The organism is Paenibacillus vortex V453, from assembly GCF_000193415.1.
GTDB lineage: Bacteria > Bacillota > Bacilli > Paenibacillales > Paenibacillaceae > Paenibacillus_AQ > Paenibacillus_AQ glucanolyticus.
Genome location: NZ_ADHJ01000039.1, coordinates 1 through 57,671, shown reverse-complemented (window position 1 = coordinate 57,671; position 57,671 = coordinate 1). Strand labels below are relative to the sequence as shown.

The window sequence follows — 57,671 nt, the reverse complement described above, 5'->3', positions numbered from 1 at the left end:
AAATTAATCGAGAATTAAAAGAGACAAGGAACGAGTTACTTGGCATCCTCAAGGGCTTGGATGGAGATCAACTAAACAGACGGCACGACTCCAACAGCTGGAGCATCAGTCAGATATGTCAACACTTATGTAAAACAGAAGAATTATATGTTGCAGCAATAAAAAGAGGACTAAAGAGCACGGATGATTCAATCTTAGAGAATAAACCTTTGGAATTTCTGCTGGACAGAAGTAAAAAGCTAGTGGCTCCCGACATTGCCAGACCAACGGATGAGATTATGGAGCATAAGGAAATGGTGGAGAAGCTCCATCAGTCAAGAGCAAAGTTAACGGAACTTCTAAATTTATTAGAAGATCCGTCCATCCTAAGCAGAAGACATTTTGTCCATCCCGTCTTTAAAGAGATGTTATTGATTGAATGGGTTAGGTCGCTGTACCTGCATGAACAAAGGCATCTTCAACAAATAAATGAAATTATCGAAGGATTTAAGTGATGCTTTGAAAATTCCCACAAGGGTTGGAACATCTATTGAATTCATACATGACAGCCCTTGTTCAAGTTTGGTTTTTTTATTTAATTGATCCTGCTAATTCTATGATTTCTTGTTCGCTCATAACATCATCTTCTGTATAATCAGTCACCGTGACTACTATTTTCCAATCTCCTTTTTCAAAATAAAGGTGTGGAACATGGATGAACTCTGGACTAGTAATCAATGTAGCCGTGACGTCTTGAATTGAAATTTCCTTCACTAGCGCTGTACCAGTAGTTTGTGCGTAAAACTCAGGCTGTCTATTGTTTTTATAATTAGCTATGACTTCATAGTAGCGGTCATTCGTACGTATGGTATAGTCATACCCAAGAGGTGAATCATCCTCTTTTCTAGTTCTAATTTCTCTTTGCCCAGACATCCCATCTAATGGATCAGGCCATGGAATAGAGATTCCAAGCGACTTCTCTGCCTCCTCCTTGTTTAAAACTAGAGATCGGGCATCACCTGCAGTATTCGCCCATGAATAACCGATTTCAGCATTTTTCACGTTTTTAATCCATTTAACCTCTATAAACTGCTCAATGAACGCCCGAACTGGGGATTGAGATAGGGTAAGAAAGCATAGTGAGCCAAGAATAGATAAAACAATGATTCGTTTTCGATAAATACGACGATTTGGATGACCGCCTGATTTTCTGTTTGAATATTTTTCCCATATATTCTCGAATACAACAGATGCGTGTTTAGAGTCAATATGGGTATGTAATGCATCCTTAATATCCGACCGGTTAATTTGTTTCATGGTAAGCTCTCCTTTTGCGAAATTCAAAAGCTTCATTTTCCAGCATCTGTTTACGAAGCGTAGTTAAAGCTGCATTGAGTCTTGATTTGCAAGTACCTAATGGTATACCTAAGGCTTCAGAAACTTCACTCAGCTTCAACTCAGCATAATAATGAAGTACGATGATTTCTTTGCTTTTCAATGATAGCTGGTTAATTTCTTTCCAAAGTTGCAGAGATTCTTCATTTTGTATGATCTTGTTTTCAATTAAATCCTCATCAGCCGTTTCTGGTGTGAACCCGATGAATTTCAACCATTTTTGCTTGCGAAGCATGTTACGCATCGTATTTATCGTTATTTTATAAATCCAAGGCTGTATCGACTTAGTGGAATCGTATGTATTAAATTTTCTGAACACTCGGATAAAAGTCTCTTGCGTAATGTCATCAGCAAGTGCCTCCGATCTTGTTATCAGCAATGCGGTTTGATAAACATACATAGAATATTCGGTAAATAACTGTTTGGCTTCATCCTGTGTTATTTCAGGTAACATCAAATCACCCCCTTTTTGTTTGTTTTTCACCTTATATACACACTCAGACAAGATTTGGTTCGGTAGATTTTGATTTTTATTGAATCCTATCAACATGTACTCTTGAGTTTATAGGGATCGGTCGCATATTTCGATGGTCAATTTCGTTAACGTTGAGGAGATGTATCAACCATTGTTCATCAAAAAAAGGCTAACCGCACGCGGTTAAGCCTTTTTGGTTTGCATACAGCTCGATTCCCGGCTATGTGCCATGAAACCTTGAATACGAAGTAGTTGTTAAATCGCAGCTCTTACTCCTTCACAGAGCCAATCAGCAGGCCTTTAATAAAATACCGCTGCAGGAACGGATAGAACAGCACCACCGGGCCAATCGTCAGAATGGCGGTGGCCATCTTCACCGATTCCTGAGGGAGCGTCTGGCTGCCGAGGATGGCTCCGCTGCTCTGCATCTGCTGGATCATGCTGATCTCGGAGTTCAGCTTAAACAGCAGGTATTGCAGGGGATACAGCTTCTCGTTGTCCACGAGCATGATGGCGTTAAACCAGTTGTTCCAGTAGGCGATGCCGTAGAACAGCGTGATGGTGGCAAGGACGGGCATGCACAGCGGGAAGAAGATCCGAAACGCGATATAGAAATCGCTGGCTCCATCGATTTTGGCTGCCTCCGTGAGGGACGGCGGAATCTGGGACATGTAGTTGCGCACGAGGAACAGATTGAACGGGTTGAATACCAAGGACGGAATGATCAGGGCCCAGATCGTGTTGTTCATACCGAGATTGAGGTTGATCAGATACCAGGGCACCAAACCCGTATTAAACACCATTGTAATGAAAAAGAACAGTCCAAGTCCGTTGCGGTAACGGATATGCTTGGCGGCCAGCGTATATCCGGCCATGGACGTAATCGTGACGGCAAGGATTGTGCCAATCACCGTCACGAAGATCGAGATCATGTAACTCTGGTACAGCGGCGTGCTGCCGAACAGGAGCAGCTTGTACGCATCCAGTGACAGCTCACTCGGAAACAGCTGGTACCCGAATTGTTTAATGCTGGCTTCATCCGTGAAGGAGACCATAAGCACGAGCAGCATGGGCAGGATGCAGAGGATGGAGATGATACCGATCAGGGCGGCGTTTACGGCGTCGAAAAATTTAGGTCTGGACGTCATCTAAGTTTCGCTCCTTTCCGAATGGTTCCGGCACATCTAGAACAAAGCATGATCCGGATTTACCTTCTTCACGATTTTGTTGCTGCCCCATACGAGAATAAAGCCGACCACGGATTGATACAGTCCGACGGCCATCGCTTGAGCCGGATTTCCGATGGTGCGGAGAGAACGGAACACATACGTGTCGATGACGTCGACGGTGGGATACAGCAGCCCGTTGTCCTTCACGATGGCATAGATCATGTCGAAGCTGCCGTACATGATTTTGCCCAAGGCCAGCAGGGTCAGGATGGTTATGGTCGGCAGCATGAGCGGTATGGTGATATGACGGATAAGCTGCCAGCGGCTCGCCCCGTCGATCCGGCCAGCCTCGTAATAACTGTCGTCAATTCCCGTAATGGCTGCCAGATAGATGACGAGGTTCATTCCGATGTCCTTCCACACCGCCGCGGTCGTAAGAATCCACGTCCAGTATTGCGGAGAGGCGTACCAGTTGACGGGATCGACATGGAAGAACGCCAAGATGCGGTTCAGGATGCCGTAGTCGGTAGACAGCAAGCTGTAGACAATGTAGCTGACGATGACCCAGGACAAAAAATGCGGAAACAATATCGTGGATTGGGTCACCCTTGAGAACCAGCGGCTGCGGAGCTCATTGAACAGAATGGCCAGTGCCATGGCTGCGAGCGTGCCAACCATGATGAATAAAAAATTGAGCTTCAGGGTGTTGAACGTAACCTCAAGCGCCCTGGGAGACGAGAAGAAAAACTTGAAATTGTCAAAGCCGACCCAGGCGGAATTAAAGAGACCTGTCTTGAAGTTGAATTTTTGGAACGCAATGAGCATGTACGGAAGCGTGAAATAACCGAAGACCAGTGTATAGATGGCAGCCGGTACGACGAGCAGGTAGGCGGATCCATTCGAGCGGATTTCGCGCAGGAAGCCGGAGCGGTTTTTTTTCACAGGTAGCACGTCCTTTCGTTTGTGATGGGGGCTGCAAGCTTCAGCGGTTCTGATTCGAGTGTAAAGAGAGTTGCCGTGTGCAGTAAACTATGAAAATGGAGTTTGGGCGGATTGAAGGGAGATAAGGCTGCTTTAAAAAACGGCAAAAACTTCAAATTTGAGTGTTCAGCACAGCGTTGTCCGGATTGAATAATCCCGAAAACCCCTTATACTGTAAGGGTTCTGGCTAATGATGCTCCTAAAGAATAGCCTGGGGATCAAAATAAAGAATGCGTTTTCATATTGATGAATGTCCTAAGCATATGTAAGATGAGAGTAAACCAATAATCCGGTCCAAGTATTCGAATTGCTAGAAAACATGATTAAATTAACATATAGACTACATATAATGTTAGTAATGTTCATAGAAGATGGGAAATTTTGTAACTCCGAGAATTTCATTTTAACTTATAACAACCAGATGGCAAGGAGGGAGAAAATGATCCGGCAGCGATTATTCCGCTATGCGGTCTACCGAAATATGTTTCTCAGCTTTATTTTGCTTACGGCAGCCATGATTGCCCTCGTAACCGTTGTCCTGTTCATGATGTTCTCCTGGAGCACCGCGAAGGAGGTAGGAAAAATATCCGAGTCGATGCTGAAGCAGAACAGCGCCGTATCGAGCGTAATCCGTGATCAGGTTTATAACGTAGGCAATCTTCTGCTCAGCGACAAGGAGATCGTGGGCGTCCTGTTGGACAAAGAGGCCGATCCGGTGAAGCAGTACGGGGTGTTTGGCACCCTTAACCGAATTCAGTCCACGTATCCGTTCATCCATTCAATCGGAATTTATAATGGCTCGAATAACACATATCTGAATACAAAAGGGATTACCAAGGATCAGGAGAAGGCATTGCTGGAGGAGATCAACCGCAAGAACACATCCTATTTCCACCTGTTCCCGCGCAGGATCTCTTCCGCTACTTCGGCGAACCGGAGCGAAGATGTCCTTACCTTCGTCCTCCTGCCGAGCTATTATTCGCCGCTAAGCTCCAAAGGCGCAATCGTGATCAACATGAGTACCGACACCATTCAGGATCTTATCGGGGGTTATCGCAACGAAGCGGTGGATTCACTGCACGTCATCGATGACAAGGGGACCATCATTACCCATTCGGATCGATCCCGGTTCATGGAGGATATTTCGCAGGAATCCTACGTCCAGTCGATTCTGGCTTACGGACAAGGAGAGCGGTTATTTCACCCGCTCCATTGACGGACGCAAGAGTCTCGTCACCTACGTCAAGTCCAAGGATATGAACTGGACGTTTATCAGCGTAAGCCAGTATCAAAATCTGCTGTTCAACATGCAGGCCCTGCGAACGTCAGCGCTGGTTCTTGCTCTGGCATGCTTCGCCGTCAGCATGTTCCTCTCGATTTGGCTTACGCATCATGCTTACAACCCGATCCGCCACCTGCTGGAGAAGATGAGCGCCATTCCGAAAGTGAAGGATCGGCGGCAGATCAACGAATTCGCCATATTAGACATGACTTACGCCGAGATGACCGAGAAAATGCGATCGATGGAGTCCGAGGCTTCGGTCGCGCGTCAGGCCCATGTGCTGCAGCTGCTCAAGGGCGGCGACGAGACGGCATTCCACCGTCTGGCCGGGGAAGGCAAGGGGCCTTACTTTCTGGCAGTAGCTCTTCTACTCGATAGCGAGGACGGATCGCCCGGCGGTGAGGACGAGGAGCTGCAATCGTATGCATGCGCAGCTGTAGCCCGGGCAGCCCAGCACATGCTGGAGCCGGAGGGAGCCAGCGTGGCGGCCGTGGGCGATGGGACGGTAGCGATCCTTCTCCCTATGAAGCAGAGCCGTCCCCCGCTTCATGTATTAGGCATGTTGGAGGAGCTCCAGGGTGAGATTCTCCGCACGCTCCGCGTGTCCGTTACCGTCGGTATCGGAACCGCTGCGCAGACGTACGAGGAGCTGCGTGAATCGTTCGATTGTGCGCAGTCCTGCTTCCGGCAGCGCTTCTTCGAAGGCAAGGGCAGGCTGTTCCAGGCCGATCCGGTCATTATCGCCGTGACCGAGCCTTCCGAAGCGCAGTATCCGGACAAGCGTGAGAAGCGTATCATCGATGCCATCAAACTGCAGCAGAGCGATAAACTGGAGAAGGAAATCGATCAGTGGATCAAGGAGATTCGCGATTACAACTACCATGAAGTTATGTTTTTCATCAATCAATTCATTGGGGGCCTGTACAAGCAGCTCAATGTACACACGGTGAAAAATAGGGAAAGCGCAGACCTCTTCCTCGGTTTCACGCGTCGGATTACGCGCTTCCAGACGCTTCAGGAAACCGCGGATGCCTTGAAGGAACTCGCTCTGCAGCTCTGCAGCCTCTCCGAGGAATCGGGTGCGGTTCGGCATGCGGAGGTGGTGGATTTTATCCAGATGTACGTACGCAAGCATTACGCGAGGCCGGATATGTCGCTCGAGCAGGTTGCGGGCGAGGTGAAGCTGTCCCGGAGCTATGTCGGCAAGCTGTTTAAGGCGCATTGCGAGCTGTCGTTTAACGATTACCTGAATGCCGTCCGACTGGAGAAGGCGAGGGAACTGCTCGCCAGCACCGAGGATTCGGTTCAATCGATCAGCGAACAGGTAGGCATTCTGAATACAACCTATTTCTATACGCTGTTTAAGAAGCACTATCAGATCTCGCCGGCACAGTTCCGAAGCCAGCATGCAATCGAGACGAAAAAGGCGCAGTGAGGGGCAGCTAAGATGCGGGTTCAACAATTCGGATTTTGTTCGACGCCGAGATTACTTCCTGATCTGATTCGTGATCAAAGAAGGCTTCCTGACAGCCGTTTAAAGCGTTTTAAAATGGCGAAAACCATGATTTTGAAGTATACGCCATCCCTGATGTCTCCTTAAGATAGGAATCGTACAGCATGATAGGAATTACAGCATGACAAAACCAAATGAAGTCAGGGGGAGACACGCATAGAAAAAAAGGAAAAGCGCTAGCACTATGGTTGGCCGCAATATTTATGGTTTCTGTGATCGCGGGCTGTTCCGGTGGAGGCGATTCCGGCGGCGAGAGCGGATCGGCGAGCGGAGAGAACGGCGGCGGGGATAAGCTCCCGGTCCGGTATTTGCTTCCGGGCTCCGCGCCGCAGGGCTTGGAAGCAGCGGTCCAAGCGATTAACGAGAAGCTTGAGGCCGATGGTCTGAACCTCACGTATGAACCGACATACATCGCGTGGGACGTATGGGATCAGAAGACCAATCTTATGATGTCGACGGGCGAGGAATTTGAGCTGATCGCGATCATGCATGATACAAAAGGACCGACGGTTCTTGCCGGCAGCGGCGGGATCATTCCGATCGACGATCTGCTGGATCAATACGGCAGCGAGCTGAAAGCTTCCATGCCGGACTGGATCTGGGAATCGTCCAAAATAAACGGCAAGATTACTTACGTGCCGAACTTCTGGGCGGATACCGCTTATAATGACGGCATGTTCACGATTCGGACCGATCTGCTCGAAGCGAATGGTTTGCAGGCTCCAACATCCCCGGAGGAGCTGCTGGATGCGGCGGAGACGCTGCAGAAGAACTGGCCGCAGGACAACAAGAACGTGTATATCAAAATGCTGGAGGAGCCTGCCTACTTCCTGCATACAACGTACGACACGTATCCTTTTACGGTGGCGGACAACATGATCTACATCGATCAGCAGGGGAATGTGAAGTCCTGGTTTGAGACCGAGGAATTCAAAAAAGACGTGCAGTTCATGAATGAGGCGTACCAGCGTGGACTGATCATGAGCGATCTGCTCACGACACCATCGGAGGTTATTAACCAGGAGGAGCTGGTCGGACGTTATCTGTATCGTCCGGGAGACGTTGGCGTGAGCGACACGATCCGTCAGTCGTTTCCGGAAGCCAAGCTGGATATTTATTATTTGGCTGAACAGCCGAAATTCAGATCCTACGCGATCCGCAATTCCAACGGAATCTCGGCTACGTCTCCGCACCCGGAGGCCGGTGTTCAATTCTTGAATTGGGTGTACAGCAGCCAGGAGAACATGGACCTTGTCCAAAGCGGTGTGAAGGATGTGCATTGGAAGGATACCGGAAAGAATACGAAGGATTATCTTGCGAAGAACGAGAACGGTTCCCCAGCTTATGAGCTTCCGTACTGGCTGCTCGGTCATGTGGAGATGAATCGTTATCCAACAAATACGGATCCTGCACGACTGGAGCGGCGGACGTCGATTTCCGACGATGCTGTAAATAGCATCACGATCGGTTTCACCTTCGACCCGACAAACGTCGCTTCCCAGTACGCGAATTGTATTGCCGAGTTGAAGACCAGCGTCTATCCTGTGATGCACGGGGTCGTGAAATACGAGGATGCCTACGATAAAATGCTGGCTGCGATGAAGTCTGCCGGTCTCAATGAGGTCGTGGCGGAATATAAACGGCAATTCGATGAGTGGAGAGCCGGTCAATCGTAAATACAGTCGCAATAGGCGCAGTGCAACATCATATAACCGGGCAATCCCTGCCCCGGCCTTAGTGCCGGAGAGGGATTGCTTTTTTTGTGCATAAACCAATCATAAAGCAGGCTGCGAGGGGAGGCTTGGCGGAAGCAGGTGTTCAGACGTTACCCGCAGCCCCGCCCCATAGCTTCAATTTCCCGATATTGGCCAATTTCAAAGTTTTCTCTCAAAAGTAAAGTGTTCAAGACAGGAATTCCCGAGCTAGAGTAAAGGTCAGACGAAGCCTGGAGGCTTCTCGCAGGACAAATAGACGACAATTACGATCGGGGCTGTCCGCATAACAAGAGCTGGGGCAGCATAAGGAGGACGTTGTTCATGACCAAGCAAGCACAAGCCATCCGGAAGGGCTGGCAATGGTTTACGGAAAGCCGGTACGGCATGTTTATTCATTTCGGACCTTATGCCCAGTATGGGCGAGGCGAGCAGGTTCTGTTCCGGGAGCATTTGGACCAGGCGGAATACGTAAGGAAAGCCTGCGAGTGGAATCCGGAATTTTTTGACGCCGAGCTGTGGGCGTACACGGCACGCAAGGCGGGTATGAAATATGCCTGCTTGACGACTCGTCACCATGACGGATACTGCTTGTGGGACACGGAGACGACGGATTATTCGAGCGCGAAGCAGGCGCCGGGCAGGGATCTGGTCCGCGAATTCACCGATGCATTCCGTGCCCAGGGACTTCGGGTCGGCTTGTATTATTCCTGGATCGATTGGCGCATCCCGGCTTACTTCGACGGACCGGAGAAGGATCCGGAGGGCTGGGAAACGATGAAGCGGTATTTGCATGCCCAGGTAGAGGAGCTGGTCACGAAATACGGGCGCATCGATCATTTCTTTTTTGACGGGGTCTGGCCGCGAACGGCGGAGGACCTTGAGAGCATCAAGCTGGTCGAGCGGATGAAGTCGATTCAGCCGGATATTCTGGTCAACAACCGCCTCGGTCTGTCCGAGGAGGAGAAGCTGCATGCGGACGGTGGCGGCGGATCGGGTGATTCGGAGGTGCTGGGCGACTTCGGCTCCCCGGAGCATGTCATCGTCCCGGATCAGAAGCGTCTGTGGGAATCCAACCAGGTGACAACGTGGCGGCTGTGGGGTTACACGAACGGCGAACGATGGCGTCCTGCCGATGTCCTGCTCGACATGCTGTGCGAATGCGCGGAGAAAGGCGGAGCTGCTGGAGGGAATTTGCTGCTTAATGTTGGGCCGCAGCCTGACGGGCAGCTTCCTCCGGCATTCGTGGAGCGGGCGCTGAAGATCGGCGAATGGCTGGATGTTCACGGGGAGGCCATCTACGGCTCCGACGGCGGGAACCTTACAGAGTTCATTTCCTACGGGCGGCAGACGCTGAAAGGCAACCAGCTGTTTCTCATTATTCGTTTCTGGGACGGCCGTCCGATGCTGAGGCTGGCGGATTTGGTGACACCGGTATCCCGGGTTACGCTGCTGACGACGGGACAGGAGTTGTCGTTCCGGCAGGAGGACGATGTGCTGTATATCGAGGGGCTGCCGCGGGAACGTCCGACCGAGTTGTTCCCGGTTATCCGTATCGAATGCGAGAGCCGGCCGCAGACCAATCAATGGGGCTTGGAGCGCCTCTGGACCGGCGATCATTCCCGAATCGCCGACTGGGCCAGGACGCGAGGGACATCCGTTTATGTCGATGGTCAGCCTAGAGCGAGAAAGGAGTAGTCCATGAGAACGCTGGTATTTTACGATGAACATTTTCCTTATGAAGGCGAGCGCCCGTCCGAGAAGGCGCTGGAACAATTGCGAGGATGGGGGGAGGTTGCTGATGCTGCGGCTGTAGGAGAGCGGCTGGCGGAAGGCGGCTGGGACGTGCTCCTGCATCTGCATGGACCGTACTTTCCGAAAGCGGTATGGACGACCATCGAGGCATATCTGAAGACCGGTGGAGGTTTAGTGCATGCGGGTGGTGTGCCTTTCCGCAGACCTGTTCGAGAGCTGGACGGAGCCTGGCATATCGAACGCGAACAGTTGGCTTATCATCAGCGAATGGATATCCACGATGTGCTGAAGGTCGATGTGTCGCGCGTCCAGGGGCTGAAGACCTCCGCCGAGTATCCAATCCTGCAGGGGCGCGGGGATCTGTTCGGCATCGAGCCGACCTGGGGCTTGACGCTGCATCCGACCAAAGCAAGTGATATTCCGTCCGAGATGGGGGCAGGCGGTCCGATGGACGCCGTTATCTCACCGCTGCTGACAGGTGTGGATCGAGATCAGCGCGAGCGGTCTGCTCCGATTGTCATGTTAGAGCAGCATAAAGGTGATTTCGCAGGCGGGCGCTGGATTCTGATCAACCAGCAGCTGCGGGCTTCGTTCTGGGAGACGGAAGGGCTTGACGTTCTGAAAGATTTGGCCGAATACGCTGGAATGGGCGTTACGGAGCTGTGGCTGAAGCCGAATTATGCTTCCTACGAGCCGGGCGAGGAGATGCGATTGACGGTTCAGCTTCAGGCTCTGTCCAGAACGTCCGTCCCGGCATCACGCTGGCATTTTGCGGTTTGCGTCATGAAGAAAGACAACGGAGAGATTGTCTGGACCGGGCACGCGAGGTCGGAAGCCGGTATGGAGCAGCGGGATCTGCAGCAGCTTCACTTGTCTGTGCCGGTAAGGCTGGAAGCGGGCCTGTACCGGATCGTGTGCGAAGCCGAGTCCGAGTCCGGGGAGCGTCGCTGCCTGACCCAAGCGGTCTGGGGTGTTGACCGTCCTCTGCTGCAAGCTGGGGAAAGGCTGGAATGCGGGCGCGATTACTTCCGCCGCGGAGGCCGATCTGTTCCGATCGTTGGGATGACATATATGACCTCCGACGTCGCGCGGAAATTTCTCCATCTGCCAAACGTTCAGCGGTGGGATGCGGATATGGCGGAGATGAAGAGGGCAGGGATCAATCTGATCCGGACAGGCATTTGGACAGGATACCGAATGATCATGTTTGCCGACGGCCATGCGACTGAGGACGTGATGCGGGCGATCGATGCCTTTATTCTGACCGCCAAGCGACATGAGCTGGAAGTGACATTTACCTTCTTCTCCTTCGCTCCAGAGGCTTGGGAAGGCGTGAATCCGTATCTGGATCCGCGATCGGTGGAAGCACAGAAACGCTTCATTGCTTCTATCGTAGGGCGTCACAGGGGAACGACCAACGTGCATTGGGACTTGATCAATGAGCCTTCGCTGTTCGATCCGAAGCGGATCTTCGAGGGGCCGGTATCGATAGGGGACCGGTTCGAACGACAAGCCTGGTCCGAGTGGCTGCGGCAGCGCCATGGGAATGATCTCTCGCTGCTTCAGGAGCGCTGGAACATGACGCCGGGTGAACTACCGTCATTCGACTCCGCACCGACGCCGAGTCCTGACGATAAGCTGTTCAACAGCGTGCTGCAGCCGAAGAAGTGGGGGCCGTGGCTTGACTTCACGCTGTTTACCATGGATATGCACAACCGGTGGGCATCTGAGCTCATCGGCACTATTCGCCGCTCCGATCCCCGTCAGCTGGTGACGGTCGGGCAGGATGAAGGCATCTGCTCCCAGCGCCCGTCGCCGTCGTTCTACGGCCCTGTCGTTGATTACACTACGGTCCACTCCTGGTGGCAGAACGATCACCTGGCGTGGGACGGCATCTTTACCAAGACGCCGGACAAGCCAAATCTGGTCCAGGAGACCGGCATCATGCACGTGCAGCGTCCGGACGGCGTCGCCAAGCGGACGGAGGAAGAGCTGCGCAGCATCCTGGAACGCAAGTATGCCTATGCGTTTTCGACCGGAGGCTTGCAGTGGATATGGAATATTAATTACTTCATGGATAACGCCAACGAATCCAATATCGGGGCGCTTCGGGCGGATGGAACGCAGAAGCCCGAGGCCGATGTGTCCTATGACTTCGGCAGCTTCATGAAGGAAGCATCCGTCCTGTTTGACGATGAGCGGCAGCTTGAAGATATCGTCGTCGTTTACCCGTACTCGAATGATTTTTCCAGCAGGAAGCTGGCATACGAAGCGACAACGAGGGCCATGCGCACGCTAACGTTCGGGATGAATGTCCATCCACGCGGTATCGGCGAATACCAGTTGGAAGACCTGAAGCGCTATTCGGCCAAGCTCATCATCGTGCCAAGCGCGCACAACTTCGACGATGAAGCGTTTGCCATGCTCCTTGAGCTGGCAAGGGAGGGCAGTACCGTCCTGTGGACCGGACCGCTGCGCACCGATGCTTATTGGGGGGAGGCACTGCACCGTCTGCAGGCAGAGATCGGCGAGACCGTCCAGGCCAACGTACTTCGGGAAGAAATGCTGGAGCTGGCGGGCGAGCGGTTTGCCGTTTCATATGGTGAGCGGAAGATCAATGCGCTGGCAGTGGATCGTCCGCTGGGTCGGTTGGATGGAGCGCTGGAGCCCTTCACGGTAACCTTGGGCAAGGGACGATTTATCTGGTGTCCGCTCCCGGTTGAAATGAATGAGCGCTGGGAACCGATCCAGGCTCTGTATGCGGAAGCCCTTCGCTCCGCGGCCATTTTGCCCGAGCTGGAATGGCTGAAGGGGGGCGAACTCCCGGGGATATATGGCCGCAAGCTGGCATTCGGACAAGGAAGCCTCTATGTCTTTGTCTCCGAGCACGCGGCAAGCGCAGAAATCGAAGTAAGAGACCCGGTTTCCGGGACGGGTTACGCCTTCGTGTTGGAACGGGAGCGAACGGTCATGTCCATGACCGATGCGGAGGGACAGGTGCGAACGGTATACCGGCCGGAGGAGGTTCATATTTGGCAGAGCCCATCGTCCAGACCTTGAGTCGTACGCCCTTCCTCAACAGGCAGGAAGAGGGCTCGATGGAATTCGACTTAGGTACTGCGCGGTGATGCAGCTTTACTGAAGGACACGTTGAGGGAGGTTTTCTCGGCTGATGAATCAGATCGAGAAGCCTCTTTTTTCGTATCGGGGAACATATCATAGGGCAACCCCCACTGTGGTTTTGCGGGTGACGGTGGAAGGAAAAGCGGTCAGCTGAAGTGCTGAACGATCACAAAAAGGATTACCGGAACCCATGGAGAATACGCTTATACGGGCGGTTCCATGCTCATATCGAAGGAAAATTCGGGTTTATTAGACGGAATCGAGTGTTGTTATCTGCATCGTAAATTGCTGAGCGGTCGATATCAAGAATAAGCGAGGAGTGATATGAATGAACGAACAATTCCTTCAATTATACGACTATAACGTTTGGGCGAATGATAGAGTATTGGAACATCTTCAAACATTGCCGGACGACGTGTTCTTTCAAGAAGTGAATGTAGGCTTCAAATCCATTGCGGAAGTTGTCGGCCATCTTGCAGCCGCGGATGAAGTTTGGTTTGCCCGGATCAAGGAAGAAGTTTCTCCTGCCCTAGTCTCGAAATCATTTGCTAGCATTGAGGCAGCTCGTCATTATATGAGCCAGACCCAGACACAGAACCGCGAATACTTGGCATCGGTTCACGATATGGGAAAGCACGTGACGTATAACAAGCATCAGAATTCGATTTCGGAGATTGTTCAACAGGTCGTAAACCATGGAACCTACCATAGAGGCAATATCACCACGATTCTTCGGCATTTGGGACATAAGGGGATATTAACGGATTACATTGCCTTTTTATGGGCGAGGGCGTAATTCCATTATTGCAGTCTAAATAAAGGGACTCCCTGTTACATGACAGACTTTTATGTGGCTGGCGTTCAAGCAGGACCTGAATGTTATGTTAATATAGTTGAAGTATGATGGAATTGAAAGGATGGTTAACATGATTCAATCGATTGTCCATATCGCATTGGTCGTGAAGGATTATGATGAGGCCATAGCCTTTTACACCGGGAAGCTGAACTTTACCTTGGTTGAAGATACCTATCAGCCTGAACAAGACAAACGCTGGGTGGTCGTAGCTCCTCCTGGGTCAGTTGGCACTACGATATTGCTTGCCAAAGCGTCCAAGCCTGAACAAGAGCCTTTTATCGGAAATCAGTCTGGAGGCAGAGTATTCCTGTTCTTGAATACGGATGATTTTTGGAGAGATTATCATGAAATGGTATCGAGAGGTATCGAGTTTGTGAGAGAACCCAAAGAGCAGGATTACGGCATGGTGGCTGTGTTCAAGGATTTATACGGGAATCTGTGGGATTTGCTGGAGCTGAGAGAGAATCATCCATTGATGAAACGGATGAAGTAAGCCAAAATACATAGATTGTATGTCTAAGAAACGTACAGGAGGGGACTCACAGCATGTCCAACATTCTGAATGTGATTGTCATTGCAGCTCACCCGGATGAGCCTGAAATTTACGCGGGGGCCATTTCGGCTTTATATGCAGAAATGGGCCACAGGGTGAAGTTTGTTACGTTAACGGATGGATGCTGCGGTCATCATGAGATGTGCGGAGAAGAACTAATCGCTCGCCGCAAACAAGAAGCGGATGAAGCGGCGAAGCATCTTGGCGTCCTGGAATATGTCGTACTGCCCATTCCGGATGGGGAGTTGATGCCGACACCGGAAGTACGCAAGGAAGTGATTCGTCAAATTCGGGGCTGGGAGGCGGATATCGTCATTACCTTCCATCCGGATGGGCCGGGTCATGTGGACAACCGCAACGCAGGGAAAATCGTACGGGATGCGGCAGATTTTGTGGCAAAGGTGCCCAATGCGGTACCGGAAGTGCCGTCCTTGAAGAAATCCCCGATATTCTTGCTGATGCCGGACTATGCGGCAAGGGCAGCCTATTCACCGGATATCGTCATTGATGCGGGAAGCGTGATCGAGAAGAAATTGCGGGCCTGTGACGCGCATGCTTCCCTAATTCTATGAATTTGCGCCATGGCAAGGCGATTTCTTGCATGAAGTACCGGATACCTGGGAAGAGAAGCGGACGTTCATTCTGAAGTATTGGGATCGTTTCCTGCGTGTGTCCGATGAAGTGCTGCCAACGCTTTCGAAGCTGTATGGTCAAGATTACGCAGCAAGCGTTCGATATGCAGAGCCGTTCGAAATCGCGAATTATGGCAGAAGACCGAATGAAGATGAAATGAAGACCTTGTTTCCTATGTTAACAACGAGTGCACGCGTGTGATCTAATTCAAGATAATTAAGACATACAAAAGAGCGGATTCCTCTCAAAGGAAATCCGCTTTCTTTTATGATCGAGCAATCCAACATATGCATTTGGCCATCTCTACTAGACTTTTTCTATAGGTGTTTCTACAGCAGGACAAAACCCGGGGTTCGTCGAACATAAGAGCTCGGCAAATTGCGGTTGGAGTTTGGTTAGTTCAGCAAAATAACTTCCAATTACATGATTGGCGCTAACCGAACCATTCTGGAAGTTGAGCGGGTTGTGGGTGTGGACATGACTGTAATAATATTTTTTTTCCCGTTTTGGCACCTTGTAGATATGCGGGGGTGCATGTGTCACAACGTCGAACAGGTTGGCGGTGCGGAAGCTGCTCCGAACGTACTTCGTATAGGCCATAGCAAAATCGGGATCGCCTACACGGGGTGACCCATATGTAAACACATGGGGGGTAGTGTGGTCCGTGTTGGCGGCAATATCTACAGCACACAGCGTCGCAAGTGCTCCGCCAAGACTGTGGCCTGTGATATACAAGGTCTTGTCATGAGGCAGCCTGTTAAGCGCGGACATAATCTGGCCTCGGGTGGAGGCGTAGATGTTGGTGAAGCCGCGATGCGTGAGAGAGGGCTCTTTAATATATTTGAAGTTTTTTTGGGAAGCGATGGCATCTGAGATCCAATCTGTTGTGGAGAGAGTCCCCCGAAAGGCAATAATAATCTCATCCGGAGATTCAAGGATAAACCCGAAGCGTTCCGCCACGCCGATTAAGGAGTTCGCTTCAATGGTGTCGTGGAGCGAGTAACGCAGACGGCAGGACAAATGAGCCATCCGTATTGGTGAATTGTGTATAGGTCTGTCCACAGATGGCTGCCAGGAAAATGGCCCACTGTTCTTGTTCCATGCTTGTACCCATGCATATCCCGCCCTTCTGTTCTCCTACACTATATTAGGGAGCGGAGGGAATGGTGCCTAGATGCTCCAAAATGGCGAGTTACACCTCGATCCAAAGGGAATTTGCCGGATTTATTACTCAGAAGGTTTTGGAACAGGCAACTTATATGGTACGATTCAAGAGACATTCATAGGACGACCGATGTATAAGCATATGTGCGCCTTCAGATTGTACTTAATGATCACTAGAGAGAGCAGGGTTATATAGAATGACAGACAATACTCAACAACGCTTCCGTTTCAGCGAAGCGCCCATCTGGGATTTACAACGGACTTATTATGAAGAGCTGGGGATGAAAGCCTGGAATAATGACCAGGTCCCGCAATATATTACGAGCAACCCCATGATTGCAACGGCTTACGCCGAAGTTATATTCGGATTCCTTCGGGACCGGGCCAGTCAAGGGGATATGACCGAGCCCGTTACCATTTTGGAGCTAGGGGCCGGAGCGGGGCGGCTCGGATACCATATCCTGCATAAGCTGTGCGAGCTGAGAGATTATGCAGGAATTGCGCTGCCCCCTTTTCGCTATGTCATGACCGATCTGCCGCAGAAAAATGTCTCCGCTTGGAACCAACATCCTGCGATGCAGACTTATATCGAGCAGGGACTGCTGGATTTCGCAAGGTTTGATGCCGTGCATGACAAGGAATTGAATTTGGTGGTATCGAAGACAACGATCCGACCCGGGGACCTGAAGCAGCCGCTGCTGATTATTGCTAACTATTTCTTTGACGGCATTCCGCAAGAGCTGATTTACGTGGGGGAAGGGAAGATTTTTGAGAGCGATGTTGTCATCGACTTTCCGGAGCAGTATGAGAAGCTTAAGCCGTCTGAAGCGCTGGAGCGAATGAAGCTGGCTTTCGAGCACCGGCGGGCACCCAAATATGAAGAGGAAACCTATCCGTATCGCGATGTGATTGCCCATTACCAGCAAGAGCTGGAGGATTCCCATATCCTGTTTCCGGAGGTGGGGTTGAACTGCCTGGAGCGACTGAATCAGTTGTCAACGTCAGGGTTTCTGCTCCTTACGGCAGATAAGGGAGATCATCGCCTCGAGAACTGGAAATTTGCAGAACCGCCGCAATTGATTTACCATGGCAGCTTCTCGTTAACAACGAACTATCATGCCTTGCAGCATGTGTTCGAGCAAAGAGGCGCGGAGGCGATATTCCCCACCCAGCATTATAAAAATATTAACATCGGCTGCATACTCATGCTGGAAGAGCCAACGACTTATGCTAATACTCGGCTGGCTTACCGCCAGTTTATCGAACGCTTCGGACCTGATGAGTTCTTCCTCTTGAAGGAATGGATCGATCGGAATATTGAAAGCATGGGGATTCAGCAGATTTTGTCCTTTTGGCGTTTGGGTGGTTATGATGCAGAGTTCTTCATCCAGAGCGCCAAGCGCATCTCGAATCTGCTGCCGGAAGCCAATGATGAAGAAATGCTGGATATCCGTAAGGGCATATACATCATGTGGTCATCGTACTACGTGATGGAGCAGCGTTATGACCTGGCTCTGGATGCGGGGCTGGTGCTCTTTGAGATGGATATGTACGAGGATGCGATGTTCTTCCTGAAAGAATCCGTTGAAACGGATGAAGATGAACCTGTGCCCACGGTTTTATATTGTCTCGCAATCTGCTGTTACGAGCTTGAACTCGACGAAGAGGCACTGGAATACACGCGCCAGGCGCTCGTTCTGGAGCCGGATCATGAAGAGGCATTAGCTTTGTTGAAATGCTTTGAGTAAATTCAGGAAAAGAATAGAAATAGCACACACGACCCGGCCCAGAGAATTTCGCAGCCGGGTTGTGCTGCGTAAACCAGTCTGCGCTGGGAGATCAATTAGTACAGATAGCATCTGCGAAGATAGAAGTAGTGGAGTATAATGAATAAGGCATGGATAACAAAATGATGCTGACAGAAATAATATTCACAGAAATAATACAATGATAGGTGAAAACAATGAGAATAGCTTTTTTTGATTCAGGGTTAGGCGGATTAACCGTGTTGTCAGCGGCGATGAGGGAGCTGCCGCAGGAGGACTTTTTATTTTTTGCCGATACCCTGCACGTTCCTTACGGTACCAAAGCCAAGGAGGACGTCAAATCCTACATACATGATGCCATAAAAACCATTATGCAGGAAGAAGTCAAGGCCATTGTGATTGCGTGCAACACGGCTACAAGCATGGCGATATCCGAGCTTAGGAGGACTTATCCTATTCCGATTATTGGTATGGAGCCTGCCGTAAAACCAGCTGTAGAAATCAATCGGTCCAGCGGCAAGCGAATCCTGGTGTTTGCCACCCCATTAACACTAAGGGAATCGAAGTATCGGGATCTGGTCAGACGAGTTGATAGCATGCATATCGTGGATTCCTTGCCTCTGCCAGAGCTGGTGGAATACTGCGAAGCTTTGAATTTTGACCAAAAAATCATGAATGCTTACTTTACCGAGAAGCTTGACGGCTTCGATCTGAATGAGTATGGGACCGTAGTGCTGGGCTGCACCCACTACCCTTTTTACAAGAAGATCTTATCGGATCTGTTGCCTGAACACATCCAAATTATAGACGGCAGTACAGGAACCGTGAACAGGCTGATCCAAGTCTTGCGTGCGAATGATCTGCTCAGCTCCAGCGGTACGCAGGATGTCAGGCTATTAAATTCGAGCCAATCGATGGAGTACGCAGAGAAGATGGAGAAAGCACTGAGCATATACAGGGAAATAGAGAATAGGCAACGGGGATATCCAGAGAGGAATTGAACCCGCTCGGAGCGTCCTCAGTGGCTATTGATCAAAACAACGAATAAAATATGACTGACTACCCATGACCCGACCTAGGATAAGCTTTATTCTTAAGGCCGGGTTGTGTCGTATGGAGGGAGTTAGAATGGATCGTATGCAGCGTTCACTGGATGAGCTAAACGTCCGATTCCAAGAGATGAAGGATAATGAGCCCAGACGATGACCTCAGCAACCGGATATTCGTTTTCTTGAGGCGGCAGATGAAGACGAACAGAAGCCGAGCGAGAGAAGAACAGAAGTTTAAGATGCATTTGCAGCATATTAGAACGGGAGACAGCAATCTATGATAAAATATAATATTTGTTTTGTTCGACGTGGTCATGAGATTTTACTATTAAATCGGGATTACGCGCCATGGATGGGGTGCTGGAATGGAGTAGGGGGCAAGCTGGAGGGCAATGAAACGCCCAGGGAATCGATGATTCGTGAGCTGTATGAGGAGACTCAGATTCAGGAATGCAGCTTAACATTCAAAGGTCTTATCACTTGGACAGCAGATGGCAAAAATCCGGGTGGGATGTACCTTTATGTCGCGGACATACCTGAGGATTACAGCTATGTTACTCCGATTAAAACAGACGAGGGGATATTGGATTGGAAGTCCACGGAATGGATTTTGTCCAAAGGGAATGTTGGAATCGCTGCCAATATTCCGGCATCACTCGAAACGATCTTGCATGATCCGAATTGTTACGAACATCATTGTATATATAAAGACGGTAAATTATGGAAACATGTATCGACTGTGATTAGTGAATTGGTTGAAACGAATGAGAAACAGCGAGCCTCGTTATTTGAGAAGTACCTACATACATCACACGATCCGATTTATCGGTAAAGAGGACCATCTAGCTGAAGCTGAACAAATCATGAGCTGAATAATTAGTTGGTGATGTGACAAGGCCCCTTAAATTGAATCTGGATCGAAAATAAATTCATGGAGATATAAACATGAGGTATACATTACTGAAAAACAGTTTCGTTCCCGTATCATTTGGATTGCTGCTTGCGGCGATCTGGGTGCCGGTCGGGATCATTACGTACATGAACACGTTGGCTGGAAGCATGACTCTAAAATACATCGTACATTTTTTACTTGGATTGCCTCTGATTGTGGTCATATTTGGGCTTATTCTACTTAGAAAAAAATCCGCATATCACATATTTTCGATTTCATATTTGATCTTAACCTTCTTGATTACGGTGCTTATTCCCATAATTGCAGAGTCTTAAGTTTGAATGAGGGAGGGAATGCAGTTGGACACATTGCTTTTCAAGTCTTATATGCAGGAGATTTTTGGATCGTTGCTGGATGATTTTGAAGAAGATGACGAGTATGGCTTTCATCAATTTTCATCGGGTTCCTATAAAAGAATCGGCTATGCAACAAACATAACGCCAGAGATCGTCCAACAAGCCGCTGTACATAAGGTCGATCTGATCATCACGCATCATGATGCGTGGAGTTTTATGTATGGAATGAAAGAACGCTGCCTGGAGTTACTGAGGGAACATGGCATCGCCCATTTTTATGTTCACCTCCCTCTGGACTATGCTGAGTTTGGAACCTGCAATTCGTTACTGCTTGAGCTTGGGGTAGAGCGTATTGTTCAACCATCCCGTCATGTGGAGGGTGACAGTTCGGTAGGCATTGGGCAGCTCAAGTCCCCGACCACGATGGAAAAGCTCGTAGAAACCATGTCCTCTGTGCTAGGTGAGAACGTGTTCTATCAGAAGAACAGCGAAAAAGCGATTCAGAGAATCGGCATGGTAACGGGGGCCGGCAACGGCACCAATCAATTGAGAGAGGCTTTGAGCCATAACTGTGACGTTTACATTACCGGTGAAAAAACGCTCTATACCGTTCAATACGCCAGGTTTATCGGATTGAATATCATCGTGGGCAGTCATACCTTCACCGAAATTTTCGGTGTGCGTTCATTGGCGCAGAAACTTCAGGAAAGGTTCCGGGACATTGAAGTTATACAGCTTACCGAGGAGCATATTGAGGTTGTACATACTTAAAATGATGTCTATTAAACACGTTCCATCCAGTGGCTGAATGGAAAATAGGAGATGATGATCGTTGAACAAAGTAATCGATTATTATAATACGTTTGATGAATGGGGACGGTTGGATAGGGAGCCTGTTGAATTTATCGTTAATCTGCACCATATTTTGGCTATGTTACCTAAGAAAGGCCATGTGCTGGATAATGGAGCTGGTCCTGGGAAATATTCGATGGAGCTGGCGAAGAATGGTTTCGATGTTACCTTAACGGATCTTACGCCAAGACTGGTAGACATTTCGGTTGCAAAGGCAAAGGAATTGAATTTAGAAAAACAGTTTAAAGGCTTTCACAGTGCAGATGCCAAGGATTTGAGTATATTTCATGACGAATTATTCGATGCCTCGTTAATGATGGGACCGTTGTATCATTTGCAGTCGAGGGAAGATAGGGATACGGCAGTACAGGAATTGTACAGGGTTACTCGATCCGGCGGTTACGTATTCGTGGCTTTCATGACGAGAATCCGGCATTTAATGACTTCGTTAATGTACCCTGAACATTGGAAGCCTCATGATCATGTAAGCAGCATTAAGGAGTTTATGAAGACGGGAGTCTTTAATCATAGCGATGAAGGAAGGTTTACCGGAGCGTATTATTACAATATCGAGGATATCAAGCCGTTCATGGAATCGCATGGATTCGAAAGCATCAAGTTGATTGCGTCATCAAGCATAGCGGGGGCGCTCAAGCCGGAGCAGTTTGATTATTGGCGTTCTCGTGGGGAAGACGAATTCCATGAGGTTATGAAGATGATATACCAAGAAGCTGAGAATCCAAGCATCCTGGGGGTTTCATCTCATTTGTTGTATATTGGGCGGAAAAGAACAGAGCATCCGAGCATATAGAGGTTCTTGAATGAGAGAACTTTAGGAGGAATATGAAGATACGGATCCGAAGACTTTTTTTAAGTTACTAGGAGATATTAGAGATCATGTCTGTTGATCGGGTGAGGAAATAAGTGGATTTCAATGTACCGGTTTCGTGGGATACCTACATGATCATACATTGAGAAGGGGAGAACCATGAAAACATGACAAACCTAATCGTACACGAAGTGGCTGACCTGAATGCAGCAGACCTTACCGAGATTTTGAGGGAAAGTACGGAGGAAGGACATAGACACATCAATCGTTTACTCCGAGAATACATAACAGGAACGAACAGGTTTGATCAAGAGTCTGAGGCGTTGTTCGCATGTCGAATGGATCATAGATTGATCGGGATATGCGGATTGAACAGAGATCCTTATGCTGAGGCGAACATTGGCAGGGTTCGAAGGCTCTATGTGTTGAAGGAATTCCGTGGACATGGCGTAGGGCGAAGACTGGTTGAAGCTGTCATTCATATGGCAAGCAGCCATTATAGTAAACTTGTATTAAAAACAGATTAATCCCCAAGGGAGTGAATTCTATAAGCGTTTAGGTTTTCGAGAGATTAGCAATAATGGCTTGGTCACACATGAACTCCAGTTTTGATCTAGTCTGTGAGATAACATTAGAAAGCTGGAATTGTTGGTATCCCAACAGAAGCGTAACGGTTGGTGATTCTTTAGGAACAAAAAAGAAGGTACTGACATCTTAAGTCGCCATAATGGCGACTTTTTCATCATCTGGGATGAAGACAGGGGATTTGCAAATTTTCGCGGCGAAGAAGTAGAAGAATATATTCTGAAGCAATCATTTTAGGATCATGGAGGTTCACATGAGCGGAAGTCAGTTCATCATCACAGGGACATCGAAAGGAATAGGCGAGCAACTGGCCTGTATGCTTGTCGAGAACGGGAATGTCGTGTATGGCATAGCGAGGGGAACATCGGATCGGCTAAGCAGCTCTGCCAATTATAGACATATTGCGTACGATCTGAATGATACTTTGGATCTTGAGAATGTAATGGACAGGCTATTTGAGTTGATTGACCCAGCCCATGCGGATATGATATGTCTCATTAATAATGCGTCGATGCTCGAACCGTTGAAGAGCATTGACTTGTGCGAACCGAAGGATATTCAGATGAACCTGCAGATCAGTCTGATCGCGCCAATGATCTTAACTTCCTCGTTTATCAAGAAAACGGAGGGGCTTTCCATTAGGAAGAAAATCATCAATATCTCGTCAGGATCAGGTGTTTATCCAGCACCCACCATGAGTGTGTATTGTACGGCGAAAGCCGGTATGAATATGTTTACGCAGAGTGTTGGAGCCGAGCAACGGAACCGACAGCACCCGGTAGAGATAATTGCGGTTAATCCCGGAATGGTGGAAACCGATATGCAGAGATTGGCCAGAAGCAAAAATGAGTCCGAATTTGACATGGCCCATGTTTTCGCGCAAGCGCACGAGTCTGGACAGCTGTTGTCTACGGAGGAAATCGGGTTGCATCTGCTGCATATCATCGACAAAGAGTTTGAACCTGGCCAGATTGTGAATTATAACGAGGTTTAAGGCGAAGGTGAAACAGTATATATAGGGTTTCTCGAATAGAGAAACTAGTCATTCATAGGAGGGATATATGGTGATGAGCATCGAGTGGATGATCTGATTTTGATAGCAGCAGTAACTTAACAATTAGAAGTGCTGACCAAGATGAATGATGTTTAAACAAATTGATAAGTTATCAAAAAAACGGGTAGAGGTGAAAAGAATGTCCGAAGTCTCCGTTCGCATAATCGAAAGACATGAACTGCCTAATTTGCTGCAATTGTACAGACATTTGCATGAACAAGATCCCGAATTGGAGCATAATGAATATCTGGCTGGATTATGGGATGAAATGATGCAGGATGATTATATTAACATTCTTGTGGTTGAGCTGGACGGGGAGCTGGTAGCAACGTGTGTACTGAATATATTGAAGAATTTAACTCGTAATGCAAGGCCGTATGCCTTGATTGAGAATGTGGTCACACATAAGGATTATAGAAGGCGAGGGCTTGGACGGAAGCTTCTGAATAAAGCCATTGAGATCTCACAGCAAAGAAATTGCTACAAAATGATTGCAGGACAAAATGATTCCAAAAATAATTCATGGTTACAATTGTAATGAAACGGCTGCCCGCTTGTTGAAATATGATGCCGGATACGTTACCATCATTGAACTAACAATTGTCGTAATCGGCCAGGTAAAGGAGTCGTGAATGCGATGACCAAGGTACTTGTAGTAGATGATGAAGTCAGTATATCAAGCGCTGTGGCTTATGCGCTGCGCAGAGAAGGATACACGGTTGAGACGGCAGGGGATGGGCAAGAAGCGCTTGAACGAGTGGAATCGTTCCATCCCGACGTGATGGTGCTGGATGTGATGATGCCAAGGCTTAGCGGATATGATGTTTGCCGAAAGCTTGAGAACCGGCAGCGTCCGGCCATCCTGTTATTGACCGTAAAGGACGATATCGTTGATAAAGTGCTGGGATTGGAGCTCGGCGCGGACGATTATATGACCAAACCCTTTGATATGCGGGAGATCATTGCCCGAGTGAAGGCGTTGTCACGAAGAAGCCGAACAGTTGAGAATGTTCAGCAGCCAGCCTCGCCACAGAATGAAATCCGAATTTCGGGGCTTGTCATTAACCTGTTAAACCGTACCGTGCATGCCGAAGGCAAGTTGCTGGAGCTGACTCCGAAGGAGTTTGATCTTATAGCTCTCCTGGCACGAAACCCGGAGCGGGTATACTCCAGGGAGGCTTTGCTGGAGCAGGTATGGGATATGGACTTTGCAGGCGGGACACGTACGGTAGATATCCACGTTCAGAGACTGCGTAAGAAACTCGGAGATCTGCATGACGTGATTCAGACCGTGTATGGCATCGGATACAAAAGCACGGAGAGTCCAGCATGAGTCTAAGAAAGGTGCGTTTCGGCTTGAAGTGGAAGGTCGCACTGCTTCTTGCCTTGCTGCTGATCTCAGTGCTCGTTGTTCTGAGCACATTGGTTCTTGCGGGCATACGAGAGGACCAGCGCGTCCGCCTGGAGCAATCCTTCGCTCATGAAGCAGAAGCGGCCAATCTTCGGGTTCATCAGGAGTTTCTGACGAATACGAATAATGAAATGCAGCCGGATGCCTTTATGGAAAGCGTGGGTCAACGGCTTGCAGTGGATCTTGGATCGCAGAGCGGCATGGCTGTCACCTTGTATAAGCTGGATGGTACATTCACGGGGACCTCGCTTCCATTTCAGCCCAAAATGGATGTGAAGGATGCGCTTGCCCACACGGAAGAAGGACGTTCGGCTTATATTACCGAGGGTGATCAACTGCTCTACCTTGCTCCGCTTCGCAATATGGACGAGCAGATCGGAACCATTCAATTCCATGCTTCGCTTGCGGAGCAGCATGCTTTCTATGAGCGAATCCGCAAGCTGTTTCTCGTAACCGGCATGTCAGTACTGGCTGCCGGCTTCCTGATCGGTTATCTGTATGTCTGGCGCCAGGTTCATGTCATCAGCAGATTGAATTTGGCTGCACAGCAAATCGGCGAGGGAGCCTATCTTAGCGAGCCGACGGTCAAGCGGCAGGATGAGCTTGGTGAGCTGGCGCAAGGTATTTTTGAGATGAGCGGGAGAATATCCTCCTCTGTGAGCCAGCTCACAGAGGAGAAGTTGAAGCTGCTTGATGCGATTGAACGGCTGCAAGAGCTGGAACAACAGCAGAAGCAGTTTATCGGGAATATCAGCCATGAATTGAAGACGCCGCTCACTTCGATCCTTGCTTATGCAGATTTGCTTGATTTATATCGTGACGATCCTGAGCTTCTGGAAGAAGCGAGGACTCGGATTCGCAAGGAGGCCCAGCGTTTATACGGCCTGGTGGAGAAGGCGCTTCAGCTATCGTCCATGGATATTTATGAATTCGAAACCCATGCGGAATCCATAGAGCTGAAGCCGATCCTGGAGGAGGCGACAGCTCGTCTTCAGGCTAAGGCAGAGCAGAATAACATTACGATTCAATCCAATCTAACGGATGGCAAGGTATGGGCGGATGCGGATAATCTGATGCATATGATGTTGAACCTGCTGGATAACGGAATTAAATATAACAAGCCCGGTGGAACCGTTACGTTGACAAACGAGGTGCAGGATCAACAAGGCGTTGATCGTATGGTGATTCGTGTCAGCGATACAGGAATCGGAATTCCGGATCATGCCAGAGAACGGATCTTCGATCCGTTTTATACAGTGAGCAGTGACCGATCCAGAGTTTATGGGGGGACTGGCCTGGGGTTATCGCTGGTACGCAGCCTGGCCGAGAAACAGCACGGCTCTGTACATTTAACGGAGACGGGACCGGGCGGCTCTACCTTTATAATTACCTTGCCGATGGATCGGCCGCGTCCAGAGGAGATTAGATCAGCAGAAGAAAGTCCAGACTTGGAATAAGGGTCTGGGCCTTTTTTTGTATAGCAGCACATATGTTTACAAGTTCGTTACAAGCCCGATATGTTATCGATATATTCGCACTCTATACTGAGATCAACAGGGAAACATGAGGCATGCTAAGACATGGTGCTGCTGCCGAAGCTCCCTTTAGGGACCATTTGTAGGAGGAACCTGTTATGAAAAATGTAGTAGGAAAGCATTGTGCCCGATTATTGCCGGTTGTTGTTCTCGCCGCTGCGCTGTCTGCCTGCCAGTCCCAGGATCGGTTAACGATTGTGGAACCGGGCGGCAGCCCTAATATTCAACCACCTGTCTCAAACGCTGGCAGCAATGCTTCGGAGGAGCGCAAGCTCACGGTAGTGGAAGGATCAACAGGGGGGACGAGTCGGGAATTGGTTGTGAATCAGACCCATCGAATCCCATCATCGAACATTGAGGCGTGGTTGTCCGAGAATGAAGTACGGGTTACCACCACCAAAATGGTGAAGGAAGCAACCGAAACGGAAGAACCGAAGTATGCTTATACCACGGAAGCCGTGAATGTAAGCACAGGCGAGCGCCGCGAGATCAAGAATCATGAAGAACAGCATCCAGGTGAACATTACGTCAAGGAAGATGCAGCACCGGACGGTAAATACAGTTTCATTCAGAAGTGGAGGGATAAGTACACGGCGGACAATTATATGAAGGATTTGAGCACAGGCAAAAGTGTACTGGTGAAGGGTGACAATTATATGGAGGTGGGGGGGTTGGCTCAATTCCGATACCTATGTCCTTGCAGCAGGCTCCATGAGCGGCAAAGGGGAGATTCGTCTTATTTCCACGGACGGTTCATATGAGACCATTTCAATCGAAGATGAGGATGTTGAATCGTATAACCAATTTGGGGCTAGTAAAGGCCGGATATATTATACGGATGTGAACCAAGTGCTTAAGGTTGTTGAACCGGGACAGTCGAAGCCTGTGAGACTCATTGAAAACGTATGGAGCTTTGAAATATCGCCGGACAGCGAATACATCGCCGTCTCTACCGCCACGAAAACGGGCGGAGAACAAGGCAGCGAGCTGTTAATTTATGACGCGGCTGGTCGTCTGCAAGGCACGCTTATCGGAAAAGGCGATATGATCTCTTATTTATCCTGGTCGCCGGATTCCTCCAAATTAGCCTTCGACGTTTATTCTGAGAATGAGAGCGGAATGAACGGTGTGTATGTTTTTAATACGGCTTCCGGTAAAGTAAGCTGGATGGCGCCCTATTATTCCTCGGTTCATCCTGCCGCCCATCCTCAATATCCTCTGAATTGGAGTCCGACAGGAAAAAGACTGGGAATTACGATTGAGGATAAGGAAGCTTTAATTGCGACTCACGTCATCGATTTTAAATAAAAATATCGCATATAACCATTTTATGGATGAACGATCAACCATTTACTCATCGGCTTGAAATGTCGGTGAGACTACGAGAGGAATGAAGAGAATGAAACAGCTGAGAAAATCAATGGTGGCAGTTGCCGTATTAGGTATGACATTAACGGGAGCAGTCGGCGTATATGCAGGAGCGAACCTGGAGAAAATCTCGGCTTACCTGAATCATAGCATTGGCATCAAAGTCGAAGGTACAGCCTATAACACAGGTGGGAAGCTGACCCCTATCACCTATAAAAACACTACGTATCTCCCTGTTCGCGCGATTGCGGACGTGCTGAATGTTCCTGTTCAGTACGATGCGAAGAATAACCAGGTGCTGATCGGAAGCCATTCTGGAAACGGACAGACGTCCGAGCTCACCACAGTGAAATACAGCGACGCCCAGTTAAAAGAAATCAAAAGCGCATTCGCTAAATTCGATGGTTTCACAACACCCTATGCTCCTAATCAGATGATCCAAGGGGATGTGTACCAAAAGACAGGGACATCGGAAGATGGAGTCAATATGGTATTTAAACATATGACGGTCTATATCTCCCCAAGAGACTACTCTCACGGGTATGACAGCACACCCGTAACACTGTCCAACGGAACCAAAGCTAAATGGTATACGCCGGATGATACGGCTATGCTGGGATTCCAATTCCATGATCGCTTCGTAACGATCAGCTCACCGGATCATTCCTTAAGCAAAGCACAGCTGGAAAAGGTGGCTGTAAGTGTCGCTCAAGTGAAGTAATATATAGAGACTATAGAAGAGATATGAATGAGAGATTGAAAAAGGTTGAACAGCGGTTCATACAAAGAAGCAAGCAGGATCCTGTACGGGATCCTGCTTGCTTTTTCATTGTACTAGAATAAGTCCTCAGAGATATTTCCTGGGCAATCTATTCTGGTAAACGATGGGATTTCATGGAGCGAATAGTTCAAATAGAGTTTTCAAACACGTTGCAATAACAGGTATCCGCTAATGTTGGATGTTCTTTTGCGGAATACGATTTTGAATCCTACATCATTATCCAGCAAGCAGGCCAAGGCTGTGCTTAATAACGCATTCGGTGTCAAATCTGCTCTGCAAGGTGAAGAGCTGCCGATTACGCGCGCAGCAAGAATTCTGCGAGGAGAGCCAACAACGAGAGGGTTTCTTGACCAGTTGATTAATACAAGATCCGGCTGGGGAACAGCATTGACAGAAGCCATATGAATCACCTCTTCACTATAGTAGAATCACTATAGTAAATGATAAAGTGATCCGATATGTGCTAAATAAAAGGCGGAGCGGTTTATATAACCTGCCATTGGGACGGGAAGACTTTATCTAAATCCGTTTAATCCCACATAAACTCGGGATCTGTATGGTATTATTTGGATGGGTGTGTTATAGAAGGAATTTGTGGGTGAGTGAGGGAGTATGACATGATTAGACTGCAACCTGTTAACCAGGAGAATTGGACGGAATGCATTAAACTGAAAGCGAAACCGGAGCAGGAAAGCTTTATTGCTTCCAATCTGTATTCGATTGCCCAGTTCCAATTCCTTGAGAATTTTGAGGCGATGGCTATTTACAATGATCAGACGATGGTCGGTTTTGCAATGTACGGCTTGGATTCGGATGACGGAAACTACTGGATTTATCGATACATGATAGATGGGCATCATCAAGGGAAGGGGTACGGCAAAGAGGCTTTGCGGTTCATAATTGAAGAAATCCGCAACAAACCTGATCGGACGAATGTCCTCATGCTGAGTTTTGACCCGAAGAACGAACAGGCAAGACAGCTGTACGTGAAAGCAGGTTTTGAGGAGATCGGGGTTATGACGTGGTCTGCAGGAGAATCTGTAGCCAAACTTAATTTATAATTCGAGAGGTAACCTGAGGGAGACTGATGTACCAAGATGCAAACAACGAATCGCTGCAGCTGGAATTTAAAGAGCTGAAAGAGATCGATATAGATAGTATCAGCTCCGTGCAAAGACCCGTATTTGAGGATCTACGTAACGGGACAGCAGGTATTTTAAGAATATAATACGTTTTCTAATAGGAAAGGGAGTGTTAGCTGTATACAACAGCTGCACTCCCTTTGTATTGAGCTAATAGATTGGGCTCTTATTCCAATAATTTGGTGAAGTCCTGTAAGGTATCGGCATAATAATACTGAACTTCAATGCTATTATTATCGTTGGTGGCTTTTTGACCCTTGCTCCGAATGATTGGAAAGAATTCTGCATAGTGTGCGCCATTCAGGGATATTCGAACAGGCTGTTTAGGATTGCTCAATTGTTCGTAAGTGTAATAGGAAGGCTCCCCGTTTATGTTGATCTGCAAGTCGAGTTTCTCTGAAGCGTTCATGGCGAGATAGAACTCCGAGGCGCCATCGGGATTCATCAGAGCAAAATCAGAAACCGGACTTACTCCGTGTCCCGATCGCGATCCTGCATACATGTAGACTTTTGTTCCGTTCGGAATGAGATCGTCCTGCGACGGTGCCTTAATATAGCTGGCGCCTTCATAGTAGTTGTATATGCGATGCAGAATGACCGAGGTTTCGGCTAAGGTCACCTTTTGATTTGGACGAAAATATCCTTTTGCGTCGGGCTTCATGATGCTAGCCTCGGCAAAACCGAGCAGGGCGTAGGCTTTGACGTAATCAAGGTCCGAAGCTAGCGAAGGCCCCCATTTTTTGTCTTGCAGCAACCCAATTTCAGGCGCTAACGGCTGATAAGCATACTTCCATTTTTCATATTGGTTGTAGGAATTGAAATATCTCTTGGGGATATCCTTAAACGAACGAAGACTGGCAATATCTTCACCCTCCGGTAGTACCAGTGCGTAACCGATATCTTTAAAGAGCGCATTCAGCGTAATCAACAGGTCCCAGCGTGTTAACACTTTCTCCGGCTGGTAAGTGAATGTTTCATTGTGATAATTTATTTTGTCGGCTGCTTCAATTAGCCCGCTAGACATGCTGCCGTAAACATCCTTGAAAATGGGATAGGACGAGTGTCCATTGGGCACGCCCGGAATGTTGACTTCCTTGTCGCTGGGAACCCGGAACTCGGGAAACAGCCGATGAACCATAAGTGTAAGATCGGTCTTGGTCACCATCTTGCCTAATGTTTGGGTTCGATACTCCATATTCTCAAATACCCCTTGAGACCTAAGAAAATCAACGGATTTCTCGGCCCAGGCATATTTGGATGTGCTGGGTTCCGCTGCACTTGCCATAGACGTCATGCATAGTGATAGAATAAGAGTTAAAGCGAATAATCGGCGCCACCTTTTTAACAACATGATTGCCTCCTGTATGTCTCTATGTATTGGTTTTATATTCCACTATTGTAGACGACAAATTATGACAATATCAATTGTTTTTTATTACGAAAGACCTATTCAGGGATTTTTAATAGAAGAGTGGCCGTTGACTTTATCATTCAAAATGGTAATATTTTAAGTCATTAGATCAAGTGAGTATTTCTGTTTATTCATATAACAACAGGATTCTGCTATCTTTAAATAGGATTGCATCTGATGACGGAGGAGGGAACGCATGGGAATAGATTGGTACGACATGATCGCACGCCGGAACGGTGGATACCAAGGAAGAGCGAAATACACGGTGGTCGGAAGGTCGGCTGAGGACGTGTACGAGGAGCGATTGGTAGAGATGCTGCCAACATTTCGTTCGGTGCTGGATGCAGGCTGCGGACATGGTGAATTCACGCTCAAGATGTCCAGACATGCAGAGCAAATCACACGTTTTGACAACTCCGAGGAGATGATTCGAATATCCCAATCCCTACTGGAATCCAGCGGAATCGGTAATGTTGAATTTGTGTATGCCACCACGAAGGCGGAGCTGCCTTTTCATGATGGCCAGTTTGATTTCATCTATGATCGGCGGGGTCCAACCTCCATCCTGGAGCATCCGCGAATTCTGTGTTCTGGCGGAACCATCTTCGGCATACATACTGATGTGACTGACGTGAGAAGACGATTGTCCGAGAATGGCTACGTTGATGTAACGATCGAAGAATTTAATGAAGCGGTAACTTACTTCCCGAGTGGGGTTGAATTTGCATTAAATTTGTCGGATACGCCTGGTAATCCCGATTTCACCTTGCCGGAACGAAAGGGTGAGCTTGAAGCCAAGATACGGGAGAATCAGATCGATGGGCGGCTGGGGATCCGTGAGCTCAAATATATATGGAAGGCAACGAAGGCATGAAACAAAGATCTTTTATCATACCTGATAAGGAGTGAATGGATATGGATCATGATTTCAACCGACAATGGCTGATTACGAAGTTCGACAACATCCGCAGCCGTACGCTCAAAGTGCTGGTGCAGTTGAACGATGAGCAAGTCAATTGGAGGCCAAGACCTTCAAGTTTAAGCATATCTACGCTGATCAGGCATATCGATGGCAATATGAAGGAGCGAGTAACGAAGGGGATTCTGCATCAAGACGTTATGCGGAACCGGGAGGAAGAATTGACCCAGACGTTTGTAAGCCGGGATGATTTGATCCAAATCGTGAAGAACCGGTTCCAGTTCCTTATAGACACAGTAAGCTCCATGTCGAATGACGATTTTGAACAGGTTCAATCGGTAAGGGGGACGGAGAGAACGAATCTGGATATTCTGCATCAATGCGCCACGCATTACTCGGAGCATATGGGTCAAATTTTTTATATCGCCAAACAGTGTTTAGAGGTCCAATATAAATCCACATCGATTTAACATGAAAGTCCCCCTTAGCTGGCGTGTCCAGCTGTTTAGGGGGACTTTTTGAATTGAGAAATATTCAACTAAGAAAAAATGAAATCAATCCAGCGCAGGGGTTACGCTGGCCTTCAGCTCATTCCCGCTGGTGGTCCAGTTCACATGGGCTCCAAATAGAACGGGAATACTCCGGATCGGAATCAGGGTGACGCCGTCCTTCATCATTGCGGCATCGCTGTTGTAGACCGCCTTGCCATCCATTTCAAAGATAGCCTGCCCGATCGGGATCGTCACAGTCTTGCCGTCGGCTGAAGCAAGGGCGGCATATTTCTTAGGGTCCCACTTCACTTCATATCCCAAACCCTCAGCCACCGAGCGAAGGGGAACGTAGAACTCGTCATTAATGATGGAGGAAGGCAGGGTGGAGCCATGGATGGCGATGGAGAGCTTGAGATTGTTGATGAAATGCCTCTTATGGATGAGGGCATGTATTCCCTTCGTTTTGTCCACAACCTGGGAGACTTCGTAGTCCGTGGCGGCACTCATGTAAGCATAGGCTGTTGCGCGATCCATTCCAAGCTTCTCATTCAGGAAACCAAGCGCTTCGCGTACCGCTTCCTTCATGGCCTCATCCAGATCTGCGTCAAGACCGACGGGAATCCAGTAATCCTCAGTTTCGGCAAAAGGCTGCTTGAGCTCGGCTCGCGGAAGGGAGGGGTCTCCCGGCTTCAGCACAGTCAATCGGAAGGTACCGCGAAGGGAGGCCTCCATCGCAGTCAATGCGACTTCGCCGTCTCCTTGTGCAAAGTGAGGGTCTCCGGTATAGAAGAGTCCGCCTTTAACCTGGATCGGCAGATACAGGGTCGAGCCGACACCGAGCTCGTTGATATCGATATTCCCTCCCGTTTCGATCGGCGGGACACTGCTTACTTTTTCGCTGGTATCTGGCGCCACGCCCATAAGGCCCATGAAAGGTTTAAGGGGAAAGCGCACCTGGCCGCCCTTTTCAATGGGAAGCACGCCATAGAGCTTGCCGTTGATTTCTTCTACCGGTGTAAATTTGGATATATTTTGATATAACTCGGGATTCGCCGCGTTTGCTCCTTCCTTGCGCCCCTCATTCTCTGGATATTCACCGGGAAGTGCGCCCTTGTAATGCCGATTGGAAATGACGCCATAGGGAACTCGGGGAGTAAGAGACAGCACTTCAACCTTCAATACGTCACCAGGCTCAGCCCCCTGAATGTCGATGGGCCCCGTTACCACATGCGGACCATCTGCGTCAAAATCATGCGGAAGATCAGATGCGGCAATCGCTTTAGCATCATTAAGCACCTGATCCGGCTGGATACCGAATGAAGCAAAATACTTCTCCGGATCCCGTCCTTGGTCTTCGAGAATTCCCTCATGGGATAATGTATCAAAAGTGATGGTGCTGCCGGAGGAGACAGTCAGGATGGATTTGCTGTCCCGATTCGGCAGAAACCCCCAGCTGATGTTCTCCAGGGAACTGGGAACATAATAATCCGCTTTGATCTGATCTTTGCTAACGGATTGCAGGATAGGAAACGACGTATTCCCTGCGGCATGTGCGGGTACAGCTGTCAACAAAGAGAGGCTGCATAAAGCAACAGTTAGTGATCTACGCGTTGTTGTTCTCATTAATGGCATATTATCTCCCCTAACTCGTATGTATAATATCAATCTAGCAGCATTATACATCGGAATTATGAGAATTAACAATATTTATGTAATATATTATAACATAAATAGGATGAATTAATTACATAGAACTAAATGGTATAAGTTGAATTACCTAAGAAAACCTTCCATACCCTTGTGATACGGAAGGTTCATGGAAGGTTTGAGTGGTCTTCATAATCATTTTAAGGCTGACCAGGCGAAGGGGCTCGGTGAGTCTCCTTTTTCTGCATGATGCTGGTAAGCGGCAGAGGCTCCAGGTAGGTGATCGATTCGTTGACGCCGGCATCCAGCTGCCCGTTATTGAATTGCACTCCGACGAGATGCGTACCCGAAGGGGATGAAATACCTAACGAGCGTCCACTGGTGGAGGTGCCGTTCAATCCCTGATTGTTGCCCGGCGTGAAGACGGCAAGCAGCTGAGAAGGCGAGAGGTCGTTCTCATTCGCGTTATAGTTGGCAAGGAACTGCTCCCTGCTCAGGTCATAACAGCAAGGCTGCTTCTTGATCCAGATGACCTTGGTTTCGTTGGGACGAATGATGGTGTCCGTGCTGTATCGGTCCTTTGCAATCGTCCAGCGGTTGGACTTCGATTTGTCGAATGGAAGAGCAGGGTCGTAATAATAGTAGATTTGGTACCCTTCCAGATCGATCTCCCGGTCATGGGGATTGTAAATCTCCACATAATTGTAATTGCCTTGATCGCTGGAGTTAGCCACGACTTCCGTGATGTGCAGGGCGGTGGTCAAAGGGAGCTTGGGTACTGTTTCCTCCGTGGTTTTGTTGGTCTTCTGCAGCGTGCCCGTGATCATGATCGGATAATGGTCGCTTGGGTATTGCCCCTCCTCATTGTAATTAATAATCTCGCTGTGCAGGACATTCCATCCCGTGCTATGCAGAATCCAGTCAATCCGGTTACCGCTGCCGCCACCCGTAGGGTCCTTGTAATTATGGAAGGTCCCCAGGTCATCGTTAGTATGCTTCTTGGCGGTGATGTGTCCATCCGACAGCCCATTGCTTGTAAAAATAGAATACGTATCGCTTCCCGGAACGGTATTGAAATCGCCCGTCATAACCACGGGGATATCTGGTGCAAAGCCCTTCATTTTATCGATAATGAGCGCTGCGCTCTTCTGCCGGGAAACCTCGGATTGATGATCCAGATGCGTGTTTACCATATAAAAGGTTTTGCCGTTCCTCAGGTCCTGGAAGCGGACCCAGGTTACCATGCGCGGGATCTGATTTCCCCAGCTTGCAGAGCTGATGATCTGCGGGGTGTCCGACAGCCAAAAGTGCGACTGCTCCAAAGGCTTAAGCCGATCCATTTTATAAAAAACAGCCATATATTCTCCGAACTCCCCGCCTTCGCGGCCAACTCCGATTCGGCCATATCCCGGGAGGTCGTTCTCCAAATCAACGATTTGGCGGTGAAGGCCTTCCTGAGTTCCGATGACATCCGGTTGATTCTCTAATATCAAGTTCCTCATGACCGGTCGCCGGTTCTCCCATGGCTGATGATCATTCGCAGCATAGCGCAGGTTAAAACTCATGATCCGCAGCGGACCTGATGAAGTTTCAGCAGTGCCTGCCGGCTCACTGGCAGCGGAGAGAGACGTTGTTGTCAGAAATGTAAGCATCATGAACAGGCTGGTGATTTTGGGAATTCTCATAAGGGTTCCTCCTTTGTCATGTGCGAGACTTGTAAATCTTCTAAAAATTAGATGTATCCTGCTGTCCTCCCTTCCTGATTTGCCCTATATCATAACCTATTTCTGGCAGGCAGCGTATTTACAATATTTTAGGTTTTTGCTTTGGTTTTGGATGTTCGTGGAGGAAATGGGTGAGAGTATACGGAATATATGGAGGAATCGAGGTGATAAGATTTGAAGTCATTGAATTACAGCGCATTGATCAGTTCTTTGATTATCGGAATATCCATCGTTGCCGCCAGTTTCATCCTTCAGGGTGCTGAGGATTCAAAGTATGTGCCTGCCGTTACAGAAGGAGCTGATTCTGTGCAAACCGATCCTCCGTTAATGACTCTTGAACAAACAGCGGAGTTCTTGAACCTTACCGAGTATCAGGTGAAGAGCATCATTTCATCCGACAATGCGCTAAGAGAGCAGGGAGCATCAGAAGGTATGCCTTTTCCTTATATAGTAGTACAAAACGAAATGTACGTTAGCAAGCTGGGACTTATCTCATGGCTTGATGAGGCAACGCGGAACAGACGAAGATTTGAATAGAATCTTGCAAGTGCCTAAGGTCAATAAACTAAAGTTAAGCCGAGAGTAATAATCGACTCAACCGGAGGTTGAATATCAGGAACCGGCGTTCTACTGCTGCGTTATACTTTTTGGTTAAAGATTGGTTTATATTAGATGCATCTCATGGAGAACGAGGTGATCTTGGATTTATGAATCAGGCAAACAACGTGATGGGCAACAATATTGTCAGGCTGCGAAAACAGCTTGGTATGACACAGGAGCAATTGGCTAATGGGCTGGGTGTCAGTTATCAAGCGGTAAGTAAATGGGAGAATGGGCAAACTTGCCCGGACATCATCCATATACCACTGCTGGCAGATGTATTTGGAACCACGATTGACGAGATATTTGGCAGATCCGTACATCCTATCGATTTACGAAGCGGCCTTGTTCTGGAATATTTGTTCGACGGTGATGTGCGGGATACCAGCGGGGAGGGGCGTCATGGACGGCTGGAGGGCGGGGAGTATGGTACCGACCGCTTCGGCAGGAAGGGTGGAGCTTTAACGCTGAACGGCAGAAGTGACTATGTTCAAATGGATAAATCGCCAATGCTATCGAAGGATGCTTTCTCTATATCAGTATGGTGTTATTATGACGCACATCAGGTGCTGCGGGGGTGGCATAGCGCGATTGTCTCTCAGGACGGTCACCATCAGAACCGGGCGTTACAGCTCAGCACGAAGGATGAATACATTACGTTCCATGGTTTCCTGCGGGAGCCGGACCTGATGATGAATGCCAGGATTGTGAAGGAACACTGGTATCATGTGGTTCTGATCTATGAGGACTCCCGTTACCGAATGTATGTGAATGGCCAACACACAGCCGAACGATCAGGCAGCTTCACACCTTATCCTGACGAACCCATGTATGTGGGCAGAAAATCTACCGATGAACCTTACTTCTTTTTTCAGGGGCGCTTGGACGATCTGCGGATCTATAATCGTGCCATCGGGGAGCGTGAGGTTGAAGCCCTCTATGTTGAGAATGGTTATAAACCTGTTCCTTTACATCATAATGAAACGTCGACCGACCCAATTCCTGTGCTGGATCGTCTGGATGACATCCGTATGATCTTCACGAAGGATACCATCGGGCTGGCGGCGGATTGGTACACTCGGTATTTAGGCTTCAAGATATTAATGCAGGATGAGGGCTTCTATATGTTGACGCTCTACAACAGTCCCAATCTGTTATTAGAGAGCGTGGACGAAACAAGAGAATTGGAATTAACGACGGCGGCTTCATTTATATTCAGAACCAATCGGGATATCGAAGAGCTGCATTCCTATTTGTCCACGGCCGGAGCGAGAATGGAACAGATTCGGGACGAGGGTTTTGCGTGGTTTTTGGATTTTAGGGACCCCTTTGGACGCGAATGGATGATTATGAGGGAGAAGGGCGGATAATGCCAAAGGCGGGTTTTCTTTATTTTTTGAACATGTGTAAAGGGTTGGGACTATGACGAAGAAGGGTATCGTACTTGTGGTAAGCATTGCTCTTTTTCAAGAAGATCAGGTGTTGATCATCCAGGAGAACAAACCCGTGGTACAGGATAAATGGGGCTTTCCGGGAGGGCGGATCGAGCCAGGGGAAGATATTGTTGAGACAGCTATAAGAGAAGCGAGGGAAGAGACAGGTTATGATGTCAAATTGACAAGTACGACAGGCGTGTATCATTTTCTCAGCAGTTTGAATCATTATGTGGTTATGTTTCATTTTACAGGAGAAGTGGCGTGCGTCACTCGCTTGCCCTGTTTAACCCGCCTTTGATTCTAACTTCCGGGTAAGTGCATATTCATATGTCTTAACTTGTTGCGTTGGTCAATGTTGTTCAGAAACGTTGGGAGGATGTATAAAAGTGGATGCCATCCGTTATCCGATTGGTTCGTTTACACCTCACGAAGAACCCACTAAGGAAGAAAGGCAGCAGTTCATTGGGCAGATTCCTGCTATCGTACCGACCCTTCGGCAAATCATTATGAACCTGACTCCGTCCGAACTGGATGCCTCTTATCGGGAGGGCGGGTGGAGCATTCGGCAGATTATTCACCATTTGGCGGATAATGATATGAACGCTTATTTGCGTTTTAAACGCGCACTGACCGAGGATGAACCCATGGCGAGTTCATACCGGGAGGATTTATGGGCGGAGCTGAGTGATTACAGCGAGGTTCCCATTGAGAACTCGCTTACGCTGCTGGAAACACTTCATTTCCGTTTTTTAATTTTGCTCAAGGAATTAAAGCCTGAGGATTTCCAAAGAACCATGAGAACCCAAGTGCTTGGTAGCATTACCCTTGATATCGCGCTGCAGCGATTCGTATGGCATAACCGCCATCACATCGCCCAGATTACATCTATATCGAAGCGTGAAATGCGTAGTTTGTTAGAGGAGCGACGGCCATGACTGGAGGTCGGAATATGCATATGGTGGAATCGTGTTTGATCTGGATAATAAAGTCCGTAAGAATTGGGGTTAATACATAGCTTGGAGGTGCACAACGTATCGCAGATCATAGAAAGTACGTCTGGAATTCGCATGCCGCCGTTCTAGGGTTGGTCGTAGGAATATATGTTGTGATTTACGCCGCAGTTGTTATCCGGTTAATCTATCATTATCATATTGCGTTATCTTTTGTATCGGTATCGTGGGTGTCCTTACCCGTACTGCTGCTGTTGTTCATTCTGTATCGGATATCCAGAACAACATGGAGCATGTTACTGAAGCAGCATTATGCGTCTACCATCATAATCGGTGTACTGCTCCTATTTTTTTCTAATCTACGCCTTAAGTTACAACCTGTCGTTGCAGCGTTTTGATTACAATCGATGGGTGGGTTATCCTGAGCAGCGTGCGCTGATGGTGAACGATTTTCTACAGGAGCATAACCTCGTGGGCTTAACCCCGGCGGAAGTGATGGATCTCCTCGGTGCCAGCGATAGTGCCAATCGGGCTGACGATGATGATGATACAGTGGTGTATGATCTTGGCGCATTGCGTAGGATGGATTACAAGAGTGAGAAGCTCTTCATCTATTTGAATGAACGTGGTTATGTAAAGAGTTACGAGATCGTAACGAGGTAGGGGAAAGCGGGGTGTCTATGACAATAAAAGCGATAGGGAGCACGGAGCGGCTTGCAAGCCATATGGTGTTCAAGAGATAGGGAAGCATGGGATGACACTCTTGAAGCCAAGCCATATAAGACGATACATAAGCTGGAGGAATTGATCAGCATCTACACCCATCACCATGAACAACAAGAATAGCGATAAATCGTTAGTTAAGTTCAATTTCATGGAGGTGGACAGGGATTGCGACCGCGTTATAAAACCGAGAATGGACAACGGCTCATCTATGAATCCTATGATCGATTATTGGCAGGCTTGTCGGTTCCCCTAGAACAACAGAACATTCCTACGACATACGGCATCACTCACATTATAACGGCAGGCTCATCGGAGAATCCTCCCCTGCTGCTCTTGCATGGGACGGGAGATAACGCAGCCATGATGTGGGTCTATAACATGGAAGAGCTGTCCCAAGCCTTCTATGTCATTGCAATTGACAACATCGGCGGTTCAGGGAAAAGCGAACCGAATGACAATTACAGTCAGCCATTTGATCAGGCGAAATGGTTGGACGAAATCCTTGAGGCATTGCGGATCAACTCCGTATATATTGCAGGAGTATCCTATGGAGCTTATCTCGCTTATCATTATGCCCTTATGCGACCGGATCGTGTTGAAAAAATCGTATGCATGGCCGGGCAGCATTGCCGGGAGCCAGCTAGAGGTTATGAGCAAAATGATGAAAGCTTTTCTACCGGAGGCCTTATTTCCTTCAGAACGAAATGCGCGGAAATTGCTGCGAAAGCTGTGCGGACCGCAGATCGCTCCATTCGAGGAACATCCCGAGCTTATGCAGCACTGGATCTATCTGCTCAAGTTCTTCAACAATGCATCCATGAGGCATCATAAGATTACGATTTTTCCTGCGGAAGACTTTCGTGTGATCCGGCATAAGGCCCTATTTCTCATTGGCGACCAAGACATGCTGAGCAACTATCCCAAGGCCATCCACCGATTGATTGATTATGGCATGATTTATCGGATCGTGAAGGATGCGGGACATGCCATCAATCACGAGCAGCCGGAGATTATTCATCGAGCAATCCAACAATTCTGTCTGGGTAACAACGATACACAAAACACCATGTAGGAGAGAGAAGAGGGACAATAATTTAACAGGACTAACACTATTCTGACAGGAGTTGAGCACGTTATGGCGATTGATGATATATACAACAAACAGGCTGAGGCCTATAAGATCATGGTCAGCAGACAGCTTGCCGCTTGCTTCATCGAGCGTGGACCTGGTGGTGTCGGGCTGGAGCATCAGTTATCTGGCTCATTCAAACCAAGGGAACTGCCGTCAGAATCTGGAGTAGGTGATGGCTGAGCTGCAGCGTGTCTTGAGGCCGGGCGGGACGATAATCATTCTGGAGACGATGGGAACCGGCACAGATACGCCGAACCCTCCTGACTTCCTAGTGGATTATTATGCACAATTAGAGCGTACATATGGATTTAACCATCGTTGGATCCGGATGGACTATGTGTTTGATACGGTGGAAGAGGCGCAGCAGTGCACAGGGTTCTTTTTCGGAGAGGAGTTATCAGATAAAATTCAGGCAAACCAATGGTCAACCGTGCCGGAGTGTGCGGGGGTATGGTGGAAGCATGTTTAACGTTTGGAGGACATGAGCTTGCATTCTTTAACTTCATCGCGAGAATTGGAAGCAGCCCCCGAGGGGGGGGGCTTGTTCCTTATTTAAGAAGGATGTGGATCACTCACATGATATCGTCCTTTGGGTACTACCAGAGGCGATCCCGAGACGGGGTCCGAGATCACCGTGCAATTAAGCCCGAAAATGTCTTTGACCAGCGTGCTAGTAATAACCTCGGTTGGCGTACCTTCAGCGACAAGCTTTCCTGTATCCAGCGCAAAAATATGGTCTGCATAACGCGCGGACAAGTTGATATCATGAAGCACCATGACAATTGTTGTTCCGTGTTTTCGGTTTAGATCGGTGAGCAGGTCCAGAATCTCGACTTGATACGTGATATCCAAAAAGGTTGTTGGTTCATCGAGAAACAAGATATCGGTTTGCTGCGCCAGAGCCATGGCAATCCAGACGCGCTGTCGTTGACCGCCTGAAAGCTCGTCAATATTATGGTTGGCAAACTCGGTTATATTCATAATGGTCATCGCTTCGGCAACAGCCTCGTGATCCTTCTTGGTCCATCCGCTCAGCAGCGATTGGTGCGGAAACCTTCCTCGTCCAACCAAATCCGCTACAGAGATCCCTTCCGGAACAATGGGGGACTGCGGCAGCAATCCTACCACTCGGGCCAATTGTTTGGCCGGGATTTTGCTGATGGGCTTGCCGTCCAGAGTAACGCTCCCCGATATGGGCTTGATAAGCCTGGCCAATGTTTTAAGCAGCGTAGACTTCCCGCAGCCATTGGATCCAATAATAACGCTTATTTTGTTGCTCGGGATAAGCAGATCTACACCGTGAATAACCGCTTTATTATCATAGCCCGCTACGATTTGCTCGCCTTGAAAAACATGTGTCGGTTTCATTATAATTCCCCCTTTCGATTCATTCGGATTAACAGGAAGATCAGATAAGGCGCTCCGAGTAATCCGGTAATGATGCCTACGGGGAATCTGTACTCAAAAGCAAACTGTCCGATTAGATCTGCCGCCAGGACTAGATTAACGCCAACAAGGCCTGCTGGAAGGGCGTTCGAGGAGCCGGCGCCAACGAGTCTTTTGGCGATTGGTCCCGCCAGGAAGGAGACAAAGGCGATCGGACCGGTCGTAGCAGTAGCAATGGCAACCATGCAGACGGAACTCACAATAAGCGCAATTCGGGTCTTGTCCGTGTCCACGCCGAGAGAGGAAGCCGTTTGTTCTCCAAGCTCCAATATGCTTAGATGTTTGCTCAGCATTATGACGATTGGCGAACAGATGATCACCGTAATAACCAGAGGCGGCAGCTCTTGCAATTGAGAGCCGTTGAGGCTGCCTGTAAGCCATCGGAGCGCTGAGGGAACATCTTTCTCGGAACTAACCAATAGAAGGTAAGAGATGACAGCGTCAAGCATAGCCTGAATGCCGATTCCGATCAGGATTAACCGTCCGATGGAGAATACCTTGCCTCTGGAGAGTACATAAATGAATAAAACTGTGGCCAGGCCCGCAATGACCGCAGCCAGGGAAACGACAGCTCCGTTTGCATGAAGGATTACGATGCAAAAAACAGCTGCAGCGCTTGAGCCTGACGTAATCCCGATGACATTGGGGTTCGCCAGGGGATTTCGCAGCATGGTCTGGAACGTGAACCCGGCAACGCCGAAGGCAAACCCGGCAAAAAGACCCGCCAGCATTCTCGGTAGACGTATGGTACTCACGGCAAAAGAAACGCCTTTGATTTGTTCTCCCGAAAGCGCTCGGATTACATCTTGAATCGGATAGATGGTGTTCCCGAGTAATAACATGGCACAGCACAGCAAACATGCAAGCACAGCAAGGAGACTGGTAACAAGTATCCAGCGGCGGCGTCTTTGACGTCGGCCCTTCATAATAAATTCCATAGAATGATTTGTCATAATGAACGCACTTTCGATCGCATCGCTAGTATGATTAAGATGGGAGCTCCTATAAACGCTGTAACTACACCCACTTCAAGTTCTCCCGGGTTGCCGATGAGCCGGCCGCCGACGTCGGATACCGTTAGAATGATCGCTCCGGCGATGGCTGACATCGGTATAACAAAACGTAAATCAGGTCCAAGAATAAGGCTTACGACGTGAGTGGATAACAAGCCGATAAAACCGATAGGTCCAGCCAGAGCGGTAGCGGCTCCGCACAACAGAACGCCAGCAAGCGCTGCAATAAAACGCAGGGTTCCTGTTCGTACGCCGAGTCCTGTCGCAACATCGTCTCCCAGTGCCAGCGCGTTTAATGCCGGGGCGGTCATAAATGCGATAATTACACCCACAATCAGAAACGGGATGAAGGTGCCAATCGCACTCCAGGTTGCCGAGCCAACGCTTCCCACTTGCCAGAACCTGAACTGGTCCATGACGTAAGAGCGTGGAATCATGATGGCTGTAACCAGGGAAGATAGAGCAGCGCTTACGGCGGCACCGGCCAGCACAAGCTTAATGGGCGTGGCTCCGCCACGCCCCATCGAGCCGATTCCGAATACAAACACTGCAGTAATCGCAGCCCCGGCTAAAGCCAGCCATATATATTGACTCGCGCTGGTGATGTTCAAGAACGCGATGCCGCACACCACAAACAGGGATGCGCCTGTATTTACGCCCAATATACTGGGGTCGGCAAGTGGGTTGCGGGTGACTGCCTGCATAAGGGCTCCGGAAACGCCCAGAGCCGCCCCGCAAAACAAACTGAAAACGGTTCGGGAAACCCGTTTGCGGACAATGTTTGCCCCGAAGGAATCCACGTCCGGGCGAAATAAGCCGTCAATCAGCTCATGAAATCTCACGGGCCGAGAGCCAAACGCCAGTGAAGCTACCACGCTTGCACCCAGCAGGATAACACACATGACCAGAACCCATGTAAAATGCTTCGGGGTATTTGAGCGCAGCGTATTGTTATTCGGAATCGATGAACTATTCATTTATCTTGTCAATAGCTCCGCCAATTAATTTCAGGTAATCATCGATGGTATAAGAGATCGACAGCGGATTTGGCGTTCCGGCAGCTACCAATGGTGTGTCGCTCTCAATAAATGCAACAGAACCTCTCTTGATTGCAGGGATTTTACCAAGCAGCGGATCGGCCTGAATGGCTTTCAACAGCTCGTCATTGCCATATCCAACGATTAGATCTGCATCATTTAGGGCCTCAGCATTCTCTCCGCTTAAATTCAAGGAGTAGCTGTTAGGGTCCGTGATCTGTTTCGTAATGCTCTCAGGATAAACCATCCCGAGCTCATGCAGGAAAGATACGCGAGAATCCACGGGTGTGTATATATGTAGTTTAGACATATCTTCAGCGGAGAAGTTAACCCATACGACTTTTTTGTCTTTAATCTGAGGATAGGCGCTTAGTTTTTCTTTAATCATGTCCTCGGTGTCCTTAATGAGCTGTTCGCCTTCGGCTTCCATACCCATGCCCATTGCGTTATAAGTGACTTGCTCACGCCATGTGGTTGCCCAAGGAGCGGTTGGATAAGCTACAACCGGAGCGATTTTGCTAAGAAGATCGTATTCTTCCTGGGTTATGCCGGAGTAAGCGGCAAGAATAACATCGGGGTTGGAGTCTGAAATAGCTTCAAAATCAAGGCCGTCCGTATCCTGGAATACATTCGGGTCCTTGACGCCGAGCTCTTCAAGCTTCTTCGCTGTCCAAGGCAGAAGTCCGCTGTCATCCTGAACGCCGAAGTTCGCCGCCGAGAAACCTACAGGAACCACGCCAAGAGCGAGAACAACGTCGTGATTGGCCCATTGAACGGTAGTGATGCGTTCAGGCTTGCTCTCAATAACCGTTTCTCCAAGAGCATGTTTGATGGTAAGTGGATATTGAGTCTCTGTATCTGAGGAAGCGGGTGTTTCCGTACTTGGTGTTTCGGTGCTTGCTGAATTCGTAGCGGCTGAATCAGTTGCAGGCGTTGAGCTGGATTCCGGGCTGGAACAACCCACTAATGCTACTGTAAGCACGAGCAGAAGTATTAGTGTTTGTAGTAAAAATTTACGGTTTGCCATCATTGAAATAACCCTTCCTTATTATGATCTGAGTTTGTAAATCGTCTATCTTGGAAAATATGTATTCGCTTTCTGCTCCGGAGATCAAAATCGTAACTTTCGGGCCCTTGACAGTCATGATAATGATTATCATTTTCATCTTAATATATAGTCTCTTTTAGAGGTTGTCAATGAAAAAATTTGTCGTTTTATCACAAATCATAGGGGTTGTGATGGGATAAAAGATGGTTATGACGTTAGTGTTTTCACCATGATATCCTGTACATATGAAGTGAATATCATTTAGCGCATCTGCGCACGTTCCTTAGATGGAGTGTGCGCTTTTTTGCATTTGGAGGAGGAACTTCAATGATGGCTAACCAAACCACAGGTTGGCTGGCTTGGGTGGACTTAAATACCCCCGAGTATTGGCACGACCAGAACGTTCTATGGATTCCTTAGCGTAAAGGGCCATATTGCATTTCAACAACGGCATCGTTCAAGAAACGTTACATCCCGATATGGATCGGAAGATCGTTGTATAGTAAGCGCTTTACCCACGCTTCTATAATGGTAGCAAGCTGCGAAAGGCGTGTTCACCAAACGGCTTCAATGCAGCACAGATGCAAGTGTAAAAAGGAGGCAATCTACAAGTGATAACGAATCGCGATATGGCCGTGAAGGTGGGGGTGAATGCCGATACTCACGTTCGGGTAACAAACGGCTTGATGGCCCTTGAAGTGGATCTGGTAAAAGGCGAGTACGCTTATGCAGGCAGCAAGGGATTTACACTGCAAGCCGTGCGCAGCGGCTTCCGGTGGCATGGCCGGGAATACCATACGGGGAATTATGACCGCCACGTTATGGCAGGTCAGCCCGAGAAGATTGAGGATGCATTCGGAACAGGCGTGCACGCCGTAATTCAGCATGAATCCGACCTGCTTCCTGGACTGGAGCAGCATTTTTATGTTTACGAGGGAGCTTCGTTCTTCATCTCTCGGGTCGTCGTTGTGGGGCAGGAGGAAATCAAGGTCAACCGCATCGCGGTTGTGAGCACCCAAGCGGTATCGAGCGGGAATGAGACGGTTCCGGATGAGGCGCTGCATGTGCTTCGCGTTCCTTATGATAATGACAAATGGGTGCGTTATCTGACAGAGACGGCTCCGCTGGAAACCGAGAGTTATGAAGTGACGGCCTTGTTCCAGCCGGATAGCCGGAGCGGGCTGATTCTCGGCTCGATCAGTCATGATGTGTGGAAGACCGGGATTCGCGTGAAGGGAGAGACGCCGAAAAGACTGGATGAACTCGAAGTGTACGCAGGCGCAGCGGACATCATGACCCGCGATTCGCAGCCCCATGGTCATGTGAGAGGAACGCGCATCGAATCTCCGCTGGTTTTTGTAGGGGATTATGACGATTACCGGGCAGGGCTCGAAGCGTATGGGGAAGCAAACACAAAGGTTGCGCCAGCGCTGACATGGGAAGGCGGCGTCCCGATGGGCTGGAACAGCTGGTCAGCGGCGATGAGCACGCTGGATTACGAGCTGTATACGGCAACCAGCGATTTTCTGAAGCGGGAGGTTCAGCCGCAGGGTTTTCACAATGAGAACAGGCTGTACATTAATTTCGATGCCTTCTGGGATCGGCTTACACCGGCCGAGATGGAGGATGCCTTGCGAAGGGTCCGCGAGAATGGGCATCGGCCCGGTACATACTGGACGCCGTTTGCATTTTGGGGAAGTCCGGCTGGGTTCGGCAGCCCCGTTGAGGGCACCGATGGGAAGTATACCTATGGCGATATCCTGCTTCGTGATCAGGATGGCGAGATTTTGCCGGATATTGCAGGCGGACTTGCGATTGATCCTACGCATCCCGGGAACCTGGCGCGAATCGATTGGTTCATGGATAAATTCATCTCCGAGGGATTTGAGTATATCAAGCTCGACTTCATGGCGCACGGGGCTTTGGAAGGCAAGCATTATAACCCGGATATTACGACGGGGATCGCTGCATACAATTACGGTCTATCATATCTGACGGATAAGCTCTCTCCTAAGCGTATCGGCAGACCGTTCTTCATCAACCTGTCGATCGCGCCGCTGTTCCCTTATTCCTATGCGCATAGCCGCAGAATCTCCTGCGATGTGTTCGGGACGATCCAGGACTCGGAATATTTGCTGAACTCGCTGACGCACGGGTGGTGGATGAACGATACGCTGTACCGTTTTAACGATCCGGATCATGCCGTGATCTATAAAAGCTTCAATCAGGACTCGACGACCCGCCATGAAGGGCGAAGCCGCCTGACCGCGTCCGTGATCTCGGGAACGGTGCTGCTGCTGGGCGACGATTTCCGTCATGAGGAAGCCGCATGGCGCGCCAAGAACTGGCTGGGGAATGAGGGGATCATCGAGATTGCCAGACTGGGCAGAACCTTTGTCCCTGTCGAGGGGAATCTGGGCAAACATGCTGCGGATACGTTTGTGCTGACACATCCAAGCGAAGCGGGAACGGCTTATATTGCGGTATTCAACTTCGATGCGGCCCAGTCCGCGCAGAAGACCGTCTCCTTGGCGCGCTGCGGGCTGGATGCTCACGCTTCGTACAAAGTGCTGGACGTGTGGGAGGATACGGTCGCTGAGGCCAATGAAACACTCATGGTTGAGCTGGCGCCAGCCGAGTCGAAAATCCTGAAGCTAAGTCCCAATTAAGAAGATGAGGAGGAGAGGTTCAGTGAATATCCAAACGTACAGATTCTTCCGAAGGTCATTCATGCTGTTCTTATCGATTCTGCTTGCGGGTGCTGCGCTTGGAGGCTCACTGGCTGCGGCGGAGCAGCAGGAGACGGCGAGTACGATGGCGGGAAGCGTCCTATCCTACGAGGCGGAGTCCACTCTGAACACATTGACCGGGAATGCGGGCGTTGTCGATTGCGGCTTTTGTTCAGGCGGGCAAAAGGTCGGCAATCTGTATGGCGGCTCCTCGCTGAAATTTAATCAAATTCAGGTCGATAAGGCCGGTGTCTACGATATGAATATGTTCTACATCTCCGGGGATTCCCGCGCGGCTTCGATCTCGGTGAACGGGGCGGAGAAGGAGAACTTCAGTTTTCCGAAAACAGCGGATTGGAACACGATGGGCACCTATAAGATTCAGATTGCCTTGCATCAGGGCAGCAACACGATTCTGTTCGATGACGCAGGCGGTTACTCTCCGGATCTCGACAAGATTGAGCTGAGCTATCATTCTGCGGGCGATGACGGATCAGGCAGCGATGGGAATATTGGCGATCTGGGCCGGCAAAAACAAGTCACTCCCTACGGCTCCATCACCCTGACCGAATATGCCAAGGGCTTCAAGGTATCCAATCCGACGTATGAGCTGCTGTACAACACCTCAACCGGGTTGTCGCAGTTCAATTGGAACGGCCAAGCGGTCGCCAAGGGGTTATACAGCGAGATTGAACTCGACCAGATGGTGGCGAGCACCGATTACAAACATCACAAGTTTAACAAAAATCAAATCATCCCGTTTCAGGATGCAACCGGCGAGGGCATCAAGGTGACGGTCGTGAATGAGCATGGCGGATTGCCATCGCTTAGTCAAATCTATTACATCTATAATGACGGACCGTATTTACTTACGGAAACGGTAGCCTCACACAAAACGGAGCTATCTACGGCGAATATAGCACCCATTGCGATGGAAGCGAGGGGCGGCATCGATATCGGCAGCTATGACGATAACCGGGTTCTGGTCGTCCCGTTCGATAATGATGCGTGGTCCAGATATCAGGCGAAGACGATGAATACGGGTCTCAACAACGGTCTGTACATCAGCTCGGAGCTTACGGCCATCTATGACAATACGAGCCGGAACGGCCTGGTCATCGGTTCGGTAACGCATCACACGTGGAAGACCGGCATCTATTGGAGCGGCACGAATGATAAATTGAATACATTGCGTGTATATGGCGGATTTACGTCATCCACCTCCACGTGGGACACGATCCCGCATGGAAAAGTAACGGGCAAGCAAGTTGCTTCGCCTAAGATCATGGTCGGTTTTTTCGAGGATTATCGGACCGGTCTTGAGGAGTTTGGTCATGTGAATGTAGCCATCGAGCCTCCGTTAGCCTTTGGCGAGGGTATTCCTCAAGGCGTTCCGGTCGGCTGGAACAGTTGGGGAGCGTATGACAGTGGTCTGAGTTACGACAAGGCGGTTTCCGTCTCGAATTATTTCAGGGATCATATTCAGGATGAGTCTTTTAACAATGAAGGTCATATCTATATCAATCTCGATTCCTACTGGGATAATATGACCGATCAGCAGCTGAGCGATCTGGTTCAGGTGATTCACGGCAATGGACAGAAGGCGGGCATCTATTATTCGCCATTTGTGTATTGGGGCAACAACATGGAGCAGGTAGTGGAAGGGACGAATGGTCAGTACAAGTACGGTGACATTGTGCTTCGTAATCCGGAAGGCAATGTGCTGCCAACGCTGGACGGTGCATACGCCGTCGATCCGACGCATCCCGGCGTGAAGCAGCGGATCTATTATTATATGAATAATTTTAAGAGCAAGGGCTTCGAATATATCAAAATCGATTTTCTAAGCCACGGGGCAATGGAAGGCAAGCATTATGATCCGAAGGTTCAAACCGGCATACAAGCTTATAACCAAGGGATGGCTTACCTGAATGAGGTGCTGGACGGCTCGATGTTCATCAGTGCTTCCATCGCGCCGCTCTTTCCCAGCCAATATGCGCACAGCCGCCGCATCTCCTGCGATATCGACGGCAGCATCGGCAGTACGGAATACCAATTGAACAATCTGACGTACGGCTGGTGGCAGAACGGAACGATCTATCATTATACCGATCCGGACTACATGCACTTGACCAAGGGCGGATCGATAGAGGGAGCACGTTCGCGCGTGAATGCGGCTGCCATCTCCGGCACGGTCTTCCTGAATTCGGATGATGTAACCGATGCAACGGCCCGGCAGTACATGGAAACGCTGCTGACGAATCCGGAAGTGAATAAGCTTGCGATGAAGGGCAAGGCGTTCCGGCCGGTAGAAGGCAACACGGGCACGCAGGCCGCGAACGTATTCGTGCTGGACGATCAGGGAACACACTATGTAGCCGTGTTTAACTATACGCAAGTCTCGGCACAGCGCACCGTGGATCTCGTCCGGGCAGGTATTACGTCCGGAGGGTCGGCGTCCTATACGGTGACGGACCTGTGGAGCGGTGAATCCCGGACGGTGTCTGGCACTTCGCTGGATGTGGTGCTGCAAGCGGCTGAATCCAAGCTTTTGAAAATTGTCCCTAATCCATAACAAGTTGTCATCGATTCATTATGTACATCTACAAGTTCATCGCGGTTCTCGGCTCCATCCGGGGATCGCGATTTCTTGCTTTTGCTGTAAGGATAGTGCTTGTCTCCATACTGGAAAATCAAATGAAGAGGAGAAAACAACATGTCAGATTTGAAACTATGGTACACGAAACCGGCTCAGAGCTGGAAACAAGGACTGCCGATCGGCAACGGCCGAATGGGGAATGTGGTTCTGTCCGCCCCGCATCGGGAAGTCTGGAATATTACCGAAACCACCTACTGGTCCGGCCAGCCCGAGCTGGTCCAGGGCCGCAGCAACAGCCAAGCGGATTTGGAGCGGATGCGGCAGCATTTTTTCCAGGGTGATTATCGCGGAGGTGATCGACTGGCCAAGGAGTATCTGCAGCCGGAGAAGCTGAATTTTGGCACGAATCTGGGACTATGCCAGGTTATTCTGGATTTTGAGCAGAACACGAAGCCAGAGCCAGCCTTGGATTCTAGTGGAGAGGCGGAACCGCTGTTCCACCGGGAGCTGGATCTGGATGAGGCGGTTGTGCGTTCGGCTTGCGAGGTGGAAGGGATGGAGATGGCGCGGGAGGTATTTGCTACCCATGCGGATCAGGTGATGGTATCCCGGATACGGAGCCATGGTTCGTTAGGCGTGACATGCAGCATCTCGATTCAGGGGGATAACGGTCCTTTTCAAACCACGGTTACAGGGAAGGACACGATTGAATTTCAGGGAAAAGCATGGGAAAACATTCACAGCAACGGAGCGTGCGGCGTGTCCTGCCAAGGCTTGCTGCGAGTAGTGGCAGAGGGAGGGCAGTTGAGCGGTTCCGCTGGTACCCTTACAGTCGCGGGCGCGGATGAGGTGTCGATTTATTTTGCGGTGAATACGGATTACCGTCAGGAGGGTGAGAGCTGGCGAGCGAAAAGCGCGTTGCAGCTGGAGCAGGCCATGCGGAAGGGATATGAGGCGCTGCGGACAGATCACCTAGCGGATTATCAGCCGCTGTATGCACGTGTAAGTATGGATCTGGGAAGCTCGGTGCACTCCGGTCTGCCAACGGACGAGCGGATAGCCAGATTCAAGGGGGGCATGCTGGATGACCCGGCGTTGTTTGCACTTTTTTTTCTAATATGGGCGGTTTTTGACAATCAGCGGTTCCCGCGAAGATTCTGTCCTGCCGATGCATCTGCAAGGGATATGGAATGACGGCGAGGCCAACAAGATGGCCTGGAGCTGCGATTATCACCTGGACATGAACACCCAAATGAACTATTTTCCGACGGAGGCCGTGAACTTAAGTGAGAGCCATCGGCCGCTCATGCAGTATATTCGGAAGTTATCCGAGGCTGGTCGCTCGGCAGCCCGACATTATTACGATGCCGACGGCTGGGTGGCGCATGTATTCTCCAACGCGTGGGGATTCGCGTCACCGGGGTGGGAGACGTCCTGGGGCCTGAACGTGACGGGCGGGCTGTGGATCGCCACGCATATGATGGAGCATTATACTTACAGCCGCGACGAGATGTTCTTGGAGGAGCTGGCTTATCCCGTTCTGAAGGAGGCAGCGGCCTTTTTCATGGATTACATGACCTTACATCCGAAGTATGGCTGGCTGGTGACCGGACCGTCGAATTCGCCGGAGAACAGTTTCTATACGGACAATCGGGAGGAAGGGCATCAGCAGCTGTCCATGGGTCCGACCATGGATCAGGTCCTGGTCCGGGATTTGCTGGAGTTCTGCCTGAAAGCCGCGCAGACACTGGGCAGGGACGAGGAGCTTCAGCAGAAGTGGCAGGCTGCGCTGACTCAGCTTCCGCCGCTGATGATCGGCAAGCAGGGGCAGCTGCAGGAATGGCTGGAGGACTACGAGGAGGCGCAGCCGGAGCATCGCCATCTGGCGCTATCTATTTGCCCTTTACCCCGGCAGCCAGATCACACCGCACCATACCCCGGAACTAGCCGCGGCCGCCCGAGTGACCTTGGAGAACCGGAACAGCCGGGCCGACCTAGAGGATATCGAGTTTACCGCCGCCCTGTTCGGTCTCTTCTACGCCCGACTGCATGACGGGAACCAAGCCGTCCAGCACATCGCCCACCTCATCGGGGAGCTGTCCTTCGACAACATGCTCACCTACTCCAAACCTGGCGTGGCCGGAGCCGAGGCCAACATCTTTGTCATCGACGGCAACTTTGGCGGCACCGCCGCCATCGCGGAAATGCTGCTGCAGAGCCACGAAGGCGAGATTCATCTCCTGCCTGCACTGCCGGCCATATGGCCTACGGGGAGTGTGAAGGGGCTGAAGGCGAAAGGAAATATTGAGGTGGATCTGAGATGGGAAGATGGGAAGTTGGTTGAGGCGAGGGTGAGGGGGAATGAGAGTGGAAGGGTGCGGGTGTTTTATGGGGGGAGGGAGATGGAGGTAGTGATAGATACAGGAGTGGTGGCTATAGTTCAGCCACAGAACTGGTAATAAGATGTTTAGGTAGCATGAGGTGGGTCATTCAGTTTTTTAGGGAGATGTAAAGCGCTGGATGAAAGATGGAGCCAAAGACATAATTCGAGTTTGTTGAATACGGTAATTACACAAAAAATGAGTGTTTGTTTGGGAAAATGAATTCGCTAGGTTTCAAAATGTTATTCGGGTACTTCTTAAATATAAGCTGAAAAATTGAGCAATAAATCGTGGATATTGACATGTGAATTTACGGATTTAAGGCATTCTTTTCTATGTATGATTATCGATATTTTATTTGTTTGAAGGTAGAGCGGTCGACTTTGCCTACAAATTCATTGCTACCTGAAACAAGCTGATATCCCTTTATACGAGGAAATCAGCTTGTTTTTTAATTTAATTTTGATAACTTTCCATCTCATCTTCAACTAGTCCTACCAACTCAGCAGCCTTCATATCCAGCGCAGCGGCAATGGCAAGTAATGAATTTAATGTGGGTTGGTGAATACCTCGTTCAAGCATGGATATGTATGTTCGATCAAGATTACTGCGGAATGCCAGTTCTTCTTGGCTTACCTTCTGCTCCTTGCGAATGTTCTTTAATACTTGTCCAAAAATTGCTTCTGAGTTCAAGGCAATACCTCTTTTTGTACTCATTATCATTGTGTTTGTAATTGCACTTCCACGGAGTATACTCTACAAAAAGATGTAAATCTCTATTTTTTTATGATATGATCGTAGCAAAATATACCAATTGAAGAGGAGAACGAATGAAATGAAGAATTGTCAGAATTGTGGTGAGTAAAAACAACAGCTCGATTTCTTGTTTGCGGGAAAATGATGTAAGAGGCTTAAGTGTGTTGATAGGATCGACTCAATAAAAATCCTTTTTATGGGGGTTGAAGCTATGGCAAATAGGAATAGGGTTACAGGCATAATCAGCCAGGGGAGTAATCAGGTTAGACTGGAAGGTGAACAAACAATGCCAGAACAGCCTCAAAGTGAAAATGAGCAGATAAGTATTGATGATCACGTAGAAGTTCAGGTTTATGAAGAGACAGGGCAAGAACAAAATCAACAAGAAGAGAGGCTACTTGCCATTGAAGATATTATAAAGCCAGGAAAATTCGGAGTAACGAACAGCCAAATAGTTTCGGCCATTAAGCAAGTGATTGCGGATGGCTCAATCGAAAAGCTGAGGATGCTTCGTTCCATGTACCTGTATTCTTTTGAGAATTCCCTAAGGTATCTGAAAAAGTCGGAGCGAGAGTTCATTCAAAATAACCTGAAATTGAACAGGCCGGAGCGTGGATAGGTCATGCGCTCCGACTTGTTTTTATTTTGTGGGATTTCAGCTTGTCTTGCGTAGAATGATGTGCTTTGGGGAGAGGTAGATCTATTTCTTTAATGGGGTAAGATTCCAAAAAAATTATATTTGTCATATTCGATGATTTGTCATCAAAAGTGCTCGAATTTAACAAGTTTGGAGTAGAGAAGAATCTGGCGTTGAAGAAGCTGGTGGGCTCGGGAAGGGAATCGGGTGGAATTGACGGTTGTTATAGAAGATATTGATTGATTAAATCAAAATGCTCGACTAGAAAAAGTCGGGATTTTTTGTCGATGCTTCATGTTTTATGCAGAATTATAGAAGGTAAATCTAGTATAATGTGGAATACATCTTATAGTTTCGCATTTAGTCAAAAGGGATGTGGGGGATATGCAAGTTCTAAATAAGCAATATATGAAAGAAAGTTCTTTAGATAGTGGATTTTGGAGAGAAATTGGTGTTAAGCACGATGCAATACATGAACTTGAGTCAATTTTGGTGCATTCAAGATTAAAAAGTATATTAGCACAAATGAAAATGCCAGCACTGAATGAACTTAGAAAACTTTATCAATTAGGTGAATTTGAAGATGATGAGAGTCTGAGGGAAGCGCTGTTCAAACTAGATTTAGAAGAAAGAAAGCTGTTATTAAAGCTACATGACTTTTCAAATCGAAAGAAAAAAAGTCTGGATAAATATTATGAAAGTGTGAAGTTGGAAGATGAAAGATATGATAAATCATCTTTAGCTAAACTTCTTCATCTTTTTCATTTGTCCCCTGTACATCTAATTGAATTATTTACTTGGTATTTATGGGATAACAAGGCTTCCGGAAAATTATTCGTGTTTGATAAGGAAAATATCCCATACAGCGAAGCTAAAAAGATTGCAGAAGAGTATACTTATAACATTAAATTAAGGGACATTCTGTACAAAGCATCAGGTTCAAAAAATCAGTATCGAGTATATTCCTATTCAATAATTTTAAAGAAAGTTTTAGTTCTTCTATATAGACAAATAAGTGATGCCCCAAGAGCTGACTTCGTTTCGGCACCGAGGAATAGAGAGGTTTCTCCCACTCTTTTCCTGATTGATATTGATAAAAAAACAGTTGAAATAAAATCTTTGATTACTGAAGAGGGAGCAATTAAAAATTACTTACAATCAACACTAGGTAGTAACCTTGGAGAAATACAATCAAAGGTGTTCGTTGACTATAACAAAGAGGTATTTGTAAATTCTATTTTAAAAGGATCTTCAGTTACAGCTTCTGGTGATATTGTTACAGATTTTACGGTATTTAAAATAAAGTTTAGAGGGACTCCTCTAAAAAACTCACCACAAGTAACATTAGAATTAGACTCTCTTGATATTTGGCCTTCTGTAGAAGAGGCTCATACTAATGGAACGATTAATTTAGAAAGCATTAAGGACCTGGAGAGCATACAATTTAAATCTTCATTAGGTAATAGGTTAATTAGATCGACAGTTTTAGATAACGGAAATGTGATTTTTACAATGGACGATAGTAATTTGGATAGTGTTAATAAAAAACGAATTGAGGAGAAGTTTCTGGATAAATTCGGGGTTCCTCTTTATCGAGAAATATCAAATGAACTGTTTGATGAGGGTAAGGCAGATAAAGTTGATTATCTAATGACAATAAGCACAGTTGAGAAACCAAGTGAATTTATCAATTCAATCCTTACTCAATTGATAAAACAGTCTATTCTTATGGAACTGCAAAATAGTTTCTATTATTGCCCCCATTGTCGAATTGAATATGTTTATGAGGAACCAGAAGAGGTTCCTCATACTTGTAAAGACTGTGATGGTGATAGAATATCGAAACGCTCATCTAAAGTCATTACCGTTAACTTGGATGCAGTATATGGCTTAATAAAAAAAAGATGCAATGAGAAATTAACTCGATGGGAGTTAGTAAGGGAAAACGTTTTGAAAGTTGGAAGTGTTGAACTAAAATGCTTGCATCTTTCACATCAACAAATAGAAATGGGTTTGCAAATTGTAATAACAGATAAATCTCTTCAAAAAAGTGCTTTAAAACAATTAAACCGATTAATGAAACCCACAATCTTAGTTCTAGTAGGTCAATCCGAAAGACTTATTAATTACTCTAATTATAGTTGCGTTGAGCCAGTGAATTTTGGTAAGATATACATAGAAGGGGAACAAACGTTCTCTAAACTTATGGAAGAATGGTCAAATAAATTACAAACAAGAACTAAAACTTTCTTGTCTGCAGCAGCAAACGAAGCTTATAACTCGATTGGGGAAATGACGGAATATGATCTTAAAAATAAAGTGTACACTGATAAGTTTTTTGAGGATGATGTGTTCGCTTTATTGAAAGATATCTTTTCAAACGCTGAAAAATGGGGCAAGGAACTTTCTGGAAAAGAAGTTCCGGAAGGAATCTTCGCTCTAGCTTTTAAACAGGACGGGAAGATTCGTCAACGAGTGTTTTCTTATGACTGTAAGCTGAATACCAATGGAAAAGGATATGATCTTAATAAAAGTGAGCAAAGAAAAGCAGTTGAATATGTAAACACTTTGAATTCAAATGACTATATACAGACATTTAGTGATAAGAATCAACTAAGTGGACATATTTTCATAAGCAATCAATTTAGAAGTAATAATTTTAAAACAATGACTGCTCACTTTTATGAACATTTAAATGAAAGTTTCGATTCTAAAGCTATATTTCTTGATGTTAGTGTTCTATGCTATTTACATGAGCATTTTGCATAATTCGAAAATT

Annotated in this window: 57 protein-coding genes and 2 pseudogenes (1 of these 59 running past the window's edge); 45 read left to right on the top strand and 14 right to left on the bottom strand. The window is 48.3% G+C overall.

Translation table 11 applies throughout. The features are described 5' to 3' along the window. Nucleotides 1-494: the 3' portion of a DinB family protein gene (locus PVOR_RS21635; protein ID WP_006211617.1), read on the top strand. It extends 13 nt beyond the left edge of the window; the window shows 494 of its 507 coding nt (coding positions 14-507); its start codon lies beyond the left edge, outside the window; its stop codon occupies nt 492-494. 76 nt (nt 495-570) lie between these two features. Here the strand turns inward: PVOR_RS21635 and PVOR_RS21630 are convergent, their stop codons facing one another. From PVOR_RS21630 to PVOR_RS21615, 4 genes are all read right to left on the bottom strand, one after another. Beyond that, a complete protein-coding gene (locus tag PVOR_RS21630) occupies nt 571-1,296 on the bottom strand; it encodes a hypothetical protein (protein WP_006211616.1) in 726 nt (241 codons plus the stop codon). After that, nucleotides 1,283-1,828 carry an RNA polymerase sigma factor gene (locus PVOR_RS21625; RefSeq protein ID WP_040680846.1) on the bottom strand — a complete coding sequence of 182 codons (546 nt, stop codon included), beginning with the start codon at nt 1,826-1,828 and terminating at the stop codon, nt 1,283-1,285. Before PVOR_RS21625 ends, PVOR_RS21630 begins: the two co-directional genes overlap by 14 nt. Before the next feature lie 290 nt (nt 1,829-2,118). Continuing rightward, nucleotides 2,119-2,997 (bottom strand): carbohydrate ABC transporter permease, encoded by an 879-nt coding sequence (locus tag PVOR_RS21620; RefSeq protein ID WP_006211614.1) that lies wholly within the window; start codon nt 2,995-2,997, stop codon nt 2,119-2,121. Between the two features lie 36 nt (nt 2,998-3,033). Then, a complete protein-coding gene (locus tag PVOR_RS21615; RefSeq protein ID WP_006211613.1) occupies nt 3,034-3,960 on the bottom strand; it encodes an ABC transporter permease in 927 nt (308 codons plus the stop codon). Nucleotides 3,961-4,438: 478 nt separating this feature from the next. Between PVOR_RS21615 and PVOR_RS32200 the strand changes: the two genes are divergently transcribed. The 9 genes from PVOR_RS32200 to PVOR_RS32190 all read left to right on the top strand — a co-directional run bounded on the left by PVOR_RS32200 (nt 4,439) and on the right by PVOR_RS32190 (nt 15,627). Then, a complete protein-coding gene (locus PVOR_RS32200; RefSeq protein ID WP_006211612.1) occupies nt 4,439-5,215 on the top strand; it encodes a cache domain-containing protein in 777 nt (258 codons plus the stop codon). Between the two features lie 40 nt (nt 5,216-5,255). Next, nucleotides 5,256-6,716, top strand: coding sequence for a helix-turn-helix domain-containing protein (locus PVOR_RS32195; protein WP_006211611.1), 1,461 nt, complete (start codon nt 5,256-5,258; stop codon nt 6,714-6,716). Between the two features lie 281 nt (nt 6,717-6,997). Beyond that, nucleotides 6,998-8,470, top strand: a complete 1,473-nt coding sequence (locus PVOR_RS21605; protein ID WP_006211610.1) for a DUF3502 domain-containing protein — start codon at nt 6,998-7,000, stop codon at nt 8,468-8,470. A gap of 360 nt (nt 8,471-8,830) precedes the next feature. Further along, on the top strand, nt 8,831-10,204 hold the full coding sequence (locus PVOR_RS21600; RefSeq protein WP_006211609.1) for an alpha-L-fucosidase: 1,374 nt from the start codon (nt 8,831-8,833) through the stop codon (nt 10,202-10,204). 3 nt (nt 10,205-10,207) lie between these two features. After that, on the top strand, nt 10,208-13,321 hold the full coding sequence (locus PVOR_RS21595; protein ID WP_006211608.1) for a beta-galactosidase: 3,114 nt from the start codon (nt 10,208-10,210) through the stop codon (nt 13,319-13,321). A gap of 391 nt (nt 13,322-13,712) precedes the next feature. Further along, nucleotides 13,713-14,180: a DinB family protein gene (locus PVOR_RS21590; RefSeq protein ID WP_006211607.1), complete on the top strand. Its 468-nt coding sequence runs from the start codon at nt 13,713-13,715 to the stop codon at nt 14,178-14,180. A 130-nt stretch (nt 14,181-14,310) separates the two neighbouring features. Further along, on the top strand, nt 14,311-14,733 hold the full coding sequence (locus PVOR_RS21585; protein ID WP_006211606.1) for a VOC family protein: 423 nt from the start codon (nt 14,311-14,313) through the stop codon (nt 14,731-14,733). Between the two features lie 53 nt (nt 14,734-14,786). Continuing rightward, nucleotides 14,787-15,365 carry a PIG-L deacetylase family protein gene (locus tag PVOR_RS21580; RefSeq protein ID WP_234973053.1) on the top strand — a complete coding sequence of 193 codons (579 nt, stop codon included), beginning with the start codon at nt 14,787-14,789 and terminating at the stop codon, nt 15,363-15,365. 25 nt (nt 15,366-15,390) lie between these two features. Continuing rightward, entirely contained in the window at nt 15,391-15,627 is a 237-nt protein-coding gene (locus PVOR_RS32190) for a hypothetical protein (RefSeq protein ID WP_234973052.1), read from the top strand. 105 nt (nt 15,628-15,732) lie between these two features. Here PVOR_RS32190 and PVOR_RS21575 read toward each other — a convergent pair whose 3' ends face one another. Continuing rightward, nucleotides 15,733-16,446 (bottom strand): lipase family protein, encoded by a 714-nt coding sequence (locus tag PVOR_RS21575; protein WP_006211605.1) that lies wholly within the window; start codon nt 16,444-16,446, stop codon nt 15,733-15,735. Between the two features lie 341 nt (nt 16,447-16,787). Between PVOR_RS21575 and PVOR_RS21565 the strand changes: the two genes are divergently transcribed. Then, nucleotides 16,788-18,338 (top strand): SAM-dependent methyltransferase, encoded by a 1,551-nt coding sequence (locus tag PVOR_RS21565; RefSeq protein WP_006211603.1) that lies wholly within the window; start codon nt 16,788-16,790, stop codon nt 18,336-18,338. Between the two features lie 215 nt (nt 18,339-18,553). Continuing rightward, nucleotides 18,554-19,357 (top strand): glutamate racemase, encoded by an 804-nt coding sequence (gene murI, locus PVOR_RS21560; protein ID WP_006211602.1) that lies wholly within the window; start codon nt 18,554-18,556, stop codon nt 19,355-19,357. Between the two features lie 122 nt (nt 19,358-19,479). On the opposite strand, the gene PVOR_RS30770 is transcribed toward murI, so the two are convergent. Then, the gene (locus tag PVOR_RS30770; protein WP_160164025.1) at nt 19,480-19,659 is read right to left on the bottom strand and encodes a hypothetical protein; all 180 of its coding nucleotides are present in this window, start codon (nt 19,657-19,659) and stop codon (nt 19,480-19,482) included. 23 nt (nt 19,660-19,682) lie between these two features. On the opposite strand from PVOR_RS30770, the gene PVOR_RS21555 reads away from it, so the two are divergent. The 14 genes from PVOR_RS21555 to PVOR_RS30760 all read left to right on the top strand — a co-directional run bounded on the left by PVOR_RS21555 (nt 19,683) and on the right by PVOR_RS30760 (nt 30,296). Beyond that, a complete protein-coding gene (locus tag PVOR_RS21555; RefSeq protein ID WP_006211600.1) occupies nt 19,683-20,237 on the top strand; it encodes an NUDIX hydrolase in 555 nt (184 codons plus the stop codon). Between the two features lie 419 nt (nt 20,238-20,656). After that, nucleotides 20,657-21,424, top strand: a complete 768-nt coding sequence (locus PVOR_RS21545; RefSeq protein WP_006211598.1) for a Nif3-like dinuclear metal center hexameric protein — start codon at nt 20,657-20,659, stop codon at nt 21,422-21,424. A 61-nt stretch (nt 21,425-21,485) separates the two neighbouring features. After that, nucleotides 21,486-22,316, top strand: coding sequence for a class I SAM-dependent methyltransferase (locus tag PVOR_RS21540; RefSeq protein WP_006211597.1), 831 nt, complete (start codon nt 21,486-21,488; stop codon nt 22,314-22,316). 185 nt (nt 22,317-22,501) lie between these two features. After that, nucleotides 22,502-22,861 carry a GNAT family N-acetyltransferase gene (locus PVOR_RS21535; RefSeq protein ID WP_006211596.1) on the top strand — a complete coding sequence of 120 codons (360 nt, stop codon included), beginning with the start codon at nt 22,502-22,504 and terminating at the stop codon, nt 22,859-22,861. A gap of 311 nt (nt 22,862-23,172) precedes the next feature. Continuing rightward, the gene (locus PVOR_RS21530) at nt 23,173-23,913 is read left to right on the top strand and encodes an SDR family NAD(P)-dependent oxidoreductase (RefSeq protein ID WP_006211595.1); all 741 of its coding nucleotides are present in this window, start codon (nt 23,173-23,175) and stop codon (nt 23,911-23,913) included. A 145-nt stretch (nt 23,914-24,058) separates the two neighbouring features. Beyond that, nucleotides 24,059-24,511: a GNAT family N-acetyltransferase gene (locus PVOR_RS21525; protein WP_327196578.1), complete on the top strand. Its 453-nt coding sequence runs from the start codon at nt 24,059-24,061 to the stop codon at nt 24,509-24,511. 99 nt (nt 24,512-24,610) lie between these two features. Further along, entirely contained in the window at nt 24,611-25,306 is a 696-nt protein-coding gene (locus PVOR_RS21520; protein WP_006211593.1) for a response regulator transcription factor, read from the top strand. Continuing rightward, complete coding sequence (locus tag PVOR_RS21515; RefSeq protein WP_006211592.1) at nt 25,303-26,841, top strand: sensor histidine kinase; 1,539 nt, start codon at nt 25,303-25,305, stop codon at nt 26,839-26,841. The genes PVOR_RS21520 and PVOR_RS21515 overlap by 4 nt, the downstream gene beginning before the upstream one ends. A gap of 176 nt (nt 26,842-27,017) precedes the next feature. Further along, complete coding sequence (locus tag PVOR_RS32185) at nt 27,018-27,680, top strand: hypothetical protein (protein WP_234973051.1); 663 nt, start codon at nt 27,018-27,020, stop codon at nt 27,678-27,680. After that, the gene (locus tag PVOR_RS32180) at nt 27,631-28,227 is read left to right on the top strand and encodes a hypothetical protein (RefSeq protein ID WP_234973050.1); all 597 of its coding nucleotides are present in this window, start codon (nt 27,631-27,633) and stop codon (nt 28,225-28,227) included. Before PVOR_RS32185 ends, PVOR_RS32180 begins: the two co-directional genes overlap by 50 nt. A 91-nt stretch (nt 28,228-28,318) precedes the next feature. Next, nucleotides 28,319-29,008, top strand: a complete 690-nt coding sequence (locus PVOR_RS21505; RefSeq protein ID WP_006211590.1) for a stalk domain-containing protein — start codon at nt 28,319-28,321, stop codon at nt 29,006-29,008. Between the two features lie 261 nt (nt 29,009-29,269). Then, complete coding sequence (locus tag PVOR_RS30765) at nt 29,270-29,473, top strand: hypothetical protein (RefSeq protein WP_155984619.1); 204 nt, start codon at nt 29,270-29,272, stop codon at nt 29,471-29,473. A 212-nt stretch (nt 29,474-29,685) separates the two neighbouring features. Then, entirely contained in the window at nt 29,686-30,129 is a 444-nt protein-coding gene (locus tag PVOR_RS21495) for a GNAT family N-acetyltransferase (protein WP_006211588.1), read from the top strand. A gap of 26 nt (nt 30,130-30,155) precedes the next feature. Further along, the gene (locus tag PVOR_RS30760) at nt 30,156-30,296 is read left to right on the top strand and encodes a hypothetical protein (RefSeq protein ID WP_006211587.1); all 141 of its coding nucleotides are present in this window, start codon (nt 30,156-30,158) and stop codon (nt 30,294-30,296) included. Nucleotides 30,297-30,376: 80 nt separating this feature from the next. On the opposite strand, the gene PVOR_RS21490 is transcribed toward PVOR_RS30760, so the two are convergent. Next, complete coding sequence (locus PVOR_RS21490; protein ID WP_040680840.1) at nt 30,377-31,561, bottom strand: S-layer homology domain-containing protein; 1,185 nt, start codon at nt 31,559-31,561, stop codon at nt 30,377-30,379. Between the two features lie 256 nt (nt 31,562-31,817). On the opposite strand from PVOR_RS21490, the gene PVOR_RS21485 reads away from it, so the two are divergent. Then, the gene (locus PVOR_RS21485; protein ID WP_006211584.1) at nt 31,818-32,495 is read left to right on the top strand and encodes a class I SAM-dependent methyltransferase; all 678 of its coding nucleotides are present in this window, start codon (nt 31,818-31,820) and stop codon (nt 32,493-32,495) included. Nucleotides 32,496-32,536: 41 nt separating this feature from the next. After that, complete coding sequence (locus PVOR_RS21480) at nt 32,537-33,010, top strand: DinB family protein (protein WP_006211583.1); 474 nt, start codon at nt 32,537-32,539, stop codon at nt 33,008-33,010. 84 nt (nt 33,011-33,094) lie between these two features. Here PVOR_RS21480 and PVOR_RS21475 read toward each other — a convergent pair whose 3' ends face one another. Then, complete coding sequence (locus PVOR_RS21475; protein ID WP_085980673.1) at nt 33,095-34,654, bottom strand: acetamidase/formamidase family protein; 1,560 nt, start codon at nt 34,652-34,654, stop codon at nt 33,095-33,097. A 224-nt stretch (nt 34,655-34,878) separates the two neighbouring features. Next, nucleotides 34,879-36,363, bottom strand: a complete 1,485-nt coding sequence (locus tag PVOR_RS21470; protein WP_006211581.1) for an endonuclease/exonuclease/phosphatase family protein — start codon at nt 36,361-36,363, stop codon at nt 34,879-34,881. A gap of 213 nt (nt 36,364-36,576) precedes the next feature. Between PVOR_RS21470 and PVOR_RS21465 the strand changes: the two genes are divergently transcribed. The 10 genes and pseudogenes from PVOR_RS21465 to PVOR_RS29350 all read left to right on the top strand — a co-directional run bounded on the left by PVOR_RS21465 (nt 36,577) and on the right by PVOR_RS29350 (nt 41,715). Then, nucleotides 36,577-36,939 carry a hypothetical protein gene (locus PVOR_RS21465; protein ID WP_006211580.1) on the top strand — a complete coding sequence of 121 codons (363 nt, stop codon included), beginning with the start codon at nt 36,577-36,579 and terminating at the stop codon, nt 36,937-36,939. A gap of 170 nt (nt 36,940-37,109) precedes the next feature. After that, nucleotides 37,110-38,372, top strand: coding sequence for a LamG-like jellyroll fold domain-containing protein (locus PVOR_RS21460; RefSeq protein WP_006211579.1), 1,263 nt, complete (start codon nt 37,110-37,112; stop codon nt 38,370-38,372). Between the two features lie 52 nt (nt 38,373-38,424). Continuing rightward, nucleotides 38,425-38,697 (top strand): annotated as a pseudogene (locus PVOR_RS21455) (NUDIX hydrolase); the annotation flags it as partial. Nucleotides 38,698-38,824: 127 nt separating this feature from the next. After that, the gene (locus PVOR_RS21450) at nt 38,825-39,373 is read left to right on the top strand and encodes a YfiT family bacillithiol transferase (RefSeq protein WP_006211576.1); all 549 of its coding nucleotides are present in this window, start codon (nt 38,825-38,827) and stop codon (nt 39,371-39,373) included. Nucleotides 39,374-39,721: 348 nt separating this feature from the next. After that, nucleotides 39,722-40,051 (top strand): hypothetical protein, encoded by a 330-nt coding sequence (locus PVOR_RS21440; RefSeq protein WP_160164024.1) that lies wholly within the window; start codon nt 39,722-39,724, stop codon nt 40,049-40,051. Between the two features lie 51 nt (nt 40,052-40,102). Then, entirely contained in the window at nt 40,103-40,234 is a 132-nt protein-coding gene (locus PVOR_RS32645; protein ID WP_268741807.1) for a hypothetical protein, read from the top strand. 45 nt (nt 40,235-40,279) lie between these two features. Next, complete coding sequence (locus PVOR_RS21435) at nt 40,280-40,945, top strand: alpha/beta fold hydrolase (RefSeq protein WP_006211574.1); 666 nt, start codon at nt 40,280-40,282, stop codon at nt 40,943-40,945. Beyond that, nucleotides 40,932-41,186: an alpha/beta fold hydrolase gene (locus PVOR_RS32175; RefSeq protein WP_234973049.1), complete on the top strand. Its 255-nt coding sequence runs from the start codon at nt 40,932-40,934 to the stop codon at nt 41,184-41,186. The genes PVOR_RS21435 and PVOR_RS32175 overlap by 14 nt, the downstream gene beginning before the upstream one ends. Nucleotides 41,187-41,249: 63 nt before the next feature. Continuing rightward, complete coding sequence (locus PVOR_RS30755) at nt 41,250-41,426, top strand: hypothetical protein (protein WP_006211572.1); 177 nt, start codon at nt 41,250-41,252, stop codon at nt 41,424-41,426. Further along, nucleotides 41,419-41,715 (top strand): hypothetical protein, encoded by a 297-nt coding sequence (locus tag PVOR_RS29350; protein WP_006211571.1) that lies wholly within the window; start codon nt 41,419-41,421, stop codon nt 41,713-41,715. Before PVOR_RS30755 ends, PVOR_RS29350 begins: the two co-directional genes overlap by 8 nt. 83 nt (nt 41,716-41,798) lie before the next feature. Here PVOR_RS29350 and PVOR_RS21425 read toward each other — a convergent pair whose 3' ends face one another. From PVOR_RS21425 to PVOR_RS21410, 4 genes are read right to left on the bottom strand one after another with little or no spacing between them, the layout of a single operon-like run. Then, complete coding sequence (locus tag PVOR_RS21425) at nt 41,799-42,614, bottom strand: ABC transporter ATP-binding protein (protein WP_006211570.1); 816 nt, start codon at nt 42,612-42,614, stop codon at nt 41,799-41,801. Continuing rightward, nucleotides 42,614-43,645 carry a FecCD family ABC transporter permease gene (locus tag PVOR_RS21420; protein WP_006211569.1) on the bottom strand — a complete coding sequence of 344 codons (1,032 nt, stop codon included), beginning with the start codon at nt 43,643-43,645 and terminating at the stop codon, nt 42,614-42,616. Before PVOR_RS21420 ends, PVOR_RS21425 begins: the two co-directional genes overlap by 1 nt. After that, a complete protein-coding gene (locus PVOR_RS21415) occupies nt 43,642-44,682 on the bottom strand; it encodes a FecCD family ABC transporter permease (protein WP_006211568.1) in 1,041 nt (346 codons plus the stop codon). The genes PVOR_RS21420 and PVOR_RS21415 overlap by 4 nt, the downstream gene beginning before the upstream one ends. Continuing rightward, nucleotides 44,675-45,772: an iron-siderophore ABC transporter substrate-binding protein gene (locus tag PVOR_RS21410; protein ID WP_006211566.1), complete on the bottom strand. Its 1,098-nt coding sequence runs from the start codon at nt 45,770-45,772 to the stop codon at nt 44,675-44,677. Before PVOR_RS21410 ends, PVOR_RS21415 begins: the two co-directional genes overlap by 8 nt. Nucleotides 45,773-46,419: 647 nt before the next feature. On the opposite strand from PVOR_RS21410, the gene PVOR_RS21405 reads away from it, so the two are divergent. From PVOR_RS21405 to PVOR_RS32160, 5 genes and pseudogenes are all read left to right on the top strand, one after another. Continuing rightward, nucleotides 46,420-48,459 carry an alpha-galactosidase gene (locus PVOR_RS21405; RefSeq protein ID WP_419144524.1) on the top strand — a complete coding sequence of 680 codons (2,040 nt, stop codon included), beginning with the start codon at nt 46,420-46,422 and terminating at the stop codon, nt 48,457-48,459. 22 nt (nt 48,460-48,481) lie between these two features. Then, a complete protein-coding gene (locus PVOR_RS21400; protein ID WP_006211563.1) occupies nt 48,482-51,094 on the top strand; it encodes a carbohydrate-binding protein in 2,613 nt (870 codons plus the stop codon). A 141-nt stretch (nt 51,095-51,235) separates the two neighbouring features. Further along, on the top strand, nt 51,236-52,312 hold the full coding sequence (locus PVOR_RS32170; protein WP_234973048.1) for a glycoside hydrolase family 95 protein: 1,077 nt from the start codon (nt 51,236-51,238) through the stop codon (nt 52,310-52,312). Further along, nucleotides 52,287-52,946: pseudogene (locus PVOR_RS32165) on the top strand (glycosyl hydrolase family 95 catalytic domain-containing protein); the annotation flags it as partial. The gene PVOR_RS32170 and the pseudogene PVOR_RS32165, both read left to right, overlap by 26 nt. A 46-nt stretch (nt 52,947-52,992) precedes the next feature. Continuing rightward, complete coding sequence (locus PVOR_RS32160; RefSeq protein WP_419144523.1) at nt 52,993-53,577, top strand: glycosyl hydrolase family 95 catalytic domain-containing protein; 585 nt, start codon at nt 52,993-52,995, stop codon at nt 53,575-53,577. A gap of 378 nt (nt 53,578-53,955) precedes the next feature. Here PVOR_RS32160 and PVOR_RS21390 read toward each other — a convergent pair whose 3' ends face one another. Beyond that, complete coding sequence (locus PVOR_RS21390) at nt 53,956-54,192, bottom strand: helix-turn-helix domain-containing protein (protein WP_006211562.1); 237 nt, start codon at nt 54,190-54,192, stop codon at nt 53,956-53,958. Nucleotides 54,193-54,466: 274 nt separating this feature from the next. Here PVOR_RS21390 and PVOR_RS21385 point away from each other — a divergent pair, with 274 nt between their 5' ends. Together PVOR_RS21385 and PVOR_RS21380 are read left to right on the top strand one after the other, a co-directional pair. Then, on the top strand, nt 54,467-54,874 hold the full coding sequence (locus PVOR_RS21385) for a hypothetical protein (protein WP_006211561.1): 408 nt from the start codon (nt 54,467-54,469) through the stop codon (nt 54,872-54,874). 402 nt (nt 54,875-55,276) lie between these two features. Further along, the gene (locus PVOR_RS21380) at nt 55,277-57,661 is read left to right on the top strand and encodes a hypothetical protein (RefSeq protein ID WP_006211560.1); all 2,385 of its coding nucleotides are present in this window, start codon (nt 55,277-55,279) and stop codon (nt 57,659-57,661) included. Nucleotides 57,662-57,671 lie beyond the last annotated feature (10 nt).

Excerpts from the sequence above, each read along its gene's own strand:
- PVOR_RS30760 (WP_006211587.1), top strand. The coding sequence starts at position 30,156 with ATGTACCAAGATGCAAACAACGAATCGCTGCAGCTGGAATTTAAAGAG.
- PVOR_RS21620 (WP_006211614.1), bottom strand. The coding sequence starts at position 2,997 with ATGACGTCCAGACCTAAATTTTTCGACGCCGTAAACGCCGCCCTGATC.
- PVOR_RS32195 (WP_006211611.1), top strand. The coding sequence starts at position 5,256 with ATGAACTGGACGTTTATCAGCGTAAGCCAGTATCAAAATCTGCTGTTC.
- PVOR_RS21410 (WP_006211566.1), bottom strand. The coding sequence starts at position 45,772 with ATGATGGCAAACCGTAAATTTTTACTACAAACACTAATACTTCTGCTC.
- PVOR_RS21420 (WP_006211569.1), bottom strand. The coding sequence starts at position 43,645 with ATGACAAATCATTCTATGGAATTTATTATGAAGGGCCGACGTCAAAGA.
- PVOR_RS21460 (WP_006211579.1), top strand. The coding sequence starts at position 37,110 with ATGAATCAGGCAAACAACGTGATGGGCAACAATATTGTCAGGCTGCGA.
- PVOR_RS32175 (WP_234973049.1), top strand. The coding sequence starts at position 40,932 with ATGAGGCATCATAAGATTACGATTTTTCCTGCGGAAGACTTTCGTGTG.
- PVOR_RS30755 (WP_006211572.1), top strand. The coding sequence starts at position 41,250 with ATGGCGATTGATGATATATACAACAAACAGGCTGAGGCCTATAAGATC.
- murI (WP_006211602.1), top strand. The coding sequence starts at position 18,554 with ATGAGAATAGCTTTTTTTGATTCAGGGTTAGGCGGATTAACCGTGTTG.
- PVOR_RS21600 (WP_006211609.1), top strand. The coding sequence starts at position 8,831 with ATGACCAAGCAAGCACAAGCCATCCGGAAGGGCTGGCAATGGTTTACG.
- PVOR_RS21415 (WP_006211568.1), bottom strand. The coding sequence starts at position 44,682 with ATGAATAGTTCATCGATTCCGAATAACAATACGCTGCGCTCAAATACC.
- PVOR_RS30770 (WP_160164025.1), bottom strand. The coding sequence starts at position 19,659 with ATGCTGCAAATGCATCTTAAACTTCTGTTCTTCTCTCGCTCGGCTTCT.
- PVOR_RS21380 (WP_006211560.1), top strand. The coding sequence starts at position 55,277 with ATGCAAGTTCTAAATAAGCAATATATGAAAGAAAGTTCTTTAGATAGT.
- PVOR_RS32185 (WP_234973051.1), top strand. The coding sequence starts at position 27,018 with ATGAAAAATGTAGTAGGAAAGCATTGTGCCCGATTATTGCCGGTTGTT.
- PVOR_RS21580 (WP_234973053.1), top strand. The coding sequence starts at position 14,787 with ATGTCCAACATTCTGAATGTGATTGTCATTGCAGCTCACCCGGATGAG.
- PVOR_RS21520 (WP_006211593.1), top strand. The coding sequence starts at position 24,611 with ATGACCAAGGTACTTGTAGTAGATGATGAAGTCAGTATATCAAGCGCT.
- PVOR_RS21565 (WP_006211603.1), top strand. The coding sequence starts at position 16,788 with ATGACAGACAATACTCAACAACGCTTCCGTTTCAGCGAAGCGCCCATC.
- PVOR_RS21525 (WP_327196578.1), top strand. The coding sequence starts at position 24,059 with ATGATGTTTAAACAAATTGATAAGTTATCAAAAAAACGGGTAGAGGTG.
- PVOR_RS21530 (WP_006211595.1), top strand. The coding sequence starts at position 23,173 with ATGAGCGGAAGTCAGTTCATCATCACAGGGACATCGAAAGGAATAGGC.
- PVOR_RS21495 (WP_006211588.1), top strand. The coding sequence starts at position 29,686 with ATGATTAGACTGCAACCTGTTAACCAGGAGAATTGGACGGAATGCATT.
- PVOR_RS32180 (WP_234973050.1), top strand. The coding sequence starts at position 27,631 with ATGAGCGGCAAAGGGGAGATTCGTCTTATTTCCACGGACGGTTCATAT.
- PVOR_RS21475 (WP_085980673.1), bottom strand. The coding sequence starts at position 34,654 with ATGAGAACAACAACGCGTAGATCACTAACTGTTGCTTTATGCAGCCTC.
- PVOR_RS21490 (WP_040680840.1), bottom strand. The coding sequence starts at position 31,561 with ATGTTGTTAAAAAGGTGGCGCCGATTATTCGCTTTAACTCTTATTCTA.
- PVOR_RS21485 (WP_006211584.1), top strand. The coding sequence starts at position 31,818 with ATGGGAATAGATTGGTACGACATGATCGCACGCCGGAACGGTGGATAC.
- PVOR_RS21590 (WP_006211607.1), top strand. The coding sequence starts at position 13,713 with ATGAACGAACAATTCCTTCAATTATACGACTATAACGTTTGGGCGAAT.
- PVOR_RS21505 (WP_006211590.1), top strand. The coding sequence starts at position 28,319 with ATGAAACAGCTGAGAAAATCAATGGTGGCAGTTGCCGTATTAGGTATG.
- PVOR_RS21405 (WP_419144524.1), top strand. The coding sequence starts at position 46,420 with ATGGCCGTGAAGGTGGGGGTGAATGCCGATACTCACGTTCGGGTAACA.
- PVOR_RS21555 (WP_006211600.1), top strand. The coding sequence starts at position 19,683 with ATGATAAAATATAATATTTGTTTTGTTCGACGTGGTCATGAGATTTTA.
- PVOR_RS21480 (WP_006211583.1), top strand. The coding sequence starts at position 32,537 with ATGGATCATGATTTCAACCGACAATGGCTGATTACGAAGTTCGACAAC.
- PVOR_RS21585 (WP_006211606.1), top strand. The coding sequence starts at position 14,311 with ATGATTCAATCGATTGTCCATATCGCATTGGTCGTGAAGGATTATGAT.
- PVOR_RS21515 (WP_006211592.1), top strand. The coding sequence starts at position 25,303 with ATGAGTCTAAGAAAGGTGCGTTTCGGCTTGAAGTGGAAGGTCGCACTG.
- PVOR_RS21605 (WP_006211610.1), top strand. The coding sequence starts at position 6,998 with ATGGTTTCTGTGATCGCGGGCTGTTCCGGTGGAGGCGATTCCGGCGGC.
- PVOR_RS32170 (WP_234973048.1), top strand. The coding sequence starts at position 51,236 with ATGTCAGATTTGAAACTATGGTACACGAAACCGGCTCAGAGCTGGAAA.
- PVOR_RS21595 (WP_006211608.1), top strand. The coding sequence starts at position 10,208 with ATGAGAACGCTGGTATTTTACGATGAACATTTTCCTTATGAAGGCGAG.
- PVOR_RS21535 (WP_006211596.1), top strand. The coding sequence starts at position 22,502 with ATGACAAACCTAATCGTACACGAAGTGGCTGACCTGAATGCAGCAGAC.
- PVOR_RS21470 (WP_006211581.1), bottom strand. The coding sequence starts at position 36,363 with ATGAGAATTCCCAAAATCACCAGCCTGTTCATGATGCTTACATTTCTG.
- PVOR_RS21385 (WP_006211561.1), top strand. The coding sequence starts at position 54,467 with ATGGCAAATAGGAATAGGGTTACAGGCATAATCAGCCAGGGGAGTAAT.
- PVOR_RS29350 (WP_006211571.1), top strand. The coding sequence starts at position 41,419 with ATGGCTGAGCTGCAGCGTGTCTTGAGGCCGGGCGGGACGATAATCATT.
- PVOR_RS21625 (WP_040680846.1), bottom strand. The coding sequence starts at position 1,828 with ATGTTACCTGAAATAACACAGGATGAAGCCAAACAGTTATTTACCGAA.
- PVOR_RS21425 (WP_006211570.1), bottom strand. The coding sequence starts at position 42,614 with ATGAAACCGACACATGTTTTTCAAGGCGAGCAAATCGTAGCGGGCTAT.
- PVOR_RS32200 (WP_006211612.1), top strand. The coding sequence starts at position 4,439 with ATGATCCGGCAGCGATTATTCCGCTATGCGGTCTACCGAAATATGTTT.
- PVOR_RS21630 (WP_006211616.1), bottom strand. The coding sequence starts at position 1,296 with ATGAAACAAATTAACCGGTCGGATATTAAGGATGCATTACATACCCAT.